The following is a 57,671-nucleotide window of genomic DNA, read 5'->3' on the forward strand; positions in this document are numbered from 1 at the left end:
TGCTAACCCTCTGGTTCAGCCAAGTGCACCTGCAACGTGACATCGCAACCCAGGCTGATCGCATTGGCAGTGCCCTGGCGCGGCAAATCGCCTCCAGCGCCGCCGAACCACTGGCAGCCGGGGACAATCTGAGCCTTAACATCCTCCTGGCCGAGTGGAACCAGAATCCCCTGATCGCCCATGTCAGCCTGTACTCCCCGACCAATCGAGTGATCGCCGAAGCCGGTGCCAAGCCCGCGGCGCACAACCGCGCACCTGGCCAGGGGCGTTATCTTGCCGCGGTACTGCAGCAGGACCAGGTCGCCGGCCAGATTCAGCTGGTACTGGCGGCCCAGCCCCTACGCCAACCAAGCTCCAACCTGGTCAAGGAAGTGCTCTGGACGCTGGTCGGCCTCGCTCTGTGTGCCGGTTTGCTGGCCTGGTACTGGGCTACACGACTGCGCCGCGACCTCGCCGCCATCGCCCAGTGGGATACAGCTCCCAGTTACCCGGCGCCAGCCAGCAGGCGACAGGATGAGCTAGGTGAATTTGCCCGTACGTTGACGCTGCAACGCGGCCTGTACCCAGAGCCGGAGCCAGAACCCACGCCGGTGAGCACAGTCGAACCCGCAATCAGCGTTAACTCCACAGTGCCGGAGTACATCGAACCGGCCGGCTTAGCTGATGACCTTGAGGCAGAAGGTGGCGACAAGCCGATAGACGAAATAGCAGAACCTGCAGACAACGCCGAAGAAAACGCTCTAGGCACAGAAGACACGGCTGAAAGCGCAGCAGTAGCCGACGACCAAGCCGAAGCAGCCGCCCCGTCACTGCCTCACCATGCGATGCTGGCGGTGCGCTTGGGTAATCAGGAGGCGCTGCGCCGCCTGCCGCGCCAGCGCCTGATGGCGCTGCTGGAGCGCTACCGTGAACACATTCAAAGGGCCGCCCAGCTCTACGCCGGCCAGCAACACACCCTGTACGATGGCACCAGCGTACTGCTGTTCAGCCCCGGCGCCGAGAACACCCGCGACGAACTGACCCACGGTCTTTGCTGCGGTGAACTGTTGCGGGTACTGGGTCACGACCTGCAGATTGAGATCGCGGACACCGGTATCGCGCTGCACTTGCAGTTGGCGCTATGTCACGCACCGGGACTGGAGACCATCAGCGACGAGGCTCTGGCTGAGCACGAACTGGGACAGCGCACGCTAGACCAGCTGCAACACAGCCGCAACCTGCTGCTGGTAGACGCAGACCTGGCCGGGGCCGGCACACTGGCCGATAGCGCTGTAGCCAGACGCCTGGCCAGCCAGCCCGGTATTTTCTGTATCGAGCGGCTGCTGGAGCCCTATCAATCCATGATCGAAAGCCAACTCAACAAGCTCTATAACCAGCGCCAGGGCTAAGTCAGCCCCGGCGCCAGGCGTTTACTCTGTCACTGGAGCCGCAGGCGGGCTCGACGCAGAAGGCAACTCGACCGTTACCGCATCGACCTTTTGGAAGCCACGTGGCAGTTTATTGCCACGGCGCCCACGCTCACCACAATAGTGGTCAAGATCCGCAGGCTTCAGGGTCAGGGTCCGCTTTCCAGCCGTCAACACCAGACAGGCGCCCGGCGGCAGCACGGCTAAGCCGGCAACAAACTCCTCCCGGGTTTTCACCCGCGCCGACGGTAGCGAGAGAATCTTGTTGCCTTTACCTTTCGACAATTGCGGCAACTCTGCCAGATTGAACACCAACAGACGCCCCTCGTTGGAGACCGCAGCCAGCTGACTCTGCTGCAGGTTTTTCACCCGTTGCGGCGGCAGGATACGCCCTCCCTCCGGCACGCTAAGCAGCGCCTTGCCGTTCTTGTTCTTCGCCAGAAGGTCAGCACCCTGGGCCACAAATCCGTAGCCGGCATCCGAAGCCAGTAGATACAGCGCTTCGTCATCGGGCATCAAGACCGTATCGAAATTTGCCCCAGCCGGCGGGTTGAAGCGGCCGGTCAGCGGTTCGCCCTGACCCCGCGCAGACGGCAGAGTATGCGCGGGCAACGAATAACTACGCCCCGTGCTATCGATAAACACTGCCTGCTGGTTGGTACGGCCTGCCGCCTGATCAAGGAAGGCATCACCGGCCTTATAGCTCAGGCTCGCGCCATCAATGTCGTGCCCCTTGGCACAGCGCGCCCAACCTTTCTCTGACAGCACCACCGTTACCGGCTCGGAGGGCACCAGTTCGGTTTCCGACAGGGCGCGGGCCTCCTTACGCTCGACCAGGGGCGAGCGACGGTCGTCGCCGTAAGTCTCTGCATCAGCTACCAGCTCATCACGCACCTTGTCCCGCAGCAGGCGCTCATTGCCCAGTATTTTCTGCAGCTCGTCACGCTCGGCGGCCAGGGCATCCTGCTCACCGCGAATCTTCATTTCTTCCAGGCGCGCCAGCTGCCGCAGCCGAGTATCCAGGATGTAATCAGCCTGTAGCTCACTGAGATCAAAACGCGCTATCAGTTCGGCCTTCGGGTGCTCCTCGGTACGGATGATGTGAATCACTTCATCCAGATTCAGGAAAGCAACCAGCAAACCTTCCAACAGGTGCAGGCGTGCCAGCACCTTGTCGAGCCGGAACTGCAGGCGCCGGCGCACCGTTGCCACGCGAAAGCCCAACCACTCGCTGAGCAATGTCCACAGATCTTTCACCGCCGGCTTGCCGTCAGTGCCAATCACGTTCATGTTGACGCGGTAGCTGTGCTCCAGATCCGTGGTCGCGAACAGATGCTGCATCAGCTCGTCCAGGTCGATTCGGTTGGAGCGCGGAACTATGACGATACGGGTTGGATTCTCGTGGTCCGACTCATCCCGCAGATCCGCGACCATCGGCAGCTTCTTGTTCTGCATCTGGCTGGCGATCTGCTCCAGCACCTTGGCGCCGGAGACCTGATGCGGCAAGGCGGTAATCACCACATCGCCATCTTCCCGGCTCCACACCGCGCGGCTGCGCACCGAGCCGCGGCCGGTCGCATAGATCTTGAGCAAGTCACTTCGGGGGGTGATGATTTCCGCTTCGGTAGGAAAGTCCGGGCCATTGACGTGTTCAAGGATCTCATCCAGACCCGCGCCCGGATCATCCAGCAAGCGCACGCAGGCCGCCGCCACCTCACGCAGGTTGTGCGGCGGGATATCGGTCGCCATACCCACGGCAATGCCGGTGGTACCGTTAAGCAGCAGGTTCGGCAGACGCGCCGGCAAAACCATGGGTTCGTCCATGGTGCCATCGAAGTTGGGCTGCCAATCGACAGTGCCCTGCCCCAATTCGCTCAGCAGCACCTCGCTGTAACGCGCCAGACGCGCTTCGGTGTAACGCATCGCGGCAAACGATTTGGGATCGTCCGGCGCCCCCCAGTTACCCTGACCATCAACCAGCGGATAGCGGTAGGAGAAAGGTTGCGCCATCAGCACCATGGCTTCGTAGCAGGCGGAATCGCCGTGTGGGTGGTACTTGCCCAGAACATCGCCCACGGTACGTGCCGACTTCTTGTGCTTCGAGGTAGCCGACAACCCCAGCTCGCTCATCGCATAGATAATGCGTCGTTGCACCGGCTTCAGGCCATCGCCAATGTGCGGCAGTGCACGATCCATGATGACGTACATGGAGTAATTGAGATAAGCCTCTTCGGTGAAAGACGCCAGCGTGCGGCGTTCTACCCCTTCCAGGCTCAGGTCCAGGCCATCACTCATACTTGTTCTCCCTTATGGCAACCCGCGAAAGCCGGCCACCCTACTGCAAATTCATTGATACTGGCGCAGCAGCAGATCACCGCCGCGCGAACTGAAATCCAGTTGTCGCAGGGCACTCATACCCAGCAACACGCCATCACCACCCATGCCGGGCACTATCCCGGCGTCCACATCATGCAACTCGATGTCACCAATGCGCAGACTCTGCAGACGGGTACTGAAACCCGGTGCGGTGCCATTGGCGGTTTCGACCATGAAGCTGCGCCCGCGCTCCAGCCCCATCTTCTCCGCCAGTTCGGCCGGGATGGCCACAAAGGAAGCTCCGGTATCCACCAGGAATGTCACGGCGTGCCGATTGATCTGGCCATCCACCACATAATGACCCTGGCGATTGGCTTCCAGCCGCACCTCGACCGCGTTGTCCAGGTGCAGCGACTCTGGCTGCTGGTTGGGATTCTGCTGTCGCTCTTCCACGCCGCTGAACCAGTAGGCAGCCAGCAAGAGGCCAGCGGCCCAGGCCAGAATCAACATTCCGGTGCCGAGTTTGCGCTGGCTCGGTGGCGGTGCCTCAGTCACCTTTGGCGCCATCCTGCCAGTCGGCTGGCAGCGCAAACTGGAATATCCACGGCCGACCATCACCGTCGGGCCGCACGCGATCATTGTTGTCCAGCCCGATCATGATGCCGTCCTCGTTGATCAGCAGCGCCTCGGCCAGCCCATAGGGAGCGTCCGGGTAAATATAGGGGTCGGACAGTATTGTCTGGGCAAACGACCAGCAGCGTTCGCGCGCACCCGACAGCGGGCTGCGCCGGCAGACTTGATGAGCGTTACGCTCCAGCGTCCAGAGCTTGCCCTGCCAGAGCACCAAATCGGAGAAATCGACCGGCAATACTTCTTTGTTCAGCACGCCCGGTGCAAAGGCATCAGTAGGCAGAAAGCGCCGTTCGGCCAGCAACACACAACCGGCCAAAGGGCAACGCCACTGATCCCCCTGACGCTGGAGTTTGATCAAGCCGCGGCCCTGCCGCTCTGCCGCCAACCAGAGCGTATCGGCGCTGGCATTGATGGCCACGCCCTCGGCCAGCGCATTTACCTGCTGCCACAGGCCCTGACGTTCGCCTTCACGGTAGACCGCCGAATCCAGGTCCAGCCAATGCCCCTTGACCGGCTCGGCAGCAGCCGGCGGCAGCTTGAGCACACCCAATTGGCTTTCACTGACCAGATAGCGATTACCTTCAGCATCACAGGCAAGCCCCTCGAAATCCAGAGCCTGACCGCTCAGGCCGCGCAGCCAGGCGCCAGCCAGCAGCTGCACGGGCAGCATGCTGGGTGCGTTGTCCGGCAGTTCAAAGTACTCGCCAGCGGCCTGCCAGCCCGCCTCCGACGGTGACAGTTCATAGAGGGTCTGATCTTCCCGGTCTGACACCGAAAGCAAACGCTCGCCGCAGTACTGCAAGGCAGAGAGATTGCCACGCGGCATGCCGTCGACCGGCGCCGCGTGTTGCAGGGTCAGTTCCGGCGAGCGCTCAAAGGCCGTGGCAGAAAAGCATACAAGCAAGCTACAACCCAGCAAGAGGGCCCTGGCTGTCTGACTCAAAGCAGCACCTCGGCCAGGTTGCCCTTGCTCTCCAGCCAGGTCTTGCGGTCGCCTGAGCGCTTCTTCGCCAGCAGCATGTCCATCAGTTGCTCGGTATCCTGCGTATCATCGACGGTCAACTGCACCAGGCGCCGGGTATCCGGTGCCATGGTGGTTTCTCGCAACTGCAGCGGATTCATTTCACCCAGCCCCTTGAAGCGGGTTACCTGAACCTTGCCACGTTTGCCCTCGGCCTCGATGCGGTCAAGGATGCCCTGCTTTTCGGCGTCATCCAGCGCATAGTAGATATCCTTGCCAATATCCACACGATACAGCGGTGGCATGGCTACAAAAACGTGACCCGCCTCAACCAATGGTCGGAAATGGCGCACGAAGAGCGCGCACAACAAGGTGGCGATGTGCAGCCCGTCGGAGTCCGCGTCGGCGAGGATGCAGATCTTGCCGTAGCGCAACTGCTCCAGACTCACGGCGCCCGGATCAACGCCGATGGCCACGGCAATATCGTGCACCTCTTGCGAGCCGAGCACCTCTCCAGAGTCGACTTCCCAGGTATTCAGAATCTTGCCGCGCAACGGCATGATTGCCTGAAACTCCTTGTCTCGCGCCTGTTTGGCACTGCCACCGGCAGAGTCACCCTCAACCAGAAACAGCTCGGAACGGCGGGTATCCTGACCCACGCAATCGGCCAGCTTGCCCGGAAGCGCGGGCCCCTGAGTAATGCGCTTGCGCTCAATTTTCTTGCCGGCCTTGAGGCGACGCCCGGCGTGGCTGATCGCCAGTTCCGCCAACTGCAGGCCGATGTCGGCATGCTGATTCAGCCACAGGCTGAACGCATCCTTGACCACGCCCGAGACAAAGGCCGCAGATTCACGGGAAGACAAGCGCTCCTTGGTCTGCCCGGAAAACTGCGCCTCGGCCATTTTCAGTGACAGCACATAGCTGACCCGCTCCCAAATGTCTTCCGGCGCCAGTTTGACACCGCGCGGCAGCAGGTTACGGAACTCGCAGAACTCGCGAATCGCCTCCAGCAAGCCGGCGCGCAGACCATTGACGTGGGTGCCGCCCTGAGCCGTGGGAATCAGGTTGACGTAACTTTCCTGCACCAGCTCGCCACCCTCTGGCAGCCAGAATACCGCCCAGTCAACCGCCTCCTTGCTGGAGGACAGACTGCCAGTGAAGGGTTCTTCCGGCAGCTTTGGCCATTCGGCACAGGCGTCTACCAGGTAGTCACGCAGGCCGTCTTCGTAGTACCAACTGTGGGTTTCGCCACTTTGCCGGTCATCAAATTCAACTTTCAAACCCGGGCACAGCACGGCCTTGGCCTTGAGCAGGTGTTTCAGCCGCGCAATGCTGAACTTCGGCGAATCGAAGTAGCTGGGATCTGGCCAGAACATGACCGTGGTACCGGTATTGCGCTTGCCTACCGTGCCGGTCACTTCCAGCTCACGCACCTTCTCGCCACTCTCGAAGGCCATAGCGTATTCCTGACCATCGCGTTTGACCCGCACCTCGACGCGCAGCGACAGCGCGTTCACCACAGAGATGCCCACCCCGTGCAAGCCGCCGGAGAACTGGTAGTTCTTGTTGGAAAACTTACCGCCGGCATGCAGCCGCGTGAGAATCAGCTCGACCCCGGAGACGCCCTCCTCGGGATGAATATCCACCGGCATACCGCGGCCATCGTCGCTGACTTCCAGCGCATTGTCCGCGTGCAGCGTTACGGTAATGGTTCGGGCATGCCCCGCCAGCGCCTCGTCAACGCTGTTATCAATGACTTCCTGCGCAAGGTGATTTGGGCGAGTGGTATCGGTGTACATACCGGGACGACGGCGAACCGGGTCCAGGCCGCTGAGTACTTCCAGCGCATCCGCGTTGTAGGTCGATTGGGACATGGTCTTGGCGGTTTTCCTTGTTCTTCATGCTGCGGCCGGCGCAACGGAGGCCGCTGGCACGCCGTACCCGACGGCTTTTCTGCGCGTCGGCATCTGCCACACGGTAATCTGCGACACATAGTATCTGTCCGGTGGCGCCACTGCCAATGGCTGCAGCGCACCTATCACCCGCTGACGAGAGCTGCGCAGAAAGCGCGAAGGCAAGCACGGCACACTGCGGGCAACCGGGGAAGTCAGGGCCGGCTCAATAGCCTTCGGCATCGGGGTCGGGGAGGTAACTTCCGGGCGGCAGGCGCGAAACCCCGGTTTCCAACCGCCCATCGTCGTACAAACGCAACCAGCGATAACCCGGCGCCAGCGTATCGGTGGCAAAATCTCTGCTATCCGCAGCGAACTGCACGCAGGTCGAGGGGGTGGCAAGTAGCCTGACACCTTGGCGCACCCGGTCAAATTCCTGATGCACGTGCCCCCACAGTACCGCCTTGACAGCGCTCTGACCGCTCAAGCGGTCGAACAGCGCAGCGGCATTGTGCAAGCCGATGGGCTGCATCCAGTCACAGCCGATGTCTACCGGATGGTGATGCAGGCACACCATAAGGTGCCGCTCGCCAGCGGTCGCCAACGCATCGTCCAGACGCTGCAGTTGGCTGTCGGCCAGATAGCCGGCTACCGAACCAGCAATGCTCGAATCCAGCAGCACGATCCGCCAGTTGCCGATATCGACCCAGTCGCGGCTCATGCCCGAGGCATTACCCAGCCGCTGCATCAACTGCGCGTCGTCGTGATTGCCGGGAATCCAATGACAGGGCGCGGGCAGCCGCAGGCTGGCGCTGATAAAACGCCGATAGGCATCCTCGCTGCCATCCTGGGTAATGTCCCCGGTGGCCAGCACCAGATCCATGCGGGCTATTTCATGCAGTACCAGATCGATAACCGAATTCAGACTGTCGAGCGTATCCAGCCCCAACAGATCGCCGCTATCGCGGGCGAACAGGTGGCTGTCGGTCAACTGCACTATGCAGACGTAATCGGTGCCTGCCGATTCTGCTAACGACATGGATACTCCATTCCTGATTTGCTTCCCGGCGCCAATCATGAACGCTGCCGCGAGCAGATTCCAGCGACTGAGTCACAGCAGCCGCGGCAGCGATCACTGTACAAACGAGAACGGCTGCGCACTTTGACCATGTCGTTGACAGTAGCCAAGCCACTCACCGAGAAACTGATTGAGCTGGTATTTCTCATCGGGCTGCAACATTTGCTCGTTGGGGTAAGGATAAACGCCACGGAAGCGCCGACTGTTATACGCCGCCACCACCTCGGCCAGGCCAGCGTCGTGATACAGGCGCACCTCCATACTTGGCGGCGTGACCCACTCGTGATTGCGCTCGTGCGCGAGCAGCAGCGTGGAAGTATAGCGGCAGCGTTCCAGCACGCGCATCTGCAACGCCTGCGGCTGACCATCGCCAGCATCGAGGGTAATGCGTCGTTCATCCTGCTCATGCATGGCCGGCATCAATTTGAGCAGACGCCAGTAATTGGTTTCGCAGAGCGCTTGTAGGCCGATCAGATCTACGCGATAACGCGGCTTGCGTAATGCATTCATGGCTGCGGGCCTGCGCTGGCGCGCAGCTGCGCGGCCTGCATCTCGAGCCATTGCAGCGCTATGATGGTCGCGGCATTGTCGATGCGTCCACTGGCCAGTGCCGCAACGGCTTCGGCGCGCGGCCACAGACTCACGCGAATGTCCTCACCCTCTTCTTCCAGCCCATGCACACCGCCGGCGCCACGGCTATCAACCGTCGCCAGATACAGGTGCACCAGCTCGTCGCTGCCACCGGGTGACGGGAAATAACGGGTAATCGGGGTAAGCTTCAGCAGCTGCAGGCCGGCTTCTTCCTCGGCCTCGCGATGGGCCACCTGCTCGGGCGCTTCGTCCTTATCGATCAAACCAGCGACCAGCTCCAGCATCCAGGGCCGCTCGCTCTTGTCGATGGCGCCTATGCGCACCTGCTCGATCAGCACTACCCGGTCAAGCCAGGGATCATAAGGCAGCACGCACACCGCATCGTGACGCACAAAAAGCTCGCGTCGCAACGCCGGTCCCCAGCCGCCGTTGAATAGGCGATGGCGCAGGGTCAGCACATCCAGCCGGTAGAAACCCTTGAATCCGGTCTGCCGATCCAGCACCTCGACATCGGCACGGGTAAAGTCCGTCACATAACCCCCAAGGGTTGTCGGCGACCAACGGCCGCAGCACAACCTGCGTGAACAGAGAATGAAGAGGCTCGCGGCGGGCCGGACAATGGTTGCCCGGAACCGCGACCAAGCCTCTAAACTCGCATATCTGCAGGGGCGACGGCAAGCTTTCGGCAACCAGTGTCCGACTGGCTGCCGAGCATCTCAGACTTTCTGATACAACTGCGAGCCGGTGGAGCGAAACTCCTGTGATTTGGCCTGCATGCCCTCCTCGACCGCCAAGTCCACCGCGTCAATACGCTGCGCCGCGGCATAGTCGCGGACCTCCTGGGTGATTTTCATCGAGCAGAACTTGGGCCCGCACATCGAGCAGAAGTGCGCCACCTTGGCCGAATCCTTGGGCAGGGTCTCGTCGTGGTAGGCGCGCGCGGTGTCCGGATCAAGGCCGAGATTGAATTGGTCTTCCCAACGGAACTCGAAGCGCGCCTTGCTCAAGGCATTGTCGCGAATCTGCGCACCCGGATGCCCCTTGGCCAGATCCGCCGCGTGGGCAGCGATCTTGTAAGTGATGATGCCGGTTTTCACATCGTCGCGGTTGGGCAGCCCCAGATGCTCCTTGGGCGTCACATAACACAGCATGGCGCACCCGAACCAGCCGATCATGGCGGCGCCGATGCCAGAGGTGATGTGGTCGTAACCCGGCGCGATGTCGGTAGTCAGCGGCCCCAGCGTATAGAATGGCGCCTCGTCACAACACTCAAGCTGCTTGTCCATATTCTCCTTGATCAACTGCATGGGCACGTGGCCCGGGCCTTCGATCATGCACTGCACATCATGCTTCCAGGCCAATTTGGTCAGCTCGCCGAGGGTTTCCAGCTCGCCGAATTGCGCCTCGTCGTTGGCATCGGCAATCGAGCCGGGACGCAGGCCGTCGCCGAGCGAGAAAGACACGTCATAGGCCTTCATGATCTCGCAGATATCTTCGAAGTGGGTATAGAGGAAGTTTTCCTGATGGTGCGCCAGGCACCACTTGGCCATGATCGAGCCGCCCCGCGAAACGATGCCGGTAACCCGCTTGGCGGTCATCGGAACGTAACGCAGCAACACGCCAGCGTGAATGGTGAAGTAATCCACGCCTTGCTCGGCTTGTTCGATCAGCGTATCGCGGAAGATCTCCCAGGTCAGGTTCTCGGCAATACCATCGACTTTCTCCAATGCTTGATAGATAGGCACTGTGCCAATCGGCACTGGCGAGTTGCGGATGATCCACTCGCGGGTTTCGTGGATATTCTTGCCGGTGGACAGGTCCATCACCGTATCCGAGCCCCAGCGAATACCCCAGGTCATTTTCTCCACTTCTTCTTCGATAGAGGAGCCAAGCGCCGAGTTGCCGATATTGCCGTTGATCTTCACCAGAAAGTTACGGCCAATGATCATCGGCTCCAGTTCGGTGTGATTGATATTGGCCGGAATAATCGCGCGGCCACGGGCGACCTCGTCACGCACAAACTCGGGGGTGATTTCCGCCGGCACGCTGGCACCGAAGCTGTGCCCTGGATGCTGGTCCTGCAACAACCCTGCAGCGCGCGCCTCGGCCAGTTTCATATTCTCGCGGATGGCAATGTATTCCATTTCCGGCGTGATGATGCCCTTGCGCGCATAGTGCATCTGGCTAACGTTGCGTCCAGGCAAGGCGCGGCGCGGCGTGCGCACATGAGCAAAGCGCATGTGATCCAATGCTGGATCGGACAGACGGGCACTACCGAACTCGGAACTTAGCCCCGGCAACACCTCGGTGTCGCCGCGCGCATCAATCCAGGCACCGCGCACGTCAGCCAGACCGGCGCGCAGATCAATCTGCACTGCAGGGTCGGTGTAGGGGCCGGAGGTGTCGTATACCAGCACCGGGGCGTTGGGCTCATTGCCCTTGTCGGTCTGGGTGTCGGCCAGGCTGATCGCGCGCATGGGCACGCGAATGTCCGGGCGTGAACCCTGCACGTAGATCTTGCGGGAATTCGGGAAAGGCTGGGTGGCGGCGCTATCGGCCCCCGAGGTGGCGATGGCGGTATCAGGCAATCTGCTGTTCATTGTTATGCTCCACTGCGTTGGGCTTTCGCAGGGAACCGAAAAGGCCAAACATCCGTCCGCTTTCGCGGCAGGCTGCAGGCACATATCTCGATTCCTACGCCGGTACTAACCGGTTCAGGTTCAACGGGTATCATCTCAGCCCCCGCGTTAGCGGCAGCACCCCGTCAAGATGTCGGGCACAGTCTAGAAGCTCACAGGCTCGCCAGCAAGCCGCACAACAGCGCCGTTGTTTGCCGCTTTGAAAATCGCCGCGAGCCGGCCGATATCCACGTCGATTGTGCCCACTCATGCTGCCAAAACACTTTGTTCCGCCAGAGGTCCAATGCATTGCTTGACCACGGGACGCGCGCTCTTTAGCCTTGATTGATTATTCCAACCATGCGAAGGATCCATGCATGCTGCGCCCCCTGTTTGCTGCCCTGTTGCTCGCCGGCGTTTCCGGCCATGCCGCTGCCAATACCGATCTGATGACAATCTACCAGGAAGCGCTGCTGAACAACGCCGACCTGGCCGCAGCGCAAGCCGATGCCCGGGCGCGTCAGGAAGCCCTGCCCCAGGCACGTTCGCAGCTGCTGCCCAACATCGGCATAGGCGCGGGAGCTACGCGTGAAGATCTCGAAATCGATGGCGTAGGTGGCGACGAGTACAACACGCACTACTATCAGGCCAGCCTGACCCAGCCGCTGTTCCGCGCCAATCGCTGGTTCGACTATCAATCGGCCAAATCCCTGAGCCAACAGGCCGAACTGGAATTCTCCGCGACCCAGCAGAACCTGATTCTGGAAGTCTCCCAGGCCTACTTCAACGTGCTGCGCGCCTCGGACAACCTGGCCACCGCCAAAGCCGAGGAAGATGCCTTTGAGCGCCAGCTGGAGCAGGCGCAAGAACGTTTTGACGTTGGCCTGTCCGCGCGCACCGATGTACTTGAAGCCCGCGCCGGTTACGACAGCTCACGCGCTGCCCGACTGACCGCCCAGACCAATCTGGATGTCAGCTACCAGGCTCTAACCCGGCTGACCAACCAGGATTACGACAGCCTGTATGGCATCAGCCACGAACTGCCGGTACTACCACCGGCGCCAGCCAACCTGCAGGAGTGGGTAGAAACCGCTTCGGCACAGAACCTCAACCTGCTGGCCTCACGTTATGCAATCAGCAGCGCCGAGGATGGCCTGCGCAGCAGCAAAGCTGGCTACGCCCCCGTGGTCGATGCCTTTGTGCGCTATAACGACACCAATGGCGGAGCCGAGATTGCCCGTGCTGGCCAGACAGCCAACGACACCGCGCTGACCAGCTTCGGTGTAGAGCTGAGCATGCCGCTGTTCACCGGTGGCCTGACGACCTCGCAGGTACGTGAGTCCACCTACCGCCTGACCCAAGCCGAACAACTCAGCGAAGCGCAGCTGCGCCGTGTGGTAGAAAGCACCCGCAACCTCTATCGCACCGTGACCTCCAGCGTTGAAGAGGTGGATGCCCGCCGCCAGGCCATCGTCTCGGCCAAGGCGGCACTGGACGCCACGCAAACCGGTTACGAGGTGGGCACTCGCAACGTCGTAGACGTGCTCGAAGCGCAGCGCAACCTGTTCCGTACCGTACGTGACTACAACACTGTGCGTTACAACTACATCATCGACAATCTCAGCCTGAAACAGGCCGCTGGCACGCTCAGCCCACAGGATCTGGAAGAGCTATCGAACTGGCTGATCCCGGACTACGATCCCGACCGTGATTTTATCCCCGAGCCTACCGAGGAAGAGATCGAGCGCATGTCGATGGGCCGCCAAGCCCCTGCCACCCCGGCAGATGAGCAACTCGACCGCTCCACTTTCTGAGCGGCGCTCATTTGCCCAACAAAAAAGGCGCCCCCGGTGCGCCTTTTTGTTGGGCAAATGAGCCTCAGTGCTGCAGCCGCTGTCCGATACCCTGCAGCAATAACTCAAGCGCGCCCTGGTTGGCCTCCACGACCGCCTTGCCCGCGTTGCCGGCCTGCTCACGCAACCTGGCATCGTTCAGCAGCTGAAGCACCGCCTGTTCCAGTGCGCGTCCATCGGCGACTACCTGCAATGCACCCGCCCCCTGCAGCAGGTCACTGATCTCGACAAAATTGAAGCGGTGCGGCCCGGACAACACCGGCAAGCCCAATGCTGCCGGCTCCAGGTAGTTGTGCCCGCCATTGGGCACCAGCGAGCCGCCAACAAACGCCACGTCGGCGCAGGCGTAGAGCATCACCAACTCGCCCATGGTGTCGCCCAGCAACACCGCATCGGTCGCCGCCGGCGTACCACCCTGGCTGCGCCTAACCTGCCCCAAGCCGGCATCGCTGACCAACCGGGCGACACTGTCGAAACGCTCTGGGTGCCTAGGTACCAGTATCAACAATGCGTCAGGTAGCTGGCGCAGCAAGTTCTGGTGCGCGCGCAGGATCTGCTCATCTTCACCGGCATGGGTACTGGCAGCAATCCATACCGGCCGGCTACCCCATACGGCACGCAGATTGGCAGCCTGCGCCAGCAGTTCACTCGGTGGGCGAAAATCAAACTTGATACTGCCAGTTACCGTCATCGCCGATTTATCCACGCCCAGCGCGGCAAAGCGGATCGCTTCAGCCTGGCTCTGCACTGCCACCCAGTCCAGCGCAGCGAACATCGGTCGCACCAACCAGCTGACCCGCTGATAGCCGTTGGCCGAGCGCTCAGACAGGCGCGCATTGGCTAATACCACGGGCACCCCCGCCCGCTCACATTCCGCCACCAGATTGGGCCAGAGCTCGGTTTCCATGATAATGCCCACGCGCGGCTGCAGCTTGCGCAACAGGCGCCGCTGCAGCCAGGGCAAGTCATAAGGCAAATAGGCATGCCCTACCTGGCCACCGAACAGCTTGCGAATCTGCTCTGAACCGGTAGGGGTCATGCAAGTGATGGTGATCGGCAGCTGGGGATAGCGCCTGAGCAACTCCCGCACCATGGGCGCGGCGGCAATACTCTCACCGACCGACACCGCGTGAACCCAAATACCCTCACTGCGAATATCGCCGCCCAGCGCAAAGCGCTCGGACCAGCGTTTGGCGTAGGCTGGCGCGCGCCAGGCGCGGTACAGCAACCGCACGAGTATCAACGGCATGCAGAGGGTAAAGAAAAGGCTGTATAGCGTGCGTGTCATGGTTTCTTCCTGTGGGCCGGCGCGGCATAGCGTAGCAGATGTGACCAGTAGGCCCGGCAATGTCTATACTAGGGCTTTGCCGCGCGGGGGCAACCGTCTCGGAGAAGCCGATTCTGGCGTTGCCCGCCCCGCAAGCCATCTTGACTAAAGCACCGGGAGCCCATGAGCACAACCCTCGAAACCGACATCTGTATCCTTGGCGGCGGCATTGCCGGCCTCTGGCTCAACGCCCGACTACGCCAACTGGGTTACAGCACTTTGCTGGTCGAACGTGGCGCCCTTGGCGGCGGCCAAAGCGTCAAGTCACAGGGCATCATTCACGGTGGCACCAAATATGCGCTGAACGGCAAGCTGAGCAGCGCCGCCGAGGCCATCGCCGATATGCCTGAGCGCTGGCGTGCCTGCCTGGCGGGCACCGGCGAGCTCGACCTGCAAGGTGTACGCGTACTCTCGGAGCATCACTATTTGTGGTCCCCAGGCAGCCTGATCAGCAACCTGGCCGGCTTCTTTGCCAGCAAGGCCCTGCGCGGACGCGTAGAGCAGATCAAGGGCAAGCAACTCCCCCGCGTGTTTGCCGACCGCGCCTTCAAGGGTAAGGTTTACCAGTTGGCCGAGCTGGTAGTCGATGTCCCTGCCGTGGTGCAGCGCCTTGCCGAACTGGCCGGCGACAGCCTGATTTCCGACAGCTCACCGCATTTGTTGCGCGCCGCCGACGGCAGTATCGAAGCGGTACGCCTGCAACAACATCAGATCAAGGCGCAACGCTACATTCTCAGCGCTGGCGAAGGCACCGAAGCGCTGCTCAGCGATTGGCAGCAGCCAGAACCGGCCATGCAACGCCGACCGCTGCAGATGGTACTGGTCAAGGGCCCAGCACTGCCGCCACTGTTTGCGCATTGTCTGGGCAGCAGCCCGAAACCCCGGCTGACCGTAACCACACATCCGTGTGCCGATGGTCAATGGTGTTGGTATCTGGGTGGCGACCTGGCGGAACAGGGTGCCGGCCAAGGGCCTGATGAGCTGATCAGTAAAGCCAAACGCGAGCTGCAGGACCTGCTGCCCTGGGTTTCGCTGGAGGGAACCCGCTGGACTACCTTGCCGGTAAACCGCGCCGAACCGGCCCAGAGTGGCCTGGTGCGGCCCGATACCGCCTTTGTACAAGCGGTCGGCAACGCCCTGATCAGTTGGCCGACCAAGCTGGCACTGGCGCCCAACCTTGCGGACCAGGTCATTGAAATGCTGGGGGCGCAGCAGGTAACACCCGCCAACCGTGCTGAATCCACCAGCGAGCTACCAAGACCCAAGGTATCCGCACCGGTGTGGGATATCTGCTTCCCATGACACTGCGTCCCTACTATCGCGCCCTGGGCGATACCGGCCTGCAGCTGTCCCCACTAGGGCTGGGCACGGTGAAGTTCGGTCGTAATCAGGGCGTAAAGTATCCCACCAGCTTCGAGCTGCCCTCGGATCAGCAAATTCGCAGCTTGCTTGCGCAGGCGCACGACCTAGGCATCAACCTGCTGGACACTGCGCCCGCCTACGGCACCAGCGAAGAGCGGCTGGGCCCGCTGCTGGCCGGACAGCGCAGTGACTGGCTGATATGTACCAAGGTAGGCGAGGAGTTCAGTGCGGGGGAGTCCAGCTTCAACTTCAGCGCTGCACATACCCGGCGCTCTATTGAACGCTCGCTACGCCGCCTGCATACCGATTACCTGGACATGGTGCTGGTGCACTCCGATGGCAATGACCTGCAAGTACTGGATGACGAGGTCTACCCCACGCTGCAACAACTCAAGCAGCAGGGGCTGATTCGCGCGTTCGGGTTTTCCGGCAAGACCATCGACGGCGGTATTCGCGCATTGCAACAGGGCGACTGCGCCATGGTCACCTATAACCTGAACGAGCAGGGCGAGCGTCCGGTGCTCGACTTTGCCCTGTCACACAACAAGGGCATCCTGATCAAAAAAGCGCTGGCCAGCGGGCATCTTTGCCTGGATGGCGAAGACCCGGTACAACAGGGCTTGCGCCTGGTACTGGGACACCGCGCGGTGACCAGCGCCATCATCGGCACCATCACGCCGCGCCATCTCGAGCAGAATGTGCAGGCCGCTGCCGCGGTACTCGAGCAACAGGAGTAACGCATGACCCTGATCGTTGCACGCAAGAATCCGATCGTTTTCAAGACGCAGGCCCTACAGGTACAGGCCAGCGCCGAGGTGCTGCGTTACAACCCGATTGGCAACCCACTGAGCTTTGCCGAAATGCAAGCGCGCCGCCAAGCGATCACGGTAGCCGACCCGGAGAACTTTGATCTAATCGTGGCCAACCTGGGTGTCTCGGTCGATCTGTACCTGAGCTGGCAGGAACGGGAATTCCGTTTGCTGGTACGCCAGGATCGCCCCGACCACGGCGACAACGTACTCAAGTTGCTGTCAGGCTACGTGCCAGCCCACGAGCTCCGCGTGCCGCTGCTTACCGCCATGACCGAGATAGCCGAAGAGCTGCTGGTTGAAACGGAATCCGGCTGGCTGCAGGGACGTTATCAGGACACCTGGCTGCCTACCCCCTATGCCGATAGCCTGGCGCTGGACGAGGAACAGGTGTTTCGCCTGACCTCGCGCAGTAGCACAAGCAGGCCGGTATTGTGCCGCGAGCTGAATCTGTTGGAGCGGCCCCGCGCTTACGTGCATCTACCGAGTAATTCGTTGCAACTGGTCTATCAGTTGCAACTGCACTTGCCAGCATCCGCCCAGCGCCTCTCACTGCTGCACACCGATGAGTTTCTGGATGAAGAAAGCGGAGAACTGGTGGCGCAAATGGACTACCGGCGTCCCGAGCTGTTTCTCGCCGAATACCAGGATGGCGCCGCAAATGGCCGCTTGTTTACCCTGCAACAGGGCGAGCTAGTGCCGCAGACTACCGCTGGCATGACGCTCAGCGAAGCTTTTGCCGAGCAGCAGGGCTGGGTAGTGGCGGCGCCACACTGCAGCTGGCAGACAGGGTTCTGCCAGCGCTAGGAGCGATGCAGGATTAACCCTGGTCGCGCTCGCGGATTTTTTCCACAATCGCCGTGGTCGAGCAACTCTCGACAAAATTGAGCACCTTCACCTCACCCCCGTAGGCTTGCACGATAGACGCACCGACGACCTGACCGACGTTATAATCGCCGCCTTTAACCAGCACGTCCGGCTTGACCTGCTCAAGCAGGCGCTCGGGTGTGTCCTCGCTGAAGCTGATCACCCAGTCCACCGCGCCCAGACCAGCCAGTACCGTCATGCGCCGCTCAACGCTATTGATCGGCCGACCCGGCCCCTTAAGGCGGGTGACCGACGCATCATCGTTGATTGCAACGATCAGTCGGTCGCCCTGGCTGCGCGCCTCCTCAAGATAGCCGACGTGACCGGCGTGGATGATATCGAAACAGCCGTTAGTGAACACAATACGCTCACCATGCGCGCGCGCATCATCCAGCGCCTGCAGCAACTGCTCGACACCCACCACACCGCGCTCGCTGCCCTGCTCGCGCTGAACCGCGCGGCGCAGCTCTGGCGCACTGATTGCCGCGGTGCCCAACTTGCCGATGACAATACCTGCCGCAATATTGGACAAGGCCACCGCGCTAGGCAGACTTTCACCCGCCGCCAGCGCCGCCGCCAAGGTGGAAATCACCGTGTCTCCCGCCCCGGTGACGTCGAAGACTTCCAGCGCCCGCGCGGGCAGGTGCAACGCCGCCTCGCCGGCACGCAGCAAGGTCATGCCCTGCTCGCTGCGCGTCACCAGCAACGCATCCAGCTGCAACTCGGCGACCAGCGCCATCCCCTTGTCGACCAGTTCCTGCTCGCTGGCGCAACGGCCTACCACCGCCTCAAATTCGGACAGGTTGGGCGTGATCAGGCTGGCACCGCGGTAGATTGAGAAATCGCTGCCCTTGGGGTCGGCCAATACCGGCACCCCGTGTTCACGGGCCAATTTGATCAGCGCCTGATGGTTGACCAAAGCGCCCTTGCCGTAGTCCGACAGCACCAGCACCTTGACCTTGTCCAGCAAGCCACCCACGGTTGCCAACAATGCCTCGGCATCGGTTTGAAAGCGTTCTTCAAAGTCCAGCCTGATCAACTGTTGGTGACGGCTCATCACCCGCAGCTTGGTGATGGTCGGCTGCCCGGCACATTGCTGGAAATCGCAATACACGCCTGCGGCATTCAGCCTCTGCTGCAGACTCTCGGCGGCCTCATCCTGACCGGTCACGCCCACCAGCCAAGCCGGCGCACCAAGCGCCGAAATATTCAATGCCACATTGCCGGCACCACCGGGGCGATCTTCAATCTGCTCGACCTTGACCACCGGCACCGGCGCTTCTGGTGAAATCCGGTGTGTAGGCCCATGCCAATAGCGGTCCAGCATCACATCCCCAACCACCAGAACCGGCGCGGAATCGAAACGGGGCATGGTCAATTTCATCGTATCTGTTACCTGTATCCGAGTCCGGCAACGAGCGCCGGCGGGTTGCTCGTTAGCCTTGCTTCTCTTCTTCAAATTGCATGCTGTGCAATCGCGCGTAATAGCCATTCAACGCCAACAGCTCCGCATGCGAGCCACGCTCGACAATCCGACCTTGATCCATCACCAGAATGGTATCGGCCTTCTCGATAGTGGACAGGCGATGCGCGATGACCAGGGTGGTGCGACCCTGCATAACGCGATCCAACGCTGCCTGGATATGCCGTTCAGACTCGGTGTCCAGAGCCGAGGTTGCCTCATCAAGAATCAGTACAGGTGAATTCTTGAGCAGCGCGCGAGCAATTGCCAGGCGCTGACGCTGACCGCCGGACAACAACACCCCATTTTCGCCGACCATGGTGTCGAAGCCCTGCGGCAGCATATCGATGAATTCCTTGGCGTAGGCCGCTTCTGCCGCAGCCTTGATATCTTCCAGGGGGGCACCAGCAAGGTCACCGTAGGCAATATTATTGGCGATGGTATCGTTGAATAACGTCACGTTCTGGCCAACCAGTGCTATGTGATGGCGCAGATTACGCAATCGGTACTGCTCCACAGGTACACCATCAAGGCGAATCTGCCCGTCATCATGATTGTAAAAACGAGGAATCAGGTTGGCTAGCGTGGACTTGCCACTACCTGACCTACCTACCAAGGCAACCATCTGACCCGGCTTCACCGAAAAGCTGATATCCATCAGCACGGGTTTGTCCGTACCTGGATAAACAAAACCCAAATCACATACATCCAGCTGGCCGCTGACCTGTTCCCGCTCCAGCTTTCCCTGATCCAGTTCAGGTTCCTCATCCAACTGCTCGAATACACTTTCAGCCGCCGCAATACCCTTCTGAATGTTCGCGCTGACTTCGGAAAGTTGGCGAATCGGTTTGGGAATCAGTGCAGCCGCCGTGATGTAGGAGACCAGGTCACCGACCGACGAATCACCGCGCAAAAACAGCACCAGAAACATCACTACCGCCATGGCTGAATAGGTCACCAGTTGCAGTGTCGGCGTGTATACAGCACCGGTACGGGTCATTTTCAGGCCACGCGCGCGGTTGTTCTCACTGGCCTTACCGAACCGCTCGCTCTCGTAACGCTCCCCGCCAAAACTGCGTACTACACGGTAGCCCTGGATAGTCTCGGAAGTGACGTGGGTTACATCACCCATCGCCGTCTGAATCTTCTTGCTCTGGCTGCGAAACTTCTTGCTCGTGCTATTAACCATTACGCCTATGACCGGAAGAATTGCCATCAACACCAGGGTGAGCTGCCAGTTCATCCACAACAGGTAAGCAAACAGAAAAATGACCGAAAGGCCCTCACGGAAAATCACCTTGATTGCATCGGTCGCCGCACCCGTGACCATGGTCACGTTGAAGGTCACGCGAGAAACCAGGTGGCCGGAGCTGTGAGCGTCGAAATAGCTGTTCGGCAACGTAAGGAAATTATTGAATAGGGCAGTACGCAAGTCATGCACCACGCCGAGCGACACCTTAGCGATGTAGTAGTTGCCGAGGAAGGAGCCTATCCCCTGATAAAAGGCCACGGCGATAATGAACAGCGGAAACCCCCAAATCATGGGCACGCCGAAAAACAGCGCGTTGTCGCCGGTATTCAGGCCGTCGACAAAATACTTCAACACCCAGGCCATGGCCGGCTGGCTGGAGGCAAAAATGGCGAAGCCTACAATGCTTATCGCAAAGGGAACCCAGTACGCCTTGACGTAGCCGAGCAGGCGCATATAAATGCGGGCACTTGAGCGGGCAAAGCTCTCTTTCTGAATATCGGTCATGAGCTCTTCACGTGAAAACAAGAGACAGGGAGTCTATCACAGCGCCTACGGGCAGGCTGCGCGTTGAAAAGTAAGTTAAAATGCCTTTTTTGCTACAGGATAGCCGCATGCAGGAACTCAGCAACGAACAATTTCAGCGCTGGCGTGAAGACGCCAAAGTACTGGAGCAGGATCGCTATGGTGAGAAAGTGCTGATCCTCGCGGACGGCACTTTCCTGAAGCTGTTCAGGCGCAAAAGCTGGTTCTCGAAAACATTGTTCTTCCCGCCGGCCAAGCGTTTTGCCGAGAACGCCGAACAGCTGACACAGCTGGGAATTCCTTGCCCCAGGGTAATCAATCTGTACAAGATGCAAGCCCCCTATCGCTCGGTAGTGCACTATGAACCCCTGGCCGGCGACACTTTGCGCAAGTTGCTCAACGAAGAAAGCTCGATCGAACAGATCGAGCTTTTCGCTCAGCTAGCTACCTTTATCACCGAGCTACACGACCTGGGCGTTTACTTCCGCTCCCTGCACCTGGGCAATATAGTACTAACACCCGACGGAGCGTTGGGCCTGATCGATATTTCCGACATGCGTTGCCTCAACCGACCGCTTTCAACGGGTATGCGCAATCGAAATTACCGGCACCTGTTGCGCTACGAGAGTGACTGGGCTCTGGTTAACCCCAGAGTAAAAACCTTTTTCCCTGGCGCATGAGGCGCCTCGACGAAGCAGGCTATGCTGACCACTTATAAAGAACTAAAAAGCTCTGGCATTACGAAATCCTTGGCGAGGACAAGCCTTTCTCCTGGCAAAAGCTGTTGCGCCGGATGCGCCGTAACAACTCCTACCATTGCCTTTTCTGGTTGCGCCTTTCGCAAAACCTGCACACGTCGTCCCGATGCGGGACACAATCCATTGCCAAGCAAATCAATAAATCGCTTGCGCGCAAATTTGGCGTTGAAATCATGTTGGCGGCGCGCATCGACAAAGGTCTATGGTTGGGCCACCCCACTGCAATCGTGATCTACTCAGGCGTCGTCATCGGCAAGAACTGCAACTTACGACAGTGCACGACGATCGGCTCAGTCGACGCCAACAATGAGTCGATCACGCTGGGTGACGATGTGGATATAGGCGCTCACAGCTGCATCATTGGTAGCGGGCTAAGCATTGGTGACAACGTCACCAATGGCGCCATGAGCTTCATCAACAAGGATGTACCGGGAAACGTTACCTACATTACACGCAAGCAGAACCAGATCAGCCCCAAGGAGTGACCCAGGGTCACTCCTATTCAATGAGATCCTGCGTTAACGCAGCACCGAACTCCACATCGCGATTGACCCGCCGCCCCAGAACTTCCTCCAGCATTTTTGGCGGCAGCCCAAATCCCGGGCGCACACTGCGAACGTTGTCACGGGTCAGCACATCGCCTTTGCGCAGCGCGCTAGTAATGTAGAGAGAGCGGCGGAACCTCGCATTGCCCTGTTCACTGGACTTGCGACCATAGTCAACTTTGCCCAGCGCCCTCCAGGCAGTTTTGCTGTCTCGGCACAACGCCATGAGTTCAGGGGGCTCGAGCGAGAAGCTGTCATCCGGCCCGCCGCCACTGCGGTCAAGAGTGAAATGCTTTTCAATGATGGACGCGCCGAGAACCACACTGGCGATCGCCGTTGTATTGTCCAGGGTATGATCAGACAGACCGGTAACCAGCCCGTAGCGCTGCATCATGTCCTGAATGGTACGCAGGTTGTAGTCTTCTGCCGGCGCAGGATAACCACTCACACAATGGAGTACCGCCAGCTCCTTGCAGCCGCCTGATCGCGCCGCCTCAATCGCTTCTGAAATCTCATCGGCGTCAGCCATGCCTGTCGAGATAATCATCGGCTTTCCGGTGCTCGCTACATAACGAATCAGCGGCAGATCGATAGCCTCAAACGAAGCGATCTTGTACGCAGGAGCGTTGAGATCTTCTAGCAGGTCGACTGCCGTGTTGTCGAACGGCGAGCTGAAAATGGTGATATCGTGCTGCCGCGCGCACTCGAACAGCGGCGCATGCCAGTCCCATGGCATGTGTGCCTCTTCGTAGAGGCGGTAAAGCGACTTTCCGTCCCACAGACCGCCCTTTATCTGAAAGTCTTCCGTCTCACAGTTCAGGGTTATGGTGTCCGCAGTATAGGTCTGCAGCTTGATCGCATCGGCACCAGCGTGCTTGGCTTGCTCGATAATCTGCAGCGCCGTCTCCAGGCGCCCATTATGGTTAGCCGACAGCTCGGCAATGATGTAGGGCTCCGCGTCAAGCCCAATGCGCCGCCCTGCGATGGAGATACTGGGTGTACCAGACATGAAAAGCCTCCTTCAGCCCCGTACCTGCCACTCGGAATCGAGCAGGCCAAAGCAAATGACATCATGAAACTGCTGCCCATCGAAATGCTGATCTCTCAGCATTCCCTCCTGGCAGAAGCCCATCTTGCGATGGAAATCGATTGAACGCTGGTTAAAACCCAGCGCCTGACCACAAATCTTGTGCAAAGCCAGACGCTGAAAGCCATATTCCAACGCCTGACGGCCTAACCCTGTGCCCGTACCGCGCGGCGCCTCAGGCGCGATGTAGAACCCCCAGTCCGCTACCTTACCGGCAGTTTGCACAGTGAAGTGTACAAATCCGCGGGGCTGGTCATCACATTCATAGACCAGCAGGTGGCGCAGCGGGTCCTGTTCGCAGCGGGCAAACCAGTCACGATGCTCCTGTTCGGCAATTTCGTGCCGGGTATACATATAACGACGCACCGACTCATGGTTACGCCAGCTACGCACCAGCGCCAGGTCAGGCTCCGCCAGCGGCCGCAGGTTACCTGCAATCACGCCACTCATGACATCATCTCCATGGTCTCCACAACCCGTCTGGCGCCGCCACCATCCACCAGCGCGGCCGCGCGGCGGCTCATCTGCCGGAGCTGCTCGGCGTCGGCGAGAAACCCCTCAAGCAAACCAGGTAGAGACGCAGCCAGACTGTTAACAGCTGGCAACAATTGCACCGCACCAGCAGCGCGTAGCCCCTCTGCAACCAGTCGCTGGTTATCCGCCAATACAGCCATCAAGGTGGGTAAACCCAGACAGCAGCGCTCCCAGGCGGTCGCGCCTGCGGCGCCAATTGCTAGGTCAGCCTGCGCCATCAAAGATGCCATGTCACTCACATCGACCAGCACCGTCACATCAAGCGCCAAAGACTGGCTCAACTGCTGCACCTCGCCCAGCCAAGGGGCCTGCCCGCCCATGACAACCGTCACCACCAGAGAACCAGCGCCCTGGGTCGCTGCGAGCCCACGCAGTACCTCAGCGGTGGCATTGTCAGCGTCAACACCGCCCATGGAGACCAAAATCGTCTGCAGCGGATATGGCTGCACAGCGCGCCGGGCCAATGAAGCGTCACGCTGCGCGGCAAAATCCGGGCGCAGCAACGCGTTGGCACTACCGCATAGCAGCCGGGCACTGGCCGGGACCAGCGAACGATAGTCCTCTGCTCGTCTGCTGTAGGTCTGATCCAACAGCAGGTCGCAGTCGTGCGGGCGATCAGCCAGGTCATCAACCACCAGGACGTGACCAGAGCATGCCCGCATGTGTGCTTCCCATTGCGCGTCCAGCGCGTAGTGATCGGCCACCAGCCAGTCACAGCCCTTCGACTGCAAGACTGCAGCCGTATCAGCGGCATCCTGCTCAGCACTGACGCCAAGCCAATGAGCATGTGAGCCGGCCACCGGCTCAGCCTGCTGCAGCGCCGCAGGCAGTACGGTCGTTGTATAACCGCGGCCATGAATGACATCCAGCAGGTGGCCGCGATGGCTGCGGCAGATGAAATGACAATCATGCCCGGCCGCAATGAGAGCATCGGCCAGAGTCAGGCAACGCATGACGTGTCCCGTGCCGATCCAGAGCGCAGCATCAGTTCGAAATGCGATATGCAACGCCATCATTGCGGCCTGTGCAAAGCTTTAAACAACCACTCAGCGCGCCCCCAGTCCTCAGCAGTGTCTATATCTTGAACCCGGTGCCGCGGTAAGATCACAGGAACAGAGCCTCTCGAAAATATTGCTTTTCCGGCTTTCCAAGCGCTGGCCGTCCCCCAATAAAACTGGCCGGCATCGTGGTAGGCATCTTCCAAATCTTGCGAACGGACACTCATAAACTCGGGGTAGAACATGTCCACTCTTCCATCGTCCATAATGCGCACGGACCGCTGGATCGGGAAAGGAAAAGAGGTCACAGAGAAAGCGTAGTCACAGCCATTATCTCTAAGGGCAGTCAGCCCTCGGCGCAAATCCTCTGCTTGAACAAAAGGCGCAGTAGCGTAGAGACAGCAAACCTCCGAGAGCTGAATAGATGTGTATTCCTCTAACGCGTGGATGTAGTGTTGCATCACCGGGATCGTCCCAGTTAAATCATCAGCCAAGTTGGCCGGACGCAAAAAAGGTACCTGCGCGCCCAGCTGCGCAGCAACATCGGCTATCTCTTGGTCGTCGGTGGAGACAAAAACCTTATCAAAGCATCCACTAGCCAATGCAACCTCGACCGACCAAGCAATCATCGGCTTTCCACAAAAAGGCTTGATATTTTTCCGAGGGATTCGCTTGCTGCCACCTCGAGCAGGAATAATTGCAACCTTCATAGGCGAATAACTTCGGCCAAGGCGCCGACTACCTCATCCTGCTGCGCTTCAGTCAGGGAGTGGTACATCGGCAAACTGATGGCTTCTCGGTAATACGCCATCGACTGCGGAAAATCGTCGGCAGCAAAACCCATGGCCGCGTAATACGGCTGGGTATGTACCGGAATGTAGTGCAGATTTACCCCGATGCCACGCTCACGCAGTTGCTTGAACACCTCACGATGGCTCAAGGCAATCTTCTCCAGCTGCAGACGGATTGGGTACAGATGCAGACCGGAGTAACTATCGGCGTGTTGCCAGGGACAGGTGACGGGCAGCGCTGCCAGCAACTGATCATAGCGGCGAGCGAGCGTGTGGCGGCGAGCAACAAAGTCATCCAGCCGAGCCAGCTGGCTGACACCCAGTGCCGCCTGCAGCTCGGTCATGCGGTAATTGAAGCCCAGCTCGATCTGCTGGTAATACCAGGGGCCATCAGACTCCCCGACCATCAGCGACGGATCACGGGTAATACCGTGACTGCGGTACAGCGCCATGCGCGCCGCCAGCGTTTCATCATTGGTGACCGCCATGCCGCCTTCGGCGGTGGTGATGATCTTCACCGGATGAAAGCTGAAAATAGTGATGTCGCTGAAGCGACCACTTCCCACGTAGTCACCCTGGTAGCGCCCGCCGATGGCGTGCGAGGCATCCTCAATCACGGCAAAGCCGAAGCGTTTGGCCAGCGCGCCAATGGCCTGCATGTCGCAGGGCTGGCCGCACAGGTGCACCGCCACCACTACCTTGGGCAGCCGCCCCTGCTTTTCGGCCTCGATCAGCTTGCGCTCAAGCGCCACCGGACACAGGTTATAGGTACGCGGATCGATGTCGACAAAGTCCACCTGCGCCCCACAGTAAAGAGCGCAGTTGGCCGACGCCACAAAGGTCACCGGAGAGGTCCACAGCCAATCGCCCTGCCCCAGCTCCAGCGCCAGACAGGCAATATGCAGCGCCGAGGTCGCACTGTTGACCGCCACCGCGTGAGTCGCACCGACCTTGCTGGCCAGCGCCTGCTCAAACTGCGGCACCATGGGGCCCTGCGTCAGAAAATCCGAGCGCAGGACAGCAACCACCGCCTCGATATCCTGCTCACTGATCTCCTGGCGTCCGTAGGGTATCATCTATCAGATACTCCCGATCTTTTCGCGGTTAACGTCAATCCACTCCTGCAACTGAGCGTCGGTCATCCACTCGCTGTTGTTGTCGCTGGCGTAGACAAAGCCCTCGGGCACCTTCTTGCCATCCTTGATCCGCTTAGGGCAGGTAGCCCACTCGTGGATGGTCGGCAGAATCTTGAAGTGCTCAGGATACTCGTAGGTGTAGTAGGCGTCTTCAGCGCTGATCATCTGCTCGTGCAGCTTCTCGCCAGGGCGAATACCGATAACCTCCTGACGGGCAACCGGCGCAACCACCCGCGCCAGATCGGTCACTTTCATCGAAGGGATCTTCTTCACGTAGATCTCGCCCCCTTCCATGTCGGCAAAAGCATGCCAGACCAGCTCAACGCCTTCTTCCAGGGAGATCATGAAGCGCGTCATGCGCTCATCGGTGATTGGCAGCACGCCCTTGTCCTTGATCGACATGAAGAACGGAATGACCGAGCCGCGCGAGCCCATGACATTACCGTAGCGAACAACGGAAAAACGGGTGCCGTGCTCGCCCGAGTAGGAGTTGCCGGCAACAAACATCTTGTCGGACGCCAGCTTGGTCGCGCCGTACAGGTTGATCGGCGAGCTGGCCTTGTCGGTAGACAGAGCCACAACGCCCTTGACGCCCTTGTCGATACAGGCGTCGATCAGGTTCATCGCGCCGTTGATGTTGGTCTTCACGCACTCGAACGGGTTGTACTCGGCGGTAGGCACAATCTTGGTTGCAGCAGCATGGACCACATAGTCCACGTCATCCAGCGCCCGGTACAGGCGGTCCTTGTCGCGCACATCGCCAATAAAGAAACGCAGGCGCGGATCGCCTTCATACTTCTTAGCCATATCCCACTGTTTCATTTCATCACGGGAGAAGATGATGATCTTCTTCGGGTTGAAGCGCTCCAGTGTCATTGGGACAAAGGTGTTGCCGAACGAGCCAGTGCCGCCGGTAATGAGAATGGTCTTGTTGGTCAGCATGAGTTGGCCCTTAATAAAATTGATGTTGAATGGCGTTTGCCACTCGATGGTTGGCTAGCCGGTCACGTTGACCAAATACCCAAGAAAAGTAGATGTTTCGCCGTTCAGCATACGTGTTGGCATCAGCAATAGCGTTTTCCAGAACATCGGAGAAGTCTGGAGACGCATCAATAACCATACGCGGACCACAATCATATAAAGTCAAAAGACGCTCCAGGTCATCCAAATACATTTGCTCCCTCAGCCCCATAGAGCGCAATACGTCCTGAGAAAAATCATCTGTCTCGATAAACAGCTGCGGCACATCAAAAAAGAGTGACTCTTCGCTCGGCGAGTTGGCATCAGACACAACAAGATCTGCTACAGAAACAAGGTCAGCCAGTGAGCGTGTCCCAAGGTCAAGATAAGCATGTTTGCGCTGTTCGATTAACCTTTGGACCCTCGCAAAACTCTCCCGGTCCTTTTTCCTCGAGGTCAGTGATTGGCTGGGATGGGGGCGTAATACCAGGTTCAATGATGGAGGCGCAGTCCTAACCAATTGCTCCGCCACTCGATTCCATGAACCCAGCCCCCGACGGCTTGGCGTGTACAAAACGGTTTTTTGCTGAGGTTCCAGCCCCATGCCGGCCAGCACCGCAGTGCGCTGTTGGGTGCTCTGTTCGGGGTACTCACAAAATGGTAAAAAACCGGTTTGGACAGTATTTAGCGAAACATCAGAAAATCGACCGATCATATCCTGCATACGGGGGCCAATAGTGCAAAGCAAGTCAAAGTGAGTATTGCGCAGCAATGCTTCACGAGACAGCATCATGTAGGTACCGTGGAAAACGGTCGCTTTTTTAGCGCTATAAGGCTCTAGAAAACTGCGATAAGGTGACCCTGTGACAATCACGTCAGCCTGCTTCAGTCCGCGCACACCGGAGCTGAAAGGCCCGAGATACTTGGGCATGTACGCCGTCGCAAGGCCAGGATAAAGACGCCTTACCGCCGTTAGCGTTGAGCGACGAGTGGTCACAAAAGTTCCCGGCAGCACCTCAGCCACCTGTGCCAGATGAGGGACGGCCTGAAACATCTTCGAGAAATAAAAGGTTTTATTAGCCATACCCTATCCTGTCATTCACCACTTGAATGAGCCTGCTCGCGTCCCACCCAAAAAATCTGTGAGCAAGTATGGAGAAACAGTCAGTTTCGCTGACTATGGTCACTCACTTTCCTCGCGACTCAACACATTGGCTTTCAATGCCTCCACCAGCCGAGGAACAACCATGGTAGCCCCCCACTTACTCAGGTGGTTCGTGTCACGGTACAAAGGGCGACCGGCAAACTCTACATTGCAGTGCTCGGCGTCACACAAGGCGTCGGCAAGATTGATTCGTTGGAGCGCGTACTGCTCGGCTAAGGAGTCGAACACCCTCTGCGACTGCTCCATTCTCACCTCATATTGCTCCCGCAGAGGACGGACGTCGAGCTCCCGTCCATACCAGGCGACCCTGGCCAACGTTTGCGGCACACTGTAGTCAATCAGCGGCACTTGCTCGACCAATGCCACGCTTCGGCGAGTCTCGCTCAAATAGCTCACAGTACGTACCAAACCGCTTGAAAAGCTGGTTTCATCGGGGTCAGATCCAGCGTCGCTCGCAAAATAGCTTGACCAGACCCCAACCAGAACAACCTGTTTTACCTCCGGGTGACGCTCCAGGTAGCGCACCACCCCTTCGTTAAAACCACCGCAAGAGACCTTGGACGAGCGATACTCACGACTACCCAACGCCGGAGGACATTCAGAGCGCGCAAGAAACCGCCCGGACAACCCTAGCTTTTTCGCCGCCAAGTCATAGCCATGAGCAAGAGAAAGTGCATGGGAGTCTCCCCAGAGAAGAAAGTCGGTGTCGCCCTCATCACCCAGCACACAGAGATTGCGCTCGTTATCAACATCATCCACGGAAAGCCCGAAGCATGGCCGCCGAAAAGGAATACTCTCTTCTTCGACTGCTGATATCTCAGCTACCGCGTCAGGCAACCGAAAAGCCGCGCCCTTGCTAATCGTTCCGGGCAAGGAAATTAAGATAAGCGCACCTGCGACCCAACCCGTCCGCCGAAAAAACCGTCTACGCTCACCAAGCTCACCTGCTCGACGGAAAGGCGACTCTACATAGCGCCAAGAAAGCCATCCGAGCAGACAGGCCAGAATAAACAGGCCCAGCTTTTCAACTGCTCCCAGCGGCTCTATCTGGTAGTAGCCGGCAAAGACAAAAAGCGGCCAATGCCAAAGGTAAAGTGAGTAGGAGATAAGCCCAAGGAAGACTAGGGCTTTAACTCCTAGCAGGCGGCCAACCAGCGTGCTACCAGAGGCACCGGCATGAATTATCAGGGCAGCCCCCAACACCGCTGGCACGGCAGACAATCCCGGGAATGCCGTTTGCTTGTCCAACAAAAAGACGCTGCCAGCAATAAGCCCTAACCCGAAAAAAGCGCAACTTTCACGCAGCCACCGCCCCGCTATAGGACGCACCGCTCCAGTCGCCAGCAACGCACCAGCCAGCAGCTCCCAGGCACGCAGGTGAACCAGATAAAAAGCACTTTCCGGTACGGAGGAAAGTGCTTTTTGCGCCGCCAGCAACGACAGCGCTGCCAACCCGAATAGCGCCAGGTTTACCCGCTTGGGGCAACGCTTAACAAGCAACAGCAACAGCGGCGGAAAAAGCAGATAAAACTGTTCCTCTACCGACAATGACCAGGTGTGTAACAGCGGGATATTGGCGACAGCATCGTTGAAGTAATCGGTCTTGTTCCAAAAGTGGATATTGGCCAGAAACAGGACCGATAGCCCTTGCGCTTCGCTGAACAGCTTGTAGTCCTCAGGCAAAAGCACAAACCAGGCGACCGCACCGGTAACGAGCAACATGACCGCCAACGCGGGAAACAAACGCCGAATCCGGCGCTCATAGAACCTGGCGTAACTGAACGTACCGGCCTGCTGCTCACGGTAGACAATACTGGTGATCAGAAAGCCCGAAATAACGAAGAAAACATCCACGCCGACGAAACCGCCGGAGAAAGGCGCCACGCCGAGATGAAACAGCACCACGGGTAATACCGCGATGGCTCGTAGCCCATCAATGTCACGTCGATAACCGAGCAGCGAATTCAATCCGGCGAACTCCTTTTGACCACCAAAATATCTTCCATAATCAAAAACTGCAGATCCGAGCCAAAGAACATATCAAGCGCGTCCTTCGGTGAGCACACCATGGGCTCACCACGACGGTTGAGCGAGGTATTGAGCACTACACCATTACCGGTCATGGCTTCCAACTCCTTCATCAGGTCGTAATAACGCGGGTTGTACTCGCGCTTCAGCACCTGTGCGCGCGCCGTGCCATCCTCGTGCACCACTTCATGAACCCGCCGTTTCCATTCATCGTTGACGTCAAAGGTAAAGGTCATGAAGGGCGATGGGTGGTCAACACTCAGCATCTTCTCCGCCACCGTATCAAGCATGGACGGGCAGAATGGACGCCAGCGCTCGCGGAACTTGATCTGCTCATTGATGCGATCTGCCACGCCCTTGACGCTGGGGCAGCCGATGATGGAGCGGCCGCCCAGCGCGCGGGGACCAAATTCCATGCGCCCCTGGAACCAGGCAACCGGATTGCCCTCGACCAGCACCTTGGCAATTTCCTGCGGCACATCGTCGATCTTTTCCCATTCGGGCTTGTTCGGGTGGCGCACACAGGCGGCAATGATGTCTTCGTTGCTGTAGGCCGGCCCGAGGTAGACGTGTTCCATCTTCTCGACCGGGACGCCGTTCTGCACCGAGATATAGGACGCCGCTCCCACTGCCGTGCCGGCATCACCTGAAGCCGGCTGCACAAACAGCTCCTTGACCTCGGGCCGCGCAATGATTCGCTGGTTGAGTTTGACGTTGAGCGCGCAGCCACCGGCAAACGCAAGGCGACCGGTTTCGCGCAGAATGTCGCCCAGATAGTAGTCCATCATTTCCAGCGCGAGCTTTTCAAACAGCGCCTGCATGCTGGCGGCGTAGTGCACGTAGGGGTCATCGGCGATATCGCCTTCGCGTTTGGGTCCCAGCCATTCGATCAGCTTGGGCGAGAAGTAATAGCCCTTGCCTTTATCCTTGTAACGGCGGAAACCGATCACGTTGGCGTAATCGGTATTGATGATCAGTTCACCCTTCTCGAATTTGGCCAGCCGTGAGAAGTCGTATTTGGCGGCGTCGCCATATGGCGCCATGCCCATGACCTTGAATTCGCCATCGAGCATCTCAAAACCCAGGTATTCGGTCAGTGCACCATACAGACCACCGAGCGAATCCGGATCATAGAACTCCTTGATCTTGTGGATCTTGCCGTTCTCGCCGTAGCCAAAGAAAGTGGTTGCATACTCACCCTTGCCATCGATGCCCATGATCGCGGTCTTCTCGGTGAATCCGGAGCAGTGATAGGCACTCGAAGCGTGGGCCAGGTGATGCTCCACCGGCTCCAGACGAACCTTTTTCGCATCAAATCCCAGCTGCTCCAGGCACCATAGAATTTTTTTGCGGTACCGCTTGAAGCGGCGATTGCCAGTCAGGAGAGCGTCCAGTGAACGGTCCGGCGCGTACCAGTAACGCTTGGCGTAATGCCAGCGCGCCTTGCTGCCGAACAGGCTTATGGGCGCGAAGGGGATGGTGACTATATCCACTTGCGCAGGCGTGATGCCCGCCTGCTCCAGGCAGAACTTGGCGGACTCGTAGGGCATGCGATTCTTTGCATGCTTGTCACGCACAAAGCGCTCTTCCTCTACCGCTGCGATGAGTTTTCCGTCAATGTACAGCGCTGCAGACGGGTCGTGGCTCAGGGCGCCTGAAAGGCCAAGTATCGTCAGTCCCACGGTATTCCTCTTGTTTATCTAATCAGTTTTCGCTGCGACAACCGGCAGGTGTTGTTCCAACCAGTTCGCAAGCGGGCTGCCCTGCGGCCAGTTACGGATAAAACGGGCACGGTCCCTGGCCCAGGCCTGTTGCCATTGGCTTGGGCTCTGGTGCTGCTGCATAGCATCGAGATCAATCAGCAGCACCTCGCCGTCCAGCCACAGCAGGTTGGTAGCTTTACAGTCGCCATGGCTGATACGCGCAGCCACCAGCTGTTGAAAAACCTTGAGCAAGGCAGGGCCCGTTGTTTCGTCAGGCTCCATCTCACCACTTTCACCCAGGACGCTGAACAGATGATCGCCTGCGCAGTATTCGTTAATCAGCCAGGCCTCACGGCGCAAAGGGCCAAAACGTCGCTCGATCATTGCCAGGGGCGCCGGAGTAGCGACACCCAGGAACGCCAGGCGATGCGCCGCCTGCCACGAGTGCCAAGCCCGACTGGGACGCCAAAAGCGTTTCAGCCAATGCATCAACCCTTTGATATTGTAGCGTTTGATGACGACTGAGCCGTCCCCCAGCGCAACCTTGGCGACCGTGCTACTACCACCGTCCTTGAGCAGCGGCTGCGCGCCGAAGTAGCTATCCGGGTCACCGAGCAAGCCGCGCATGCGCTCGCTCTCTGAGCGCACCACAGCGGTAAAGCATTGCCAGCTGCGCTGTACGGAAAACAGGGTGCAATCGCGCAGCGACTTGCCAAGGTAGTCGTCCTGACGCTGCCTGCGCACGCGCGCAATGGAGGCTGCCAGTTTATCGGGATTCAACGCCAGCGGGTTATGCTGCAGATAAGTGATCAACAAAAGCTCGGTAAACGCATCCCACTCGGGCTTCAGCTGCGCAAAGAAGATCGCCAGATTTTGCTGCGCCTGCTCTGCGGTCAGTGGCCGGCCGGGTGACAATGCCTCAACGGCATCACCATCGATAACAAATAGCTGTTCGCTCTGCAGCAAGAAGTTACCAAGGTGCAGATCGGTTTGCGCCAGCCCCTTGCTGTGCAGCTCGGCAATGACCGCCAAGGCCTTGCCCAGCAGCCCCATTGCCTCAGCCTGGCCCGGCTCACGACCAGGCAGGGCTTCCCATGCCTGCTGCAACGTTTGTGCAGCGGACAAGAACTCGGTTATCAGGTAGCGGCCGCTACCTTCAACTTCGCCCTCGGCCAGCAGCTTGGGGGTGGCCACGCCCTGCTGCGCCAGTGCGCTAAGACCCAAGCGCTCACGCGCGCAATGACGGTCTGCACCAGCGCCGATAAACAGCTTGAGCAGCACCGGTGTATCATCCTGCATCGCCCGCGCCACCAACCGCTTGCCGGGCAATACCCGCAGCCACTGATCCACCGTTACTGAGCCACCGCCGCTCAGCGGAATTCGCATCGGTAGGGCCGGCGCGCGACCCGCCTCTTGCAGCTGGGCGGTCAGCGTCATCGCTTGGCTTCCTTGCCGGCCTGGCGCGCCAATAGCTGTCGTACCAATGCCTTGCTCTGTGCATTCATACGCTGCTGCCCACAGTAGGCCAGCAAAAAGCGCAGCCGCTGGGTTCGTGTCGGCGCCGCACTGCGCCGGCTCAAGGTTTCCAGGTCGCGGATAAAGTCGCGCTGCCCGAACCAGGCACTGCGTGTCTTTTCCAGGTCGATCAGACGCGCGCCAGCACCGTCACCGTGCAACTTGAGAAAAATGTGTTTGGGGTACAGGCAATTATGGATAACACCAGCATTGTGCAACGCTCTGACCAGCGCTCCTGCAGCTTGCGCCAGGGTGCGTATCTCGGCAGGTGCCAGACTAGGCCAACGTTCAAACCACTCATCCAGCGGTGCGTATTCATCCAACGCGCGGGTCAGCAATACCGCTTGCTGCCGGCCATCGACCGTACGCCGAGCAAAGAAAGCGGCCTCCAACGCGGGTATACCCAGCTTTGCATACTGCTGAACCGCACGAAACTCGCGGGCAAAGGTCGGCTCGCCAAAAGGCGCCCGTAGTGTACGCGTGCAATGGTTGTCCTGCCGCTTGAGGTAAAAACATTGCAGGTCGCCGTTTCCATCCTCGAGTTCCAGCCGGTGCACGCTACTCCAGCCGCCACGGCCGGTATTCGGCGCGTCGACCGCATCCAGCTCAAGCGCCCATAATGCGGCAAAACTGTTGACGCCATGACGCGCAAGCACCTCGTGCGCGTTCACTGCCACGAAGGGCAAACTACTCATTCTCTACCCTCAAAAAAGGACACGATGGACGCAATGCGTTTTTTGTCCTGCGACGTTAACCCCGAGCGCCCCAGGTAGGTTTTATAGAACCTCAGCCGCTGCGCGCGACTGAGCTTTTGCTTGGCCAGTTTGTCCAGGCACGCTAGATCCTTGGTAATGCGGTACTGCAGCATAGGTCCACGCCAGAAGGTGCCGGCCGGACAGTCGATAAAATACACTTTGGCCAGAGCGCGCTCGTCGACCAGAATGTTGCGCCACTTCAAGTCGTTATGGGTGAAGCCCTGATCATGCATCATGCGGGTAGCCCAGGCTACCTGCCTGGCAACATGTTTAACCCATGCGCCATCACTGAGGCGAGAATCATCCTGCCTGGCCAGACTGGCCAGATCACGGGTCGCACGCAACTCTTCTGTAATCAGCGCGCCTCGCACGAAGGCACCGCCATGCCGCTCTGAACCAAAGGCAACCACCGGCGCGGTAGGAATACCCCACGCTTGAAACCGCAGCAGATTTTCCCATTCAGCCTGAATTCGCGAGCGGCCAATATACCGGCGTAGATTCTTCCCAGCGCCGGTATAACGCTTGACGTAATAGAAGCGATCACGCACCCACACCTTGTGCACGCTGCTGATCGGGTCGCTGGTGATCTGCTCCCCTTGCAGTGCGAACACCGAGTCCATATCGGCAAATAGCCGCCCGCTGTCCCCGGTCGCGTATTCGGGGTTGAGTGTCCAGCGTTTCATGACTCGGCGCCGGGCGCGTACTTGCGCGCAAAGCGCGTCTGGAGTTTCGCGGCCTTGCGCTCGAGCGCGCGCAACAACGGTGCTTCCTGACGCAGAATGTCCCGCAGCGGCAGCGCAAAATAAGTCCGCAGAAAGCGCAGTTTGTCGCTGCGGGTAAGGCCAATATTCAATGCGGAGAAATAAAGCCCGGCCAGGTCCTTGTTGCGCCAGCGCAGCGGCACCTTGTTGCGGATCTGCGCGCGATGCAGATCAATCAGAGACAGGCTGACCGACTGCGCACTGATCTCCTGATCGGTATGCAGCAGAAAGTGACAGATGTAGCAATCGCGGTGGTTGACGCCGGCACGGTGCATTTGCCCGGTCATCTGCGCCACGCGCTCGATCAGGGCGCGCTTCAGCGCTGGCTCCGGCGGCTGACTGAGCCAGTCCATGCTGTAATCTTCCAGGCTGATGGTCGGCGCCAGCTCCTCGGTGATGATGAACGAGTGCTGCGCAGCAGGATTACGGCCGCGCTCACCAAAGGCCACCGCCGTCATGGTCGGCACGCCGGCCTGCTGCAGCGCTGCGATCGCCTGCCACTCCTGCCCCGCGCCCAGCACGGGCGCTTTCAGCGTGGTCCAGTTCTTGACGATTTCGCCCCAGCCGACGCCGCGGTGAATTTTTACAAAGTAGCCTTTGCCTGCCACCTCGGTGCGCAAGGTACGACGCGCTTCCAGCTCGCGGAACACCTCGCCGTCAAGGCGCTCTACCTCAACAAAGGGGTCGCGTCCGGCCCATAGGGTGGCGAAGGGCTCTTTCAGTGCCAAGGTCACGCAGCCGCTCCCAAAATGACGTCGGCTGCCCTCTCCGGCAGGCTGTACAGATCAGCCTGGTCGGCGAAACGCAGGGCGTTGGTTTTCCAGTCTTGGCGCAGCTGCGGGTTATTCAGCATGTCGGCGAGCATCTTGTTCAGTGTGGTCTGCGTGAAAGGTGACGGTACCACCAGGCCGCAGTCGGCCTCTTCAATGTAGTGCGCATAGCCGCAGACATCGGTCACCAGCACCGGCAGACCGGCCACCAGCGCTTCAAGCAACACGGTGCCGGTATTTTCATTGTAGGCCGGGTGAATGAGCAGATCAGCCCCCAGCAGGAAGCGCGGCACATCACTGCGGCCCTTGAGAAACTGGACCCGTTCGGCCACACCAAGCGAGCGTGCCAGACGCTGAAAGCTGCCCGCATCATCCTGACCAACCACCATCAGGCGCGTACGGCTGCGCATATCAGCGGGCAGCGCGGCCAGCGCGCGAATCGAGCGATCCAACCCTTTGGTAATGAAGCCGGAGCCAATCTGTACCAATAGCAATTCGTCGTCAGCCACCTTGAATTCCTGACGAAAGGCGGCGCGCACTTCAGCGGCGTTGGCCGGCGCGCGGCGGTCCGGCGAGATGCCCGGCGGCAGCATATGAAAACGATCCAGCGGGGTGCGGTAATGCTTGGTAAACAACGGCAGCTGTACGTCGGAGATCATCAGAATGTCGGTGCCCACCGCCGGCGAGAAGACCGCGCGTTCATACTCGGCAAAATGCCGGTAGCGGCTGAAATGGCGATATAGCGGATTGCGCAGGGTCTGGGCCTTGTCTTCAAAACAGGGATCGGCAGCGTAATACACATCCAGCCCTGGCATCTTGTTGAAACCAACCAGACGATCCACCGGGCGCTTGGCCAAGTCAGCCTGCACCCAGGCGGTAAAGCGTTCGTTGCGCTTGTGATTGCTCAGCGCCTTGACCGGGGCAACTATCACCTCGAATCCCGGCGGAACCTCACCTTCCCAGATCATGGTGTAAACACGGATGGCGTGCCCGCGAGCCTGGCACACCTGGGCAATACGCATGAAGTCACGCTGCAACCCGCCAAACGGAAAGTACTTGTACAGCACAAAGGCCAGTTGCATCAGTCAGCTCTCGTTGCGGAGATTAGGGTGTGCAGTTGAGCCATAACCACATCAGGCGCCAACCGGGTGAAGCATAGCGGCTGCTCCGTACTCAGGTCGAATTGCTGGGCGTCACCAGGCGTAGGCTGATAGTTGCAGGTTTTGCGCAAACAGGGCGCACAGGCAAAATCGCTGGCCAAATGCCGCTGGGCGTGGCCATAGGCACCGGTAAAACCAGGATTGGTTGGGCCGAACAATGACAGCGTCGGCACATCCAGCGCAGCAGCCAAATGCCCCAGCCCAGTATCCACCGCAACGCAGGCCTGCGCTGCCGACAACACGCGAGCCACACCGGCCAAAGGTAACTTGGGCAGCACCTGCACCCCTTGCAGCCCCTGAGCGATGCGCTGGGCGCGGGATTGCTCCGCCGTGTTACCCCAGGGTAGCTTGACCTGCACACCAGTAGCGCTGACACGCTCAGCCAGCTCCCGCCAGTAGCGCTCAGGCCAATGCTTGGTCACCCAGGTAGTGCCGTGCAAAAAAACCACGTAGGGCTGCTCTTGCGCCTGCACTTCCTGCGCTAGCGCCAGTCCGTAATCGCCCAGCCCCTCCGGGACGCTATAGTCGAGCGCCCGGGCGAACAGTTGCCGCGTGCGCTCGACGGCATGCTGACCCCAGGGCACATTGATTGGCTGCTGATAGAGCCGACTGGCCAGCGGCTCACGTGCCGATTCCCGGTCCAGCCCGGCAACTGGGCCGCGGGCGTAACGGCTGAGCCAGGCGCTTTTTAGCAGACCCTGCGCGTCGATCACCAGGTCATACCGGGTTTCACTGATCCGCTGTTTGAACGCGCGCCACTCACCGCCACGCAGTGTTTGCCAGAGGTTTTTGCGCCAGCGCCGCACAGCCACCGGAATCACACGATCAACCGCCGGGTGCCAGGCGGGAATTTCGGCAAAGCCTTCCTCGACCACCCAGTCAAAGCGAATACCCGGCAGCGCGCGAGCAGCATCGGTGATCGCCGGCAGCGTATGAATCACATCGCCGAGCGAGGTGGTCTTGATCACCAACACGCGCATCGGCTAATTACCCTGCGGGTCAGACAAGGCCTCGCCAACCAACGATTCCAGCGCGCTGATTACTTGCGCCGGAGGCAGGTCGCGCAGACAGTTGTAGTGGCCAAAGCGGCAGGTGCGATCAAAGCAGGGGCTGCACTCGAGGCCCAGCCGCACGGTGGCCACCTGATCGGCCAGCGGCGGGGTAAAGCCTGGCGAGGTAGAACCATAAATCGCCACCAGCGGCCGGTTCAGCGCAGCAGCCACATGCATCAGACCCGAGTCATTGCTCACCACGGCGGCGGCGCAGGAGAGCAGGTCTATCGCTTCAGCCAGGCTGGTCTCACCAGACAGGTTGACCGCCTCCTCACGCAGGCCGGGAATCAGTCGCGCGCGAATCTGCTCGCCCACGGCGTGGTCGTTCTTCGAGCCGAACAACCAGACCTGCCAGCCCTCGCGGATTTTCTCTTCCGCTACCTTGGCGTAATGCTCGCTCGGCCAACGCTTGGCTTCACCGAACTCGGCACCGGGGCACAGCGCCAGCACGGGGCGATCGAGTTCAAGAGAAAAGCGCGACAGCGCTGCCGCGCGCGAGCTGTCTTCTATCCGCAAGGCAGGTTTGGGATAAGGCTTCGGGAGTTCTGCTTCGAGCGGATAGGCCAATGCCATGAAGCGCTCGATCATCAGCGGATAACGCTCCTTGTCGAGCACCCGCAGGTCATTCAGCAGCCCGTAACGCATTTCACCGCGCCAACCGGTGCGTACCGGGATACCAGCAAAAAACGGCACCAAGGCCGACTTTAGCGAATTGGGTAGCAGGATCGCCTGGTCATACTGTCCGGCCAGCTCGCGGCCAATACGCCGGCGCGTTGCCAGCTCCAGTGAACCATGGCCCAACGGCAAACTCAGCGCTTGCCGCACCTGCGGCATGCGCTCGAGAATCGGGCGGCTCCAGTCCGGCGCCAGCACGTCGATCTGACACGCCTCGCCGTGCTGCTGTTTCAGGCACACAAACAGGGTCTGCGCCATCACCATGTCGCCTACCCAGCTCGGACCCACAATTAGAATATTCATAAGCGGCAAGCCTCAAGCTGCAAGCTGCAAGAAACCCAAACAAGGCGGCAAAAAGTCGCTCCCGACAGCTTGCCGCTTGTGGCTTGCAACTTGCTGCTTACTTGACCAGCGTCCGCCAGTCGGCGTGTTCGCCCGTCTGACCGGTCACCAGGTCAAAATAGGCCTTTTGCAGCTTCTCGGTAATCGGACCGCGGCGACCCTCACCGATCTGACGACCATCCAGCTCGCGAATCGGCGTGACTTCGGCGGCTGTGCCGGTAAAGAAAGCTTCGTCCGCGATATAAACCTCATCGCGGGTAATGCGCTTCTCGACAATCGGCACACCAAACTGCGCAGCCAGCGCCAGCACAGTGGCACGGGTAATGCCGTTCAGGCAGGCGGTCACTTCCGGCGTGTAAATGGTGCCGTTCTTGACGATAAACACGTTCTCGCCGGAGCCTTCGGCCACGTAGCCTTCCGGGTCCAGCAGCAGCGCCTCGTCAGCACCGGCAGAAACTGCTTCCTGCAGCGCCAGCATGGAGTTCATGTAGGCACCGCTGGCCTTGGCACGGGTCATGGTGATGTTGACGTGGTGGCGAGTGAAGGAACTGGTGCGAATCTTGATGCCACGCTCCAGCGCTTCTTCGCCCATGTAAGCGCCCCAGTGCCAGGCAGCGATCACAACGTGCACCTTGAGGTTATCGGCGCGGATACCCATGCCTTCGGAGCCGTAAAACACCAGCGGCCGGATGTAGGCGGTTTCTAGGCCGTTTTCACGTACCACGGCGCGCTGCGCTTCGTTCAGCTGCTCTTTGGTGAACGGAATCTTCATGCCCATGATGTGGGCGGAATCAAACAGGCGATCGGTGTGCGCCTGCAGGCGGAAAATCGCCGTACCGTCCGGGGTGTTGTAGGCACGGACACCTTCAAATACGCCCATACCGTAGTGCAGCGAGTGCGTCAGCACGTGCACGTTGGCGTCACGCCAGGGGATCATTTCACCATCAAACCAGATAACACCATCACGATCGGCCATCGACATAGCAGCCAGCTCCATATTCTCTATTCTGTCAGTCTTGCGTTCTTGGTTCTGCCTGAGCGCTCCAGCACGCCTGCCCCTCACGCAGCGGGGTCAGGCTCTGGGGTCGGCAGCATCTGCTGCCATAGCTTGATGACTCCATGACGGAAATCATGAAACTGGTCGCCGCTTACTTTGCCCGGCTGCTTTTGCAAGGCCAGGCGATGAGCCGCCGCCCGGTAGGCCTTGTAAGCCTCCTGCAGGCGATGTACGTCTTCGCCGGCGATCAGGCCGGCGTTGTGCAGCTCATCAAGAATCCTGATGTTATCGGTGAAGCGTAGTAATTCGGGGTACCGGCACGACCAGGCCAGAACCGCATATTGCACCATAAATTCGATATCAACGATACCTCCGGCATCCTGCTTGAGGTCAAACAGGCGCTCAGCGGTAAAGGCATCGGCGGTAGTGCCCGCAGCGGTCGCCGAGGTGCCCAGGTTATCGCGCATTTTTTGCCGCATGCCTGTCACCTCACGCGCCAGCGCTGACTCGTCACGCTGCGCTCCCAGCACCTCGGCGCGCAGCGCCGCAAAGCCCTCGGTCAGCCTTGAACAACCCGCCAGCGAGCGCGCGCGAACCAACGCCTGGTGCTCCCAGGTCCAGGCCTCCTCGCGCTGGTAACGCGCAAAGGAGGCCAGCGAGCTGACCAGCAGACCCGAGTCACCGGAGGGGCGCAGGCGCATATCAACTTCGTACAATGCGCCCGACACGGTCTGGGTGTTGAGCATATGAATGATGCGCTGCCCCAGGCGGGTAAAGAATTTGCTGCCTTCGATGGCTCGGGCACCGTCGGTCTCCGAATGCGGATCGCCATCGTGGATAAACACCAGATCCAGATCCGAGCCATGCCCCAGCTCGATGCCACCCACCTTGCCGTAGCCCACCACGATAAAGTCCAGCTCGCAGCGCGAACCATCGGCCCGTGCTGGCTGACCATGCCGCGACACCATTTCACGCCAGGCCAGCTTGAGCACCTGTTGCAGAATCGCCTCGGCAATCCAGGTCAGATAATCGCTGACCTTCATCAACGGCAGCGTGCCGCCAATCTCCGACGCCGCCACCCGCAGAACATGGGCGCGCTTGAAGTAGCGCAGGGTTTCCATCTGCTGTTCCAGGTCGTCCTCAGGGATGCGCAGCAGTTGCTGACGCAGCTCGTCGGCCAGCTCGTCCGGCTCCGGCGGACGATACAAACGCCCGGCGTTGAGCAGCTCATCCAGTACAACCGGATAGCGGGTGATCTGTTCGGCAATCCAGGGACTGGCGGCACACAGCACCAATAGCTCACGCAAGGCCCCGGGGTTCTCGGTCAGCAGCACCAGATAAGCCGAGCGACGCGCAACGGCTTCAATCAGCGGCAGCACCCGTTCCAGCGCCAGATCGGCATTGTCCTGTTCACAGGCCATCGCCAACAGCCGCGGCATGAAGCCATCGAGCCGTTCACGCCCGACCCGCTGCATCGCCTTTACGCGACCAGAGGCCTGCAGCGAGCCGAGCCGGCGCCAGGCAGCAACGGCGTCGGTAAAACCAGCGGCTCTCAGTTGTTCCAGTGCCTGGGCCTCGTCCAGCGTGCCTTCCCACAGGGGCAGCCAGTCAGAATGCGGCGCTGCCGGTTCGGCTTCATCCTCATCAGGATCGGCAATCACGCCGGCAAAATGCCGTGCGACGGTTGCGCGCTCTTGATCCAAACGCTGCCGAAACCCTGCCCAGTCGGCGAAGCCCAGCATAAAGGCAATACGCGCCTGGCCCTGCGTATCGGTCGGCAGCATTTGCGTTTGGCGGTCATCCACGGCCTGCAGCGCGTGTTCGGTGTCACGCAAAAAACAATAAGCCGCAGTGAGCTCTTCTACTGCCGCACCGGGCAAATAATCATTCGCCGCCAGGGTTTGCAGTACGCTCAGAATTGGCCGCTGCTGCAACGCTCGGTCGCGCCCACCGTGAATCAACTGGAATGCTTGCCCGATGAACTCCACCTCGCGGATACCGCCGGAGCCCAGCTTGACGTTGTCCTGCAGGCCTTTGCGCTGCACCTCGCGTTGAATCATCTGCTTCAGGCTGCGCAGCGCATCGATAGCGGCAAAGTCCAGATAACGTCGATATACGAAGGGTTTGAGCATGGCTTGCAGCTCGGCACCGGCTGCCTGATCGCCAGCCACTACCCGCGCCTTGATCATCGCGTAACGCTCCCAGTCACGCCCCTGGCTCTGGTAATACTGCTCCAGCGCATCAAAGCTGAACACCAGCGCGCCGCTGTCGCCGTAGGGGCGCAGGCGCATGTCTACGCGAAAAACAAAGCCATCGACCGTGTGCGCGTCCAGCGCCTTGATCAGCTTCTGCCCGACCCGGATAAAAAACTCCTGGTTGGACAGGCTGCGGCGACCACCTTGGGTTTCGCCGGGTTCGGGATAGGCGAAGATCAAATCAATGTCGGAGGACAGATTGAGCTCAAAGGCGCCCAATTTGCCCATGCCCAGCACCACCATATGCTGCGGTTTGCCAGCGGCACTGCGTGGCTCGCCCAGCGAGGCGCAGGTTTGTACATAGAGCCATTGATAGGCCTCGTCAATGCAGGCATCCGCCATGTCGGACAGGTCACGCGTGGTTTCGGCGAGTGGCGCCTGCCGCGTCAGATCACGCCAGATGATGCGCACCTGCTGCGCCTGGCGAAAGCGCCGCAGGCGCTGCGCCAATTCCTCTTCACTCGCCAGCCCTGCGAGCGCCTGCTGAAGCAGACGCCGCATTTCACCCTCCTGCAGAGGTCGTTGCAGACGTTGCTCCTCCTGCAGCTGCCAGGCCAGCTGAGGATCGCGGCGCAATTGCTCAGCGACGTAATCGCTGCCGGCCAGCACTTGGGGCAACTGCTGTTCAAACTCGGCGCCCAGCTCGTCAGCGCGCTCTGCCAGTCCGGCGGCTTCAAGCGCGGCACGCCACTGTGCCAAGTGGTGTTCCAGGGAGGGGCGCAGCAAATCCGGCAGTAACGGCAGAGAAATGGCCATGGTCTATCCTGTACAAAAACCGAAACGGCAGCTTGCCATGGCGATACGCGACAGGAAAGCACAGACAGCGGGAACTGCGCGGTCACAATGTAGCAAAGCTACATATAAGACCATGGGAGGGTAGATAAACCCGCTTTTTTGTAGTAAAACTACAAGAACAATATCAGTCAACCCGTGTCACAACACCCACAGGTGTTAGCGAAAGCTGCGCATCATCTGCCGACAGTTCATCAAGACTGGGGCAGGCTGGCGCCTTCCGGCACTTGCAGGACCCACAAGGTCTGGAGACCACAATGAAGCAAGATGATATCGATCCGCTCGAAACCCAGGAATGGCTCGATGCCCTGGAATCCGTACTCGACAACGAAGGTGAAGATCGCGCGCACTATCTGATGACGCGCCTGGGCGAGTTAGCCAGCCGCACCGGCACCCCCCTGCCCTACGCCATCACCACGCCTTACCGCAACACCATCCCGGTAACCCACGAAGCCCGCATGCCCGGCGACCTGTTCATGGAACGCCGCATCCGCTCGATGGTGCGCTGGAACGCGCTGGCCATGGTGATGCGTACCAACCAGCAAGACCCGGACCTGGGTGGCCATATTTCCACCTTCGCCTCCAGCGCCACCCTGTATGACATTGGCTTCAACTACTTTTTCAAGGCGCCGACCGAAGAGCACGGTGGCGATTTGGTGTTCTTCCAGGGCCACGCCTCCCCCGGCATTTATGCCCGCGCCTTCATGGAAGGGCGCATCAGTGAAGAACAGATGGACAATTTCCGTCAAGAGGTCGACGGCAAGGGCTTGTCCTCTTATCCGCACCCCTGGCTGATGCCCCATTTCTGGCAGTTCCCGACCGTGTCCATGGGCCTGGGTCCGATCCAGGCCATCTATCAAGCGCGCTTCATGAAGTACCTGGAGCACCGTGGCTTTATCGAGCCTGGTAAACAGAAGGTCTGGTGTTTTGTTGGTGACGGTGAGACCGACGAGCCGGAGTCGCTCGGTGCCATCGCGCTGGCCGGCCGCGAGAAACTCGACAACCTGATCTTCGTCATCAACTGCAACCTGCAACGCCTCGATGGCCCGGTACGCGGTAACGGCAAGATCATTCAGGAACTGGAAGGCAGCTTCCGCGGCGCCGATTGGAACGTGATCAAGGTGATCTGGGGCCGCATGTGGGACCCGCTGTTTGCCAAGGATGACAACGGCCTGCTGCAACAGCGCATGGAGGAGGCGGTCGACGGCGACTACCAGAACTACAAGGCCAACGATGGCGCCTATGTGCGCGAGCACTTCTTCGGCACCCGTCCCGAGCTGCAGGAGATGGTCAAAGACCTCTCCGACGAAGAGATCTGGAAGCTCAACCGCGGCGGCCATGATCCCTACAAGGTGTACGCCGCCTACCACGACGCCGTGCACCACGAAGGTCAGCCAAGCGTGATTCTGGCCAAGACCATCAAGGGCTACGGCACCGGTGCTGGCCAAGGCCAGAACACTGCGCACAACACTAAGAAAGTCGATATCGACAGCTTGAAGAAATTCCGCGATCGCTTCGACATTCCGGTCAACGATGACGAGCTGGAAAAACTACCTTTCTACAAACCAGAAGAAGGCAGCGCCGAGTACAAATACCTGCACTCGCGCCGCGAAGCGCTCGGCGGCTACATGCCCCAGCGCCGGGTCGAAAGCGCCCGCGTGCCGGTGCCACCACTGGATACCTTGAAAGCCATTCTGGATGGCAGCGGTGATCGCGAGATTTCCACCACCATGGCCTTCGTGCGGATCATCTCGCAACTGGTGAAGGACAAGGAGCTGGGCCCGCGCATCGTGCCTATCGTGCCCGACGAGGCGCGCACCTTCGGCATGGAGGGCATGTTCCGCCAGCTCGGCATCTATTCCTCCGTCGGCCAACTGTATGAGCCTGTCGACAAGAATCAGGTGATGTTCTACCGCGAGGACAAGAAGGGCCAGATTCTCGAGGAAGGCATCAACGAAGCGGGCGCCATGTCGAGCTGGATAGCCGCCGGTACCGCGTACAGCACGCACAACCAACCGATGCTGCCGTTCTACATTTTTTACTCGATGTTCGGCTTCCAGCGTATTGGTGATCTGGCCTGGGCCGCTGGCGACAGCCGCGCCAAGGGCTTCCTGATCGGCGGCACGGCCGGTCGCACCACACTGAATGGCGAGGGTCTGCAGCACGAAGACGGGCACAGCCACATTCTGGCCAGCACCATCCCCAACTGCCGCAGCTACGACCCGACCTACGGCTACGAGCTGGCGGTAATCATTCGCGAAGGCGCGCGGCGCATGATGGAAGAGCAGGAAAACGTCTACTACTACCTGACCGTGATGAATGAAGCCTACGAGCAACCCGCTATGCCCAAGGGCAAAGAGGTGCAGGACGGCATCATGCGCGGCATGTACCTGCTCGACTCCACCGGCAAGCCGGGCGAGCTGCATGTACAGCTGATGGGCAGCGGCACCATTCTGCGCGAGGTGCGCGAGGCGGCGAAGATCCTCAAGGACGACTTTGACGTTACCGCCGACATCTGGAGTGTCACCAGCTTTAACGAGTTGCGCCGCGACGGTCTGGCTGTTGAGCGTGACAACCGCCTGCACCCCACGCGCAAGAAAAAACTGACCTTTGTTGAGCAGTGTCTGGAAAAACGCAGCGGCCCGGTTATCGCGTCGACCGATTACATGAAGCTGTTCGCCGACCAGATCCGCGAATGGGTTCCGGGCACTTACAAGGTGCTTGGCACCGATGGCTTCGGCCGTAGCGACAGCCGCCGCAAACTGCGTGAGTTCTTTGAGGTCGATCGCCACTGGGTGGCCTATACCGCGCTGAGCGCGCTGGTGGAAGAAGGCAAGCTGAAGCCCAAGGTGCTGACTGATGCACTCAAGACCTTCGGCATCAACCCCGACAAGATCAACCCACTGGACTGCTGAGGAGCGACGGTATGAGTGAAGTCATCAAAGTACCCGACATCGGCGGCGGTGAGGGTGAAGTCATCGAAATTCTGGTCAACGAAGGCGACACGGTAGAAGCGGAACAATCGCTGCTGGTACTGGAATCCGACAAGGCGAGCATGGAAGTGCCCTGCCCCAAGGCCGGCGTGGTCAAAGCCATCAAGGCCAAGCTTGGCGACACCCTGAAGGAAGGCGATGCGTTGATCGAACTGGAGATAGCCAGCGGCGATAGCAACGAGGACAGCGAATCCGAGGAAAAGCCTGCCGAGGCCGAAAAGCCTAAACAACCAGAGTCGAAAGACCAGGCGCCGGCGCAAGAGAAGAAATCCGAGCCGAGCCAAGCCGCAGCGAAAAAGGCGGCAAGCAAGAGTGAAGCCGTCAAGGTACCCGACTTGGGTTCGGATGCGGGCGCCAAGGTCATCGAGATTCTGGTCAGCAAGGGTGACAAGGTCGAAGCCGACCAGTCGCTGCTGGTACTTGAATCCGACAAGGCCAGCATGGAGCTGCCCGCGCCCTTTGCTGGCGTGATCGAGTCCATTGAGGTCAAGCTTGAGCAGGACGTCAAAACCGGCGACCTGATCATGCACATGCAGGTTCAGGGTGAGGCGGACGACGCTGAGCCCGCAGGCGACAAGGATAGCGCCAAGGAAAGCCCCGACGATGCCAAGGCAGAAGCGCCAAAGCAGGCAGCGTCCGCCGCCAGCGAGAGCAAAACGCCCGACGTGGAAACTCCGCCGCCGGTCGGCGGCCCGAGCCGCGAAGGCGCCAAGGTCCATGCCGGCCCGGCCGTGCGTATGCTGGCTCGTGAGTTTGGTATCGACCTGGTCGACGTCAAGCCCACAGGCCCACGCGAGCGCATCCTCAAGGAAGACGTGCAGAAACACGTGCAGGCGGTGATGAAACAGCAGAAATCCGGGAACGCCGCTGTCGGCGGCTCCGGCATCCCCGCCGTGCCCGCAGTCGATTTCTCACGCTTTGGCGAGGTCGAAACCAAGGACATGACGCGCCTGCAACAGGTCGGCGCCGCCAACATCCACCGCAGCTGGCTCAACGTGCCGCATGTCACCCAGTTTGACCTGGCCGACATCAGCGCGCTGGAAGCCTTCCGCAAGGAGCAAAAAGCGGTCGCAGAAAAGGCCGGCGTCAAGCTGACCATCCTGCCCTTCCTGCTCAAAGCCTGCGCGCATGTGCTGAATGAGCAGCCTGGCTTCAACGTCGCACTGGCGCCAAACGGCAAGCAATTGATCCAGAAGAAATTTGTGCACATCGGCTTTGCCGTCGATACGCCGGACGGGCTGCTGGTTCCGGTGATACGCGATGTCGACAAGAAGAGCCTGCTGCAGCTGGCGGGTGAGGCAGCTGAGCTGGCCGAGAAGGCGCGCAACAAGAAGCTCGGGGCCGACGCCATGCAAGGCGCCTGCTTTACCATCTCCAGCCTGGGACATATCGGCGGGACTTATTTCACGCCTATTGTGAATAGCCCGGAGGTAGCCATTTTGGGCGTCTCCAAGGCGACCATGCAGCCCGTGTGGGATGGCCAGGCGTTCCAGCCGCAGCTGATGCTGCCGCTGTCACTGTCTTACGACCACCGCGCCATCAACGGCGCCGCGGCGGCGCAGTTCACCAAGCGGCTTGGTGAGCTTTTGGGAGATATTCGTTCGATGCTGCTGTAAGGAAAGCAGGCGGGGAGGTCACCTCCCCGCCTAATACGCGTGGCGACCGGCCGGATGACACAGACGATTGACGTGATCGTTTATCTCAAAGCGCTGCCGGCTTTATGGGGTTTACTTGGCTGCTTTGAGCTGACGTTGTTTTTCTTCCATTTTTTTTCCAAGCTCCAGCAATTGATCTTTGCTCATCAGCTTAGCGGCATCCTTGAACATCTCTTCCTCTTCCTCTTCGATGTGGTGCTCCAGCAACTCTTTGAGCACCTTCATGCGTCCAGAGAAATTGATGCTGCCTGGATCGGTTTTAAACAGATCCGGTAATACCAGCTCTTCTACTGCACGATGCTCTTCCTTCGCCTCGGCTACCATCTTCGCTTCGTCTTTAGCACCCGCTTTGTTGAAAGCCGGATAAAACAGCTCTTCTTCAAGCGTCGTATGAATTGAAACTTCAGTGCGTATTTTCTCGAGCAGCTCTGAACGCGTTTTTATTGCCCGCTCCGTGGTATCCGTAAGCTTGGCAAGCAGACTTTTTACTGTTGTATGGTCTTTTTTTAACAGATCAATAGCATTCATCTCGGCTAACCTCATTCAGGGTCGGTAACACTGAATTGTGACCACGTTGACAACGAAGCGTTCACTCCATTTATTTCATCGTTCGCAAGAATTTATTTGAACCATTTTTTATTCTACCGGGTCAGTTTGTATACCACCCACTCGCACTACCCGCAGGAGCTACTTCATGAACACGATTGATACGAAAGAACTGATTTCCACCCTGAACGATCTGATTGAAACCAGCAAAGACGGAGAAGAAGGCTTCCGTGTATGTGCTGAAGATACCAAGCGCTCAGACCTGAAAACCCTCTTTTCCCAGCGGTCGCTTGAGTGCGGTAAAGCCGCCCAAGAACTGCAGGCAGTGGTTGCCCGCCTAGGTGGCAAGCCTGAAGATTCAACCAGCATTGGTGGTGACATGCACCGCCGCTGGGTAGACCTCAAGTCTATGATTACTGGTAAAGATGATAAAGCCGTACTCAATGAATGCGAGCGCGGCGAAGATGTTGCCAAAAAGAATTACAAAGAGGCGTTGGAGAAAGCACTTCCCGAAGATATACGCCAACTAGTGCAGCGTCAGTACGAGGGTGTTTTACGTAACCACGACCAGGTAAAATCCCTTCGCGATGCCGAGCGCGCTCGTAGCTAAGCAACGTGGTAGTTATTTAAATAGCTAATTACCACGACAGAAAGAATCTGGCGCGTCCGCATTATACGGATGCGCTAAATTCTTTTTTTAAGTTTTATATTCAAGTCTGTTTAAATTGCTTTATTTGGCACTTTTAATGTGAATACACAAACAAAAAGGGCGACGCTTTCGCGTCGCCTTTTTTGTTTGTGTCGCTAAACCCAGCTACGACCTATGGCCAAAGCTTTAGCCCATGGAGCCGCCACTACTCCAGCGGCATTGGTCAGGCCGCAGCTTTATCCGTCAGTGGCTAAACACAAACTCGTCGTTCTCAACCTTAGCCTGAATGGTTTCGCCGTGGGCAAAGTCACCCGCCAGAATCCGCTGCGCCAGCGGGTTCTCGATCCAGCGCTGGATCGCCCGCTTAAGCGGCCGCGCGCCGTAAACCGGGTCGTAACCCACAGCAACCAGTTTCTCCAGCGCCTCGTCAGTCAGTTGCAGATCCAGATCGCGTTCGGCCAAACGTTCACGCAGGCGGCCCATCTGAATTTCGGCGATACCTGCAATCTGCTCCTTGCCGAGCGGCTCGAACACCACTACCTCGTCCACCCGGTTGATGAACTCCGGACGGAAGTGCTGCCCCAAGGCATCCATCACCGCGGCGTGCTGTGCTTCCGGGTCACCCACCAGCTCCTGAATCTGAGCTGAACCCAGGTTCGAGGTCATCACGATCACCGTATTGCGAAAGTCCACGGTGCGGCCCTGGCTGTCGGTCAGACGGCCGTCTTCCAACACTTGCAACAACACGTTGAACACATCCGGATGCGCCTTCTCGACCTCATCCATCAGGATTACTGAATACGGCTTGCGGCGCACTGCCTCGGTCAGGTAGCCACCCTCTTCGTAACCAACGTAGCCGGGCGGCGCACCGATCAGGCGAGCCACCGAGTGCTTCTCCATGAACTCGGACATATCAATGCGCACCATGGCCTCTTCGGTATCGAAGAGGAACTCGGCCAGCGCCTTGCACAGCTCGGTCTTGCCGACACCGGTTGGCCCCAGAAACATGAAGGAGCCGCTTGGACGGTTCGGGTCAGACAGGCCAGCGCGAGAGCGCCGCACCGCATTGGAGACCGCCACTACCGCCTCGTGCTGACCGATTACCCGGTTGTGCAGCGCGTCTTCCATGCGCAGCAGTTTGTCGCGCTCGCCTTCGAGCATTTTCGACACCGGGATGCCGGTCCACTTGGAGACAACTTCAGCAATCTCTTCATCGGTAACCTTGTTGCGCAGCAGCTGGTTATCCGGCTTGGTGTGCTGCTCGGCCATCTGCTGACTGCGCTCCAGGTCCGGGATCACCCCGTACTGCAGCTCGGCCATGCGGTTCAGATCACCCTTGCGGCGCGCCTGCTCAAGTTCTGCCTTGGCCTGCTCAATGCGTTCCTGAATCTGTGCCGAGCCCTGCACATCAGCCTTCTCCGCTTTCCAGATTTCTTCCAGGTCAGCGTATTCGCGTTCCAGCTTGACGATGTCTTCTTTCAGCTTCTCCAGGCGTTTGAGCGCCGCGTCATCGTCTTCTTTCTTCAGCGCCTCGCGCTCAACCTTCAGCTGAATCAAGCGCCGCTCCAGACGGTCCAGTGCTTCGGGCTTGGAGTCGATCTCCATGCGAATGCGGCTGGCCGCCTCGTCGATCAGATCGATTGCCTTGTCGGGCAACTGGCGATCGGTGATATAGCGGTGCGACAGCTTGGCAGCGGCAATGATGGCGCCGTCGGTGATGGTGATCTTGTGGTGCACCTCATAGCGCTCTTTCAGGCCACGCAGGATCGCGATGGTGTCCTCTTCGCTCGGCTCATCCACCAGAACTTTCTGGAAACGACGCTCAAGCGCAGCATCTTTTTCGATGTACTGGCGGTATTCATCCAGCGTGGTGGCGCCAACACAGTGCAGCTCGCCGCGCGCCAAGGCCGGCTTGAGCATATTGCCGGCATCCATCGACCCTTCGGCCTTGCCGGCGCCCACCATGGTGTGCAGCTCGTCGATAAACAGGATAACCCGGCCTTCCTGCTTGGAAAGCTCATTGAGTACGGCCTTGAGCCGCTCTTCAAACTCGCCACGGAACTTGGCGCCAGCAATCAGCGAGCCCATGTCGAGCGACAGCAGACGTTTGTCTTTCAGGCCATCCGGCACCTCACCGTTAACGATACGCTGCGCCAAGCCCTCGACAATGGCGGTCTTGCCCACGCCAGGCTCACCAATGAGTACCGGGTTGTTCTTGGTGCGGCGCTGCAATACCTGAATGGTTCGACGAATTTCGTCATCACGGCCGATCACGGGGTCGAGCTTGCCGTCCTCGGCCTTTTTGGTCAGATCAACGGTGTATTTGTCGAGCGCCTGGCGCGACTCCTCCGCGTTGGCGTCATTTACGGCTTCGCCACCGCGCAGGTTGTTGATGGCGTTCTCCAGAGCCTTTTTCGAGACGCCCTGCCCCAGCAGAATCTTGCCGGCACTGGTCTTGTCGTCCATGGCCGCGAGCAATACCAGCTCGCTGGAGATAAATTGATCACCGCGCTGCTGTGCCAGGCGATCAGCCTGGTTGAGCAGGCGCGCCAGATCCGTGGACATGCTCACGTCGCCGGTCGGATTGGTGACGGTGGCGAGTTTGTCGAGCGCGTTGCCGAGTTCACTGCGCAGGGTATTGATGTCAAACCCGACCTGCATCAACAGCGGCTTGATCGAGCCCTGCTGTTGCTCAAGCAGAGCCACCAACAGGTGCAGCGTATCAATCTGGGAATGGTCACGGCCCACGGCGAGCGATTGCGCGTCGGACAAGGCGACTTGTAATTTGCTGGTCATACGGTCAATACGCATGGCATTCGTCCTGTATTAAAAGGCCCGATTCGACGCAGCGAGACGGGCAAAGTCATTGTGCATGACAGTTTAATAAGGACGATTATCGCGCTTTCAAGGCAGCAAACCCTGATAAGGGTCAATTTTTTGTCGCTTACGACAACCAGATCAATGACGCGAAGCGCCCGGTCTTACCATCGCGGCGGTAGGAGAAGTAGCGTGCAGGCTCGCTGACCGTACACAGGCCACCGCCATACACCGCGGTAACACCCGCCTTGGCCAGCCGCTGCCGCGCCAGTTGATAAATATCCGCCAGATAATGCCCCTCGCGGCTGGACGGCACAAATGCAGCCTGCGCCTGGGCATCATGCGCAATGAAGGCGTCGCGTACCTCCGGACCAACCTCGAACTCCTGTGGCCCGATGGCCGGCCCAAGCCAGGCCATCAGGGCATAACCGGGGCTTCCCATACTGCTCACCGTCAGCTCCAGAATACCCTCCAGCAAGCCACGCCAGCCTGCATGAGCAGCCGCCACGCGAGTACCATCCTTGTTGCAAAAGAGTACCGGCAGGCAGTCGGCGGTCATTATGGTACAGGCGATCTGCCGCTCGTTGGTCCAGCTGGCGTCGGCGTCGGCCACCTGATCGGGATTGGCCTTGCAGGCCAGGGTGCTATGGGTCTGATTCAACCAGGCCGGTGTACAGCCCAGCACGCGCTGCAACTCCGCCCGATTGGCAGCAACGTGGGTCGGCTCATCGCCCACATGGGTACCCAGATTGAACCCCTTCCACGGACCTTGGCTACAGCCACCCCGGCGGGTGGTGATACAGGTACGGACATTGGCGGGCGCCGGCCATTCGGCGCTGATCCACAGTGGGCTCATTCGGCGATCTCACCATCCTCTTTCAACAACGCCAGCAAATGCTGCATATCGGCTGGCAGCGGCACCTGCCATTGCATGGTGCGGCCATCAACCGGGTGCAGCAGCTCCAAACGCCGTGCGTGCAGCGCCTGGCGGGGGAATTCACGCAACTCTCGAATCAGTTCGGGGCTGGCGCCGGGCGGAATACGCAGGCGACCGCCGTAGGTAGGATCGCCGACCAGCGGGAAGTAAATATGGCTCATGTGTACGCGAATCTGATGGGTACGGCCGGTTTCCAGCTTCACCTTTACATGGGTGTGCGCGCGGAAGCGCTGGATGACGCGGTAATGACTGATCGCCTGCTTGCCGCCGGCTACCACCGCCATTTTCTGGCGCTGGCTACCGTGTCGGGCAATCGGCTGATCGACCTTGCCGCCCGCGGTCATCACGCCGACGACCACACACTCGTACTCGCGGCTGACACTGCGCGCCTGTAGTTGCGCTACCAGATCGGTTTGCGCCTCGATGGTCTTGGCCACCACCATCAGCCCCGTTGTGTCCTTGTCCAGTCGGTGCACAATGCCCGCGCGCGGCACTTTGGCCAGCTCGGGGGCGTGGTGGAGCAGCGCGTTCAGCAGAGTCCCGTCCTGATGTCCGGCCGCCGGATGAACCACCAGGCCCGCCGGCTTGTTGATCACCAGCAGCGCATCGTCTTCATAGAGGATGTCCAGTGCGATGGCTTCAGGTTGCCAGTCGCCCTGCAATTCACGTTCGGCATCCAGCGTCAGCTGTTCGCCGCCGTAGACGGTGTCACGGGTGCGCTTCTGCTCGCCATCGACCAGCAAGCTGCCGTCCTTGATCCAGCCCTGCAGGCGTGAACGCGAGTGGTCGGGGAACAATTGCGCCGCCACCTGGTCTAGGCGTTGACCACCCGACTCGGGACTTACCTGTGCAGACAAAAGAATACGATCGGACATGCGGAGCTCACTGGATGGTGCGGGGGACGTAGAAGCAGATGCAATCCCTTTTGGTTTCGCCTCTGCGCTGTGGTTAAATACGGCTTTTCCCGGTTTGCCGGGACTGCTGCACAAGCCCCAACTATAACAGGACGGCTGCTGTGGAAACAGCGTGGTGCCGCCCATTCGGATGTCATGATATGTCGCTGAAACATCTCCTGCTGGTCGGTCTGCTCGCCTTTGTCGCCGCCTGTTCCTCCAACAAGCCAGTCATTGACGAGTCGCTTAGCGAATCTGAACTGTACCGCAAGGCGCAAACCGATCTGGACGCAGAAAACTACGCGCCGGCCATCGAGACGCTACGTGCGCTGGAGTCCCGCTATCCCTTCGGTCGCTATGCCGACCAGGCACAGTTGGAGCTGATCTACGCCTACTACCAGAATCTTGAAGCCGAAGCCGCTACTGCCTCTGCCGATCGTTTCATCCGCCTGCACCCGCAGCACCCGAATGTCGACTACGCCTATTACGTCCGCGGACTGGCCTCCTTTACCCGCGACCAGGGCATCTTCGAGCGCTTTCTGCCGCTGGACATGACCCGCCGCGATCCCGGCGCTGCGCGTGATTCGTTCAACGACTTCGCCCAGCTGATCAACCGTTATCCCAACAGCCAGTACGCGCCCGATGCACGCAAACGCATGGTTTATCTGCGCAACCTGCTGGCCGATTACGATGCTCACGTTGGCCACTATTACCTCAAGCGCGGCGCCTATCTCGCCGCCGCCAACCGCGGTCGCTACATTGTCGAGAACTACCAGCAGACCCCTGCGGTAGGCAACGGCCTGGCGCTGATGGTAGCCGGCTATGACCGCTTGGCCATGTACGACCTGGCCGACAGCGCGCTGGAAACGCTGAAGCTGAACTATCCGGAGCACCCTGCCCTGGCTGATGGCAAGTTCAAGCATCACGTCGAGCCCAGCCAGCCAGAAATGAACTGGATGGAGTCCATGTCGGTCAGCGCCCTGGATGCCGTCACTGCACCGCCGCCACGCACCGCCAAGACTCAAATGGAGCGCCAGATGGATCGTCAGTACCAGGACGCCGTCGCTGCGCTGCCTCGTGAAGTGCGCGTGCACGGCGAAGAGGGTCGCCGCTCGTTCTGGAACCGCGTGACCTTCGGCCTGATCGACTAAGCCCAAAGCCGCAACAAAAAGCCCGCGTCAACGCAGATTGACGCGGGCTTTTTGTTGCGCAGCTGCAAGCTGCGTCAGCGTAAGTTAACTCTCACTTCAGTAAAGCCGCTCTTGCTTGTGGCTTGTGGCTACTCAATCATCCATTGCCCAACCCGAGGTGATCGGATAACGCCGGTCTCGGCCAAAGCCGCGCTGGGTTACCCGCGCACCTACGGCAGCTTGACGCCGCTTGTACTCGTTCAGGTCAACCAGGCGTACCACCCGCTTGACGACATCCTCCTCAAAGCCCGCTGCAATGATGGCGCTGGCCGACAGGTCATGTTCGATATACAGGCGCAGAATCTCATCCAGTTCCGGGTAGGCTGGCAGCGAATCTTCGTCCTTCTGGTCGGGCGCCAGCTCGGCGGAGGGCGGGCGATCTATCACCCGTTGCGGAATCACCGGATCGAGGGTATTGCGGTACTCTGCAAGGCGGAAAACCAGCGTTTTGGGTACATCCTTGAGCACATCAAAGCCGCCGGCCATATCGCCGTACAAGGTTGCGTAACCCACCGCCATCTCGCTCTTGTTACCCGTGGTCAGCACCAGGGCACCGGTCTTGTTTGACAGCGCCATCAGCAGGGTGCCACGGCAACGGGCCTGGAGGTTCTCTTCGGTGGTGTCACGCGGCAGACCGGAAAACACCGGTTCCAGCGTTGCCATGAAGGCTTCTACCATGGCGGCAATGGGCAACACGCGATAGGTCACGTGCTGCGTCCTGGCCTGAGCCTCGGCGTCTTCCAGACTCATCCCCGACGTGTAATGGTACGGCATCATTACCGCTTCAACCCGCTCGGCGCCCAGCGCATCCACTGCGACCGCCAGGGTCAGCGCCGAATCGATACCACCAGACAGCCCTAACACCACACCCTTGAAGCCATTTTTATTGACGTAATCCCGCACGCCGGTAACCAGCGCCTGGTAAACACTCGCTTCCAGCTCCGGCATCGCGGCCAGCCCTCCCTGGCGCAGCTTTACCGCGGCTTCATCGAACAGAACGTCGACCGCGTGCAAACCCTCATCAAAGGCGCCGGCCCTGCAGGCGACGTGCCCGGCGCTACCGACTGCGACCGAGCCACCGTCGAACACCAGCTCATCCTGACCGCCAACCTGGTTGACGTAGATGATCGGCATGCCGCCCTCCTGCGCGCGCTCAGCCAACATGGCTTCACGCTCCTGCTGCTTTTCCATGTGGAACGGCGAGGCGTTCAGATTAAGCATCAAGCGGCCGCCCGCTGCTTTAGCCAGGGCCATGGGCTGCGGGTGCCAGATATCCTCACAGATACTGATCGCCACCGGCAGACCGTCGATTTCCACCACGCACGCGCCCTCACCTTCGGTGAAATAGCGCTTTTCATCAAACACGCGGTAGTTGGGCAATTGCTGTTTGGCGTAAGAAGCGAGCATCTGACCGTCGGCAATCACCGCTGCCATGTTGTAGCACAGGCCATCGCTTTGCCACGGATAACCCACCACCAGGTAGATACCACGCACCTCGTCGCACAGGCGCTGTAACCCACGCGCTACCCTGGCCTGCATGCTGGAGCGCAGGAGCAGGTCTTCGGGTGGATAGCCGCACAGCGACAGCTCGGGAAACACAATCACCCGTGCGCCCAGCTCGTCACGCGCATGTCTGGCGGCTTCGATGATGCGCTCAAGGTTGCCGGGAATATCACCGACCCGCATATTCAGCTGGGCCATCACGACGCGCAAGGTAGCTGCCATCTTTACTCTCCTGACTCATATTGCTGCCTATTGTCCGGCATGCACCGCGGGCTCGCAATCGCCGCGTAGCCGAGGCAGGTGAGTAGCCTATGGCGGCGCTTTGGCTGCGCCGGTCAATGGGCTACACTGGGGCACTTTCATTTCGCATAGCAGTTGTCATGGGCCTGATAAAACTTATTATTCTCGGTGTGCTGGCCTGGTTGGCCCTCACGCTCTGGCGGCGTGCCCAGCTCAACCGGCAACGCAATACCACGACCACTCCCAAGCCAGATCAGGCACCCGTGATGGTTCGCTGCGCGCACTGCCAGGTGCACCTGCCGCAGGATCGGGCGTTGCGCGGCCACGACAGCTGGTATTGCTGCGCGGAGCATCGCGATGTCGAACCTGACTGAGCAACAGCAGATAGACTCGCACCGCCCGCGCATACTGCGCCTGTATAACCTCTATCGCGTCATTCTCGGCTTTGGCCTTACCCTGCTGACCAACGCGGTATTGCGCGACGGCCTGCTGGAACTCAGCAATCCGGCGATCTACGAGA

General features: G+C 59.5%; 47 protein-coding genes and 1 riboswitch (2 of these 48 only partly in view). Of the genes, 13 read left to right on the forward strand and 34 right to left on the reverse strand.

All coding sequences use genetic code 11. The annotated features are described in order from the left end of the window. Nucleotides 1-1,388, forward strand: the 3' portion of a protein-coding gene (locus BLU26_RS07495; RefSeq protein WP_157719326.1) for a hypothetical protein. The gene continues 127 nt to the left of window position 1, outside the view; the window shows 1,388 of its 1,515 coding nt (coding positions 128-1,515); the start codon falls outside the window, past its left edge; it ends in the stop codon at nt 1,386-1,388. A 21-nt stretch (nt 1,389-1,409) separates the two neighbouring features. On the opposite strand, the gene parC is transcribed toward BLU26_RS07495, so the two are convergent. The 8 genes from parC to thiC all read right to left on the reverse strand — a co-directional run bounded on the left by parC (nt 1,410) and on the right by thiC (nt 11,477). Beyond that, nucleotides 1,410-3,701 carry a DNA topoisomerase IV subunit A gene (gene parC / locus BLU26_RS07500; RefSeq protein ID WP_092285333.1) on the reverse strand — a complete coding sequence of 764 codons (2,292 nt, stop codon included), beginning with the start codon at nt 3,699-3,701 and terminating at the stop codon, nt 1,410-1,412. A gap of 51 nt (nt 3,702-3,752) precedes the next feature. Beyond that, complete coding sequence (locus BLU26_RS07505) at nt 3,753-4,232, reverse strand: retropepsin-like aspartic protease family protein (protein ID WP_092288404.1); 480 nt, start codon at nt 4,230-4,232, stop codon at nt 3,753-3,755. 37 nt (nt 4,233-4,269) lie between these two features. Beyond that, nucleotides 4,270-5,259 carry an esterase-like activity of phytase family protein gene (locus tag BLU26_RS07510; protein ID WP_157719327.1) on the reverse strand — a complete coding sequence of 330 codons (990 nt, stop codon included), beginning with the start codon at nt 5,257-5,259 and terminating at the stop codon, nt 4,270-4,272. A 35-nt stretch (nt 5,260-5,294) separates the two neighbouring features. Beyond that, nucleotides 5,295-7,190, reverse strand: a complete 1,896-nt coding sequence (gene parE / locus BLU26_RS07515) for a DNA topoisomerase IV subunit B (RefSeq protein WP_092285337.1) — start codon at nt 7,188-7,190, stop codon at nt 5,295-5,297. Between the two features lie 244 nt (nt 7,191-7,434). After that, entirely contained in the window at nt 7,435-8,247 is an 813-nt protein-coding gene (gene cpdA, locus BLU26_RS07520; protein ID WP_092285339.1) for a 3',5'-cyclic-AMP phosphodiesterase, read from the reverse strand. 93 nt (nt 8,248-8,340) lie between these two features. After that, complete coding sequence (locus BLU26_RS07525) at nt 8,341-8,796, reverse strand: DUF1249 domain-containing protein (RefSeq protein WP_092285341.1); 456 nt, start codon at nt 8,794-8,796, stop codon at nt 8,341-8,343. After that, a complete protein-coding gene (locus BLU26_RS07530) occupies nt 8,793-9,410 on the reverse strand; it encodes an NUDIX domain-containing protein (RefSeq protein WP_092285343.1) in 618 nt (205 codons plus the stop codon). The genes BLU26_RS07525 and BLU26_RS07530 overlap by 4 nt, the downstream gene beginning before the upstream one ends. A 183-nt stretch (nt 9,411-9,593) precedes the next feature. Further along, complete coding sequence (thiC, locus tag BLU26_RS07535; RefSeq protein WP_092285345.1) at nt 9,594-11,477, reverse strand: phosphomethylpyrimidine synthase ThiC; 1,884 nt, start codon at nt 11,475-11,477, stop codon at nt 9,594-9,596. A gap of 74 nt (nt 11,478-11,551) precedes the next feature. After that, nucleotides 11,552-11,651: riboswitch (TPP riboswitch) on the reverse strand. Nucleotides 11,652-11,872: 221 nt separating this feature from the next. Between thiC and BLU26_RS07540 the strand changes: the two genes are divergently transcribed. Beyond that, nucleotides 11,873-13,309 (forward strand): TolC family outer membrane protein, encoded by a 1,437-nt coding sequence (locus tag BLU26_RS07540; RefSeq protein ID WP_092285347.1) that lies wholly within the window; start codon nt 11,873-11,875, stop codon nt 13,307-13,309. Between the two features lie 64 nt (nt 13,310-13,373). On the opposite strand, the gene waaA is transcribed toward BLU26_RS07540, so the two are convergent. Further along, the gene (gene waaA / locus BLU26_RS07545) at nt 13,374-14,636 is read right to left on the reverse strand and encodes a lipid IV(A) 3-deoxy-D-manno-octulosonic acid transferase (protein ID WP_092285349.1); all 1,263 of its coding nucleotides are present in this window, start codon (nt 14,634-14,636) and stop codon (nt 13,374-13,376) included. Nucleotides 14,637-14,798: 162 nt separating this feature from the next. Between waaA and BLU26_RS07550 the strand changes: the two genes are divergently transcribed. The 3 genes from BLU26_RS07550 to BLU26_RS07560 are packed head-to-tail and all read left to right on the forward strand — an operon-like array spanning nt 14,799 to nt 17,653. Then, on the forward strand, nt 14,799-15,977 hold the full coding sequence (locus BLU26_RS07550) for an FAD-dependent oxidoreductase (RefSeq protein ID WP_092285351.1): 1,179 nt from the start codon (nt 14,799-14,801) through the stop codon (nt 15,975-15,977). Beyond that, nucleotides 15,974-16,774 carry an aldo/keto reductase gene (locus BLU26_RS07555; RefSeq protein ID WP_092285353.1) on the forward strand — a complete coding sequence of 267 codons (801 nt, stop codon included), beginning with the start codon at nt 15,974-15,976 and terminating at the stop codon, nt 16,772-16,774. Before BLU26_RS07550 ends, BLU26_RS07555 begins: the two co-directional genes overlap by 4 nt. Nucleotides 16,775-16,777: 3 nt before the next feature. After that, nucleotides 16,778-17,653: a hypothetical protein gene (locus BLU26_RS07560; RefSeq protein WP_092285355.1), complete on the forward strand. Its 876-nt coding sequence runs from the start codon at nt 16,778-16,780 to the stop codon at nt 17,651-17,653. Between the two features lie 13 nt (nt 17,654-17,666). Here BLU26_RS07560 and hldE read toward each other — a convergent pair whose 3' ends face one another. Beyond that, nucleotides 17,667-19,097, reverse strand: coding sequence for a bifunctional D-glycero-beta-D-manno-heptose-7-phosphate kinase/D-glycero-beta-D-manno-heptose 1-phosphate adenylyltransferase HldE (hldE, locus tag BLU26_RS07565; RefSeq protein ID WP_092285357.1), 1,431 nt, complete (start codon nt 19,095-19,097; stop codon nt 17,667-17,669). Nucleotides 19,098-19,149: 52 nt separating this feature from the next. Continuing rightward, the gene (gene msbA / locus BLU26_RS07570; protein ID WP_092285359.1) at nt 19,150-20,931 is read right to left on the reverse strand and encodes a lipid A export permease/ATP-binding protein MsbA; all 1,782 of its coding nucleotides are present in this window, start codon (nt 20,929-20,931) and stop codon (nt 19,150-19,152) included. 107 nt (nt 20,932-21,038) lie between these two features. On the opposite strand from msbA, the gene BLU26_RS07575 reads away from it, so the two are divergent. Together BLU26_RS07575 and BLU26_RS07580 are read left to right on the forward strand one after the other, a co-directional pair. After that, complete coding sequence (locus tag BLU26_RS07575; protein WP_092285361.1) at nt 21,039-21,629, forward strand: lipopolysaccharide kinase InaA family protein; 591 nt, start codon at nt 21,039-21,041, stop codon at nt 21,627-21,629. A gap of 113 nt (nt 21,630-21,742) precedes the next feature. Next, nucleotides 21,743-22,192 carry a serine acetyltransferase gene (locus BLU26_RS07580; RefSeq protein ID WP_092285364.1) on the forward strand — a complete coding sequence of 150 codons (450 nt, stop codon included), beginning with the start codon at nt 21,743-21,745 and terminating at the stop codon, nt 22,190-22,192. A gap of 13 nt (nt 22,193-22,205) precedes the next feature. Here BLU26_RS07580 and pseI read toward each other — a convergent pair whose 3' ends face one another. The 18 genes from pseI to glnE form a co-directional block, all read right to left on the reverse strand. After that, nucleotides 22,206-23,261, reverse strand: coding sequence for a pseudaminic acid synthase (pseI, locus tag BLU26_RS07585; protein ID WP_092285366.1), 1,056 nt, complete (start codon nt 23,259-23,261; stop codon nt 22,206-22,208). A gap of 12 nt (nt 23,262-23,273) precedes the next feature. Continuing rightward, nucleotides 23,274-23,789 carry a UDP-4-amino-4,6-dideoxy-N-acetyl-beta-L-altrosamine N-acetyltransferase gene (pseH, locus tag BLU26_RS07590; protein ID WP_172830649.1) on the reverse strand — a complete coding sequence of 172 codons (516 nt, stop codon included), beginning with the start codon at nt 23,787-23,789 and terminating at the stop codon, nt 23,274-23,276. After that, on the reverse strand, nt 23,786-24,826 hold the full coding sequence (pseG, locus tag BLU26_RS07595; RefSeq protein WP_231702024.1) for a UDP-2,4-diacetamido-2,4,6-trideoxy-beta-L-altropyranose hydrolase: 1,041 nt from the start codon (nt 24,824-24,826) through the stop codon (nt 23,786-23,788). Before pseG ends, pseH begins: the two co-directional genes overlap by 4 nt. A gap of 59 nt (nt 24,827-24,885) precedes the next feature. Then, nucleotides 24,886-25,581 carry a pseudaminic acid cytidylyltransferase gene (gene pseF / locus BLU26_RS07600; protein WP_092285370.1) on the reverse strand — a complete coding sequence of 232 codons (696 nt, stop codon included), beginning with the start codon at nt 25,579-25,581 and terminating at the stop codon, nt 24,886-24,888. Further along, nucleotides 25,578-26,738, reverse strand: coding sequence for a UDP-4-amino-4,6-dideoxy-N-acetyl-beta-L-altrosamine transaminase (gene pseC, locus BLU26_RS07605; RefSeq protein ID WP_092285372.1), 1,161 nt, complete (start codon nt 26,736-26,738; stop codon nt 25,578-25,580). The genes pseF and pseC overlap by 4 nt, the downstream gene beginning before the upstream one ends. Before the next feature lie 3 nt (nt 26,739-26,741). Continuing rightward, nucleotides 26,742-27,740, reverse strand: coding sequence for a UDP-N-acetylglucosamine 4,6-dehydratase (inverting) (pseB, locus tag BLU26_RS07610; RefSeq protein ID WP_092285374.1), 999 nt, complete (start codon nt 27,738-27,740; stop codon nt 26,742-26,744). Between the two features lie 10 nt (nt 27,741-27,750). Further along, nucleotides 27,751-28,842 carry a hypothetical protein gene (locus BLU26_RS07615; RefSeq protein ID WP_092285376.1) on the reverse strand — a complete coding sequence of 364 codons (1,092 nt, stop codon included), beginning with the start codon at nt 28,840-28,842 and terminating at the stop codon, nt 27,751-27,753. A gap of 99 nt (nt 28,843-28,941) precedes the next feature. Further along, nucleotides 28,942-30,891, reverse strand: a complete 1,950-nt coding sequence (locus tag BLU26_RS07620) for an acyltransferase family protein (RefSeq protein WP_092285378.1) — start codon at nt 30,889-30,891, stop codon at nt 28,942-28,944. Then, entirely contained in the window at nt 30,888-32,633 is a 1,746-nt protein-coding gene (locus BLU26_RS07625) for a carbamoyltransferase family protein (protein ID WP_092285380.1), read from the reverse strand. Before BLU26_RS07625 ends, BLU26_RS07620 begins: the two co-directional genes overlap by 4 nt. 18 nt (nt 32,634-32,651) lie before the next feature. Beyond that, the gene (locus tag BLU26_RS07630) at nt 32,652-34,091 is read right to left on the reverse strand and encodes a lipopolysaccharide kinase InaA family protein (RefSeq protein ID WP_092285382.1); all 1,440 of its coding nucleotides are present in this window, start codon (nt 34,089-34,091) and stop codon (nt 32,652-32,654) included. Continuing rightward, nucleotides 34,088-34,864 carry a lipopolysaccharide kinase InaA family protein gene (locus BLU26_RS07635; protein WP_092285384.1) on the reverse strand — a complete coding sequence of 259 codons (777 nt, stop codon included), beginning with the start codon at nt 34,862-34,864 and terminating at the stop codon, nt 34,088-34,090. Before BLU26_RS07635 ends, BLU26_RS07630 begins: the two co-directional genes overlap by 4 nt. Next, on the reverse strand, nt 34,861-35,607 hold the full coding sequence (locus BLU26_RS07640) for a lipopolysaccharide kinase InaA family protein (protein ID WP_092285386.1): 747 nt from the start codon (nt 35,605-35,607) through the stop codon (nt 34,861-34,863). The genes BLU26_RS07635 and BLU26_RS07640 overlap by 4 nt, the downstream gene beginning before the upstream one ends. Then, nucleotides 35,604-36,419, reverse strand: coding sequence for a lipopolysaccharide core heptose(I) kinase RfaP (gene rfaP / locus BLU26_RS07645; protein ID WP_092285388.1), 816 nt, complete (start codon nt 36,417-36,419; stop codon nt 35,604-35,606). The genes BLU26_RS07640 and rfaP overlap by 4 nt, the downstream gene beginning before the upstream one ends. Then, nucleotides 36,416-37,537, reverse strand: coding sequence for a glycosyltransferase family 4 protein (locus tag BLU26_RS07650; RefSeq protein WP_092285390.1), 1,122 nt, complete (start codon nt 37,535-37,537; stop codon nt 36,416-36,418). The genes rfaP and BLU26_RS07650 overlap by 4 nt, the downstream gene beginning before the upstream one ends. Continuing rightward, the gene (gene waaC, locus BLU26_RS07655) at nt 37,537-38,595 is read right to left on the reverse strand and encodes a lipopolysaccharide heptosyltransferase I (protein ID WP_092285392.1); all 1,059 of its coding nucleotides are present in this window, start codon (nt 38,593-38,595) and stop codon (nt 37,537-37,539) included. Before waaC ends, BLU26_RS07650 begins: the two co-directional genes overlap by 1 nt. A gap of 3 nt (nt 38,596-38,598) precedes the next feature. Further along, complete coding sequence (gene waaF / locus BLU26_RS07660; protein WP_092285394.1) at nt 38,599-39,645, reverse strand: lipopolysaccharide heptosyltransferase II; 1,047 nt, start codon at nt 39,643-39,645, stop codon at nt 38,599-38,601. Between the two features lie 97 nt (nt 39,646-39,742). Beyond that, nucleotides 39,743-40,666 carry a branched-chain amino acid transaminase gene (locus BLU26_RS07665; protein WP_092285396.1) on the reverse strand — a complete coding sequence of 308 codons (924 nt, stop codon included), beginning with the start codon at nt 40,664-40,666 and terminating at the stop codon, nt 39,743-39,745. A 77-nt stretch (nt 40,667-40,743) separates the two neighbouring features. Further along, nucleotides 40,744-43,686: a bifunctional [glutamate--ammonia ligase]-adenylyl-L-tyrosine phosphorylase/[glutamate--ammonia-ligase] adenylyltransferase gene (gene glnE, locus BLU26_RS07670; protein ID WP_407920348.1), complete on the reverse strand. Its 2,943-nt coding sequence runs from the start codon at nt 43,684-43,686 to the stop codon at nt 40,744-40,746. 299 nt (nt 43,687-43,985) lie between these two features. Here glnE and aceE point away from each other — a divergent pair, with 299 nt between their 5' ends. Beyond that, nucleotides 43,986-46,643 carry a pyruvate dehydrogenase (acetyl-transferring), homodimeric type gene (gene aceE, locus BLU26_RS07675; RefSeq protein ID WP_092285400.1) on the forward strand — a complete coding sequence of 886 codons (2,658 nt, stop codon included), beginning with the start codon at nt 43,986-43,988 and terminating at the stop codon, nt 46,641-46,643. Between the two features lie 11 nt (nt 46,644-46,654). Beyond that, nucleotides 46,655-48,337, forward strand: coding sequence for a dihydrolipoyllysine-residue acetyltransferase (aceF, locus tag BLU26_RS07680; RefSeq protein ID WP_092285402.1), 1,683 nt, complete (start codon nt 46,655-46,657; stop codon nt 48,335-48,337). Nucleotides 48,338-48,448: 111 nt separating this feature from the next. Here the strand turns inward: aceF and BLU26_RS07685 are convergent, their stop codons facing one another. After that, complete coding sequence (locus BLU26_RS07685) at nt 48,449-48,904, reverse strand: hemerythrin domain-containing protein (RefSeq protein WP_092285404.1); 456 nt, start codon at nt 48,902-48,904, stop codon at nt 48,449-48,451. A 166-nt stretch (nt 48,905-49,070) separates the two neighbouring features. Between BLU26_RS07685 and BLU26_RS07690 the strand changes: the two genes are divergently transcribed. After that, nucleotides 49,071-49,532 (forward strand): PA2169 family four-helix-bundle protein, encoded by a 462-nt coding sequence (locus tag BLU26_RS07690; protein WP_092285406.1) that lies wholly within the window; start codon nt 49,071-49,073, stop codon nt 49,530-49,532. 282 nt (nt 49,533-49,814) lie between these two features. Here the strand turns inward: BLU26_RS07690 and clpB are convergent, their stop codons facing one another. From clpB to rluD, 3 genes are all read right to left on the reverse strand, one after another. Continuing rightward, on the reverse strand, nt 49,815-52,382 hold the full coding sequence (clpB, locus tag BLU26_RS07695) for an ATP-dependent chaperone ClpB (RefSeq protein ID WP_092285408.1): 2,568 nt from the start codon (nt 52,380-52,382) through the stop codon (nt 49,815-49,817). Nucleotides 52,383-52,515: 133 nt separating this feature from the next. Next, nucleotides 52,516-53,244, reverse strand: a complete 729-nt coding sequence (gene pgeF, locus BLU26_RS07700; RefSeq protein ID WP_092285410.1) for a peptidoglycan editing factor PgeF — start codon at nt 53,242-53,244, stop codon at nt 52,516-52,518. Beyond that, nucleotides 53,241-54,200, reverse strand: a complete 960-nt coding sequence (gene rluD, locus BLU26_RS07705; RefSeq protein ID WP_092285412.1) for a 23S rRNA pseudouridine(1911/1915/1917) synthase RluD — start codon at nt 54,198-54,200, stop codon at nt 53,241-53,243. Before rluD ends, pgeF begins: the two co-directional genes overlap by 4 nt. Before the next feature lie 179 nt (nt 54,201-54,379). Between rluD and BLU26_RS07710 the strand changes: the two genes are divergently transcribed. Beyond that, the gene (locus BLU26_RS07710; protein ID WP_092285414.1) at nt 54,380-55,369 is read left to right on the forward strand and encodes an outer membrane protein assembly factor BamD; all 990 of its coding nucleotides are present in this window, start codon (nt 54,380-54,382) and stop codon (nt 55,367-55,369) included. A gap of 132 nt (nt 55,370-55,501) precedes the next feature. Here the strand turns inward: BLU26_RS07710 and BLU26_RS07715 are convergent, their stop codons facing one another. Beyond that, complete coding sequence (locus tag BLU26_RS07715) at nt 55,502-57,133, reverse strand: NAD+ synthase (RefSeq protein ID WP_092285416.1); 1,632 nt, start codon at nt 57,131-57,133, stop codon at nt 55,502-55,504. 158 nt (nt 57,134-57,291) lie between these two features. Here BLU26_RS07715 and BLU26_RS18570 point away from each other — a divergent pair, with 158 nt between their 5' ends. Further along, nucleotides 57,292-57,525 (forward strand): PP0621 family protein, encoded by a 234-nt coding sequence (locus BLU26_RS18570; protein WP_157719328.1) that lies wholly within the window; start codon nt 57,292-57,294, stop codon nt 57,523-57,525. Further along, nucleotides 57,509-57,671, forward strand: partial view of a sensor histidine kinase gene (locus tag BLU26_RS07725; RefSeq protein WP_092285417.1) — the start only. The gene runs 1,433 nt beyond the window's last position; 163 of the gene's 1,596 nt are visible here — the first part of the coding sequence; the start codon lies at nt 57,509-57,511; its stop codon lies beyond the right edge, outside the window. The genes BLU26_RS18570 and BLU26_RS07725 overlap by 17 nt, the downstream gene beginning before the upstream one ends.

It is taken from the genome of Halopseudomonas sabulinigri (assembly GCF_900105255.1).
GTDB lineage: Bacteria > Pseudomonadota > Gammaproteobacteria > Pseudomonadales > Pseudomonadaceae > Halopseudomonas > Halopseudomonas sabulinigri.

Excerpts from the sequence above, each read along its gene's own strand:
- parC (WP_092285333.1), bottom strand. The coding sequence starts at position 3,701 with ATGAGTGATGGCCTGGACCTGAGCCTGGAAGGGGTAGAACGCCGCACG.
- BLU26_RS07505 (WP_092288404.1), bottom strand. The coding sequence starts at position 4,232 with ATGTTGATTCTGGCCTGGGCCGCTGGCCTCTTGCTGGCTGCCTACTGG.
- parE (WP_092285337.1), bottom strand. The coding sequence starts at position 7,190 with ATGTCCCAATCGACCTACAACGCGGATGCGCTGGAAGTACTCAGCGGC.
- cpdA (WP_092285339.1), bottom strand. The coding sequence starts at position 8,247 with ATGTCGTTAGCAGAATCGGCAGGCACCGATTACGTCTGCATAGTGCAG.
- BLU26_RS07525 (WP_092285341.1), bottom strand. The coding sequence starts at position 8,796 with ATGAATGCATTACGCAAGCCGCGTTATCGCGTAGATCTGATCGGCCTA.
- thiC (WP_092285345.1), bottom strand. The coding sequence starts at position 11,477 with ATGAACAGCAGATTGCCTGATACCGCCATCGCCACCTCGGGGGCCGAT.
- BLU26_RS07540 (WP_092285347.1), top strand. The coding sequence starts at position 11,873 with ATGCTGCGCCCCCTGTTTGCTGCCCTGTTGCTCGCCGGCGTTTCCGGC.
- waaA (WP_092285349.1), bottom strand. The coding sequence starts at position 14,636 with ATGACACGCACGCTATACAGCCTTTTCTTTACCCTCTGCATGCCGTTG.
- BLU26_RS07550 (WP_092285351.1), top strand. The coding sequence starts at position 14,799 with ATGAGCACAACCCTCGAAACCGACATCTGTATCCTTGGCGGCGGCATT.
- BLU26_RS07555 (WP_092285353.1), top strand. The coding sequence starts at position 15,974 with ATGACACTGCGTCCCTACTATCGCGCCCTGGGCGATACCGGCCTGCAG.
- BLU26_RS07560 (WP_092285355.1), top strand. The coding sequence starts at position 16,778 with ATGACCCTGATCGTTGCACGCAAGAATCCGATCGTTTTCAAGACGCAG.
- hldE (WP_092285357.1), bottom strand. The coding sequence starts at position 19,097 with ATGAAATTGACCATGCCCCGTTTCGATTCCGCGCCGGTTCTGGTGGTT.
- msbA (WP_092285359.1), bottom strand. The coding sequence starts at position 20,931 with ATGACCGATATTCAGAAAGAGAGCTTTGCCCGCTCAAGTGCCCGCATT.
- BLU26_RS07575 (WP_092285361.1), top strand. The coding sequence starts at position 21,039 with ATGCAGGAACTCAGCAACGAACAATTTCAGCGCTGGCGTGAAGACGCC.
- BLU26_RS07580 (WP_092285364.1), top strand. The coding sequence starts at position 21,743 with ATGCGCCGTAACAACTCCTACCATTGCCTTTTCTGGTTGCGCCTTTCG.
- pseI (WP_092285366.1), bottom strand. The coding sequence starts at position 23,261 with ATGTCTGGTACACCCAGTATCTCCATCGCAGGGCGGCGCATTGGGCTT.
- pseH (WP_172830649.1), bottom strand. The coding sequence starts at position 23,789 with ATGAGTGGCGTGATTGCAGGTAACCTGCGGCCGCTGGCGGAGCCTGAC.
- pseG (WP_231702024.1), bottom strand. The coding sequence starts at position 24,826 with ATGCGTTGCCTGACTCTGGCCGATGCTCTCATTGCGGCCGGGCATGAT.
- pseF (WP_092285370.1), bottom strand. The coding sequence starts at position 25,581 with ATGAAGGTTGCAATTATTCCTGCTCGAGGTGGCAGCAAGCGAATCCCT.
- pseC (WP_092285372.1), bottom strand. The coding sequence starts at position 26,738 with ATGATACCCTACGGACGCCAGGAGATCAGTGAGCAGGATATCGAGGCG.
- pseB (WP_092285374.1), bottom strand. The coding sequence starts at position 27,740 with ATGCTGACCAACAAGACCATTCTCATTACCGGCGGCACTGGCTCGTTC.
- BLU26_RS07615 (WP_092285376.1), bottom strand. The coding sequence starts at position 28,842 with ATGGCTAATAAAACCTTTTATTTCTCGAAGATGTTTCAGGCCGTCCCT.
- BLU26_RS07630 (WP_092285382.1), bottom strand. The coding sequence starts at position 34,091 with ATGACGCTGACCGCCCAGCTGCAAGAGGCGGGTCGCGCGCCGGCCCTA.
- BLU26_RS07635 (WP_092285384.1), bottom strand. The coding sequence starts at position 34,864 with ATGAGTAGTTTGCCCTTCGTGGCAGTGAACGCGCACGAGGTGCTTGCG.
- BLU26_RS07640 (WP_092285386.1), bottom strand. The coding sequence starts at position 35,607 with ATGAAACGCTGGACACTCAACCCCGAATACGCGACCGGGGACAGCGGG.
- BLU26_RS07650 (WP_092285390.1), bottom strand. The coding sequence starts at position 37,537 with ATGCAACTGGCCTTTGTGCTGTACAAGTACTTTCCGTTTGGCGGGTTG.
- waaC (WP_092285392.1), bottom strand. The coding sequence starts at position 38,595 with ATGCGCGTGTTGGTGATCAAGACCACCTCGCTCGGCGATGTGATTCAT.
- waaF (WP_092285394.1), bottom strand. The coding sequence starts at position 39,645 with ATGAATATTCTAATTGTGGGTCCGAGCTGGGTAGGCGACATGGTGATG.
- BLU26_RS07665 (WP_092285396.1), bottom strand. The coding sequence starts at position 40,666 with ATGTCGATGGCCGATCGTGATGGTGTTATCTGGTTTGATGGTGAAATG.
- aceE (WP_092285400.1), top strand. The coding sequence starts at position 43,986 with ATGAAGCAAGATGATATCGATCCGCTCGAAACCCAGGAATGGCTCGAT.
- aceF (WP_092285402.1), top strand. The coding sequence starts at position 46,655 with ATGAGTGAAGTCATCAAAGTACCCGACATCGGCGGCGGTGAGGGTGAA.
- BLU26_RS07685 (WP_092285404.1), bottom strand. The coding sequence starts at position 48,904 with ATGAATGCTATTGATCTGTTAAAAAAAGACCATACAACAGTAAAAAGT.
- BLU26_RS07690 (WP_092285406.1), top strand. The coding sequence starts at position 49,071 with ATGAACACGATTGATACGAAAGAACTGATTTCCACCCTGAACGATCTG.
- clpB (WP_092285408.1), bottom strand. The coding sequence starts at position 52,382 with ATGCGTATTGACCGTATGACCAGCAAATTACAAGTCGCCTTGTCCGAC.
- pgeF (WP_092285410.1), bottom strand. The coding sequence starts at position 53,244 with ATGAGCCCACTGTGGATCAGCGCCGAATGGCCGGCGCCCGCCAATGTC.
- rluD (WP_092285412.1), bottom strand. The coding sequence starts at position 54,200 with ATGTCCGATCGTATTCTTTTGTCTGCACAGGTAAGTCCCGAGTCGGGT.
- BLU26_RS07710 (WP_092285414.1), top strand. The coding sequence starts at position 54,380 with ATGTCGCTGAAACATCTCCTGCTGGTCGGTCTGCTCGCCTTTGTCGCC.
- BLU26_RS07715 (WP_092285416.1), bottom strand. The coding sequence starts at position 57,133 with ATGGCAGCTACCTTGCGCGTCGTGATGGCCCAGCTGAATATGCGGGTC.
- BLU26_RS18570 (WP_157719328.1), top strand. The coding sequence starts at position 57,292 with ATGGGCCTGATAAAACTTATTATTCTCGGTGTGCTGGCCTGGTTGGCC.